This is a genomic window from Caballeronia sp. BR00000012568055 (assembly GCF_029439455.1).
GTDB lineage: Bacteria > Pseudomonadota > Gammaproteobacteria > Burkholderiales > Burkholderiaceae > Caballeronia.
On record NZ_JAQFVG010000357.1, the window covers coordinates 113,357 to 160,101 of the forward strand.

Genomic DNA, 46,745 nt, shown 5'->3' on the forward strand with positions numbered 1-46,745 from the left:
TCGGCAGCGAGTAAAGCTGAATGCGCTCGGGATGCTGCGCGGGCCATTTCTTGGTGATGGGAAAGTCGGAGAGCGCGGTCATTCGAGGTCCTTGGTGAGCGAAGCGCTCAATATAACCATTTCCTGCCGACGCCGTGAAAAACGGGGACTGAGGCTGCGCGTACAGACTCAGGATGCCGAAACGCGCGATGCTGATTTCAACTCGATGCAGCGTGTTTTGTAGGAAACGCTGCACGAGATGAAACAAAGCACGTAGCGCCCGAAGTAGACGAAAATCAGACCAATCCCTTGCGGGAACCATGCAGCGCGTGCGCGAACACCGAAGCCGGATAACTGGCTCGCTCTTTGCATCGTACGCAGTGCCGCGACAGACCGAGACTGAGCGGCCCCAGGCAATTTTGCTCAACGTCGTCTTAGTCGCTACGTGTCTGCTGCCATGAAAACCGCCTCTCTCGCTCAAGTCGCTGCGTCCGTCATTGTTATCGGTGGGATGCTGCCCGCGCTGTCTCACGCCACGCCGCTTGAAGATCAGCTCGATTGCAAGTCCAGCGCGCATCGCTTTATCGCGCCGCTGGTCGCCAACAACTCGATCGATGCCAGGCCGATGCGCGTCGAATCGAACTCTGTCAATGCTTTCAAGCCCGTGTCGGGCGGTCAATTGACCGCGTGGGGGTATCGCGTGTACGCCGTGCTCGGCTACGAACAAGGCGATGCAATGTTCAAGACCGGCAGCGGCCAGCCGGTCGGCGAATCGGCTTACGGCGTCGTCATCATGGCGCCGTCGGACGCCGTGCAGGAACACGTGCGCGCATCCGGCAGCACGGCCGTTGTCAAGGAAGTGATGCCGATGATCATGACCGCCGTCTTCTGCGATGGCAGCGCGATCCACACGGCATCGGCCAGTGGCACGGTGACGAAGGAAGCGTCCGGCAGATGAAATGACGCCGCGTGCGTCGATCGAAGATAATGTTCTCCCGAACACTCACCACGCGCGTGGACACTGAGACTGTCGCGCGCGGCACAACAGGAGAACGTCGATATGTCGGACGCAGCCAGCCAGTCTTCACGCATTGCCATCGTCACCGGAGCGGGTAGCGGAATCGGCCGTGCGGCGGCGCTCGCGCTACTTGGCGACGGCTGGTCGGTCGTGCTCGCGGGCCGTCGTCCCGATCCGCTCGATGCGGTCATCAAGGAATCCAACGCCGCCGATCGCGCGCTTGCCGTGCCGTCTGACGTATCGGACCCGGAATCGGTGAAGAAGCTGTTTGCGGCGGCGGTCGAACGCTTCGGTCGCGTCGATCTGCTGTTCAATAACGCGGGCGTCAGCAATCCGCCGGGACCGTTCGAAGACTGGACGCCGGAGCAATGGCAGGGCGTCGTCAACGTGAATCTGAACGGCATGTTCTATTGCCTGCAACAGGCGTTCCGCACGATGAAGTCGCAGTCGCCGATGGGCGGCCGCATCATCAACAACGGTTCGATTTCCGCCACTGCGCCGCGCCCCAATTCCGCGGCCTATACATCGACGAAACATGCGGTCGAAGGCCTGACGAAATCCGCCTCGCTGGATGGCCGCAAGTACGATATCGCCGTCGGTCAGATCGATGTCGGCAATGCGTTCACCGAGCTTTCATCGCGTATGTCGAAGGGCGTGCCGCAGGCCAACGGCGAGATCGCCATCGAACCGATGATGGATGTGAAGTTCGTCGGCCAATCGGTGCTGTATATGGCGAATCTGCCGCTGGAAGCGAACGTGTTGTTCCATACCGTGATGGCGACCAAGATGCCGTTCGTCGGTCGCGGCTGACGCGCTTATCGCGAAATCTCCGCTAAACCACGCGATACCAGACCCGGATGCCCGAGTACCAGTGGCTGACGCTGGTATCGTCGCCAGCGCCGAACGTCGAGAGGCTCTCGACGTTCAGCACATCGATTCCATTCTCTTCGATCCACCGATTCGCGCGCTCGACCAGCGTCGCGCCGTTCTCGTACACGTTCCCTTTGAGGATGTGGTGCTGCAGCACTTGTCGCTCGAAATCTTCGTACGCGATTCTCATCGTTCGTTGCCTCCCTTTTTGTGCTTGTGATTGCTGCGGTGCAATGCTTCCGTTCAATGACGCGTACACGCGATTCAAGCATCATATGGCGCAGGAGACAGCGCGTCGAACGGCGAAAACGCGAATAAGCCGACGGCGCGCTCAACGGAGGACAGACGATGGATATGCGGCAACGCGAGCACATCGAAGCAGTCGTCGCAGCAACCACGCGCAGCGACATGCTCGCATCGGCGCGACTGCACGACAGCATCATCCAGAGTTCATGGCGGCGCTGCGTGCATCAATACGGACTCGATCCGTCGCGCATGCAGGAAGCGCGCATTCTGCCGCAGACGCGTTTGCGCGAGCATCAGCAACGGATCGATGATTTCGCGCGCATCGCCCGTCACGGATTGGAAACGCTGTACGAACAAGTCGCGGGAATGGGCTACGTCGTGCTGCTCACGGACGCGCAAGGCGTGACCGTCGATTATCTCGGCGATGCCAACACCGACGACGCCCTGCGCCGCGCCGGTCTCTACCTCGGCGCGGAATGGAGCGAAGCGGGCGCGGGCACCTGCGCGGTCGGCACGGCGCTGACCACGGGGCAAGCGCTTACCGTCCATCAGATCGATCATTTCGATGCCACGCATATTCCGCTGACCTGCACCGCCGCGCCGCTGTTCGATTCGCGCGGCGCGCTCTCCGCGATCCTCGACATCTCCGCGCTCAAGTCTCCGCAAGCGCGCGATAGCCAGAATCTGGCGCTGCAACTCGTGCGCATTTACGCGCGGCATATCGAGAACGCGAATTTTCTGCGCACGCATCGGCAGGACTGGATTCTGAAGCTGAACACCGCGCCCGAATTCGTCGATGTCGATCCGGAGTATCTGATCGCGCTGGATGAGAACGGGCGCATCGTCGGACATAACCGGCGCGCGCATGAAATGCTCGCGGCGGAAATTGGCCAGCCGATTGCGCCGGGATTTGTGACCAATCAAGCGGTGGCGTCGCTGATCGGCGTGCCGTTCGATTCGCTGTTCGAAGCGCGTCTCGAAGAACTCGGCCGATTCGTCTATTCGCGTCCGAGCGAGCTGCGCGCGCTGCCGCTTGCACGCAGTGGCGCGCTGCTTTACCTGAGCGTGATGCCGCCCGCGCCGTGCTTCACATCAAGCGCGACCTTAAAGCGCGCAAAAGATATCGCGATTCCCGCGCCGCTGGCTGCACTCTGCGGTGGCGATGCCGCGCTTACGCGCCAACTCGAACGCGCCGCGAAACTCGTCGATTCGCCGATCAATCTGCTGGTCAACGGCGAAACCGGCAGCGGCAAGGAGTATTTCGCCAAGGCGCTGCATCGCGCGAGCGCGCGTCGTGCGGGGTCCTTCGTCGCGGTGAATTGCGCGGCGATTCCGGAAACGCTGATCGAAAGCGAATTGTTCGGACATCTGCCGAACAGTTTTTCCGGCGCGGGCGCGAAAGCGAAACGCGGCCTGATCCAGGAAGCCGATGGCGGCACGCTGTTTCTCGATGAAATCGGCGATATGCCGCGCGAGTTGCAATCGCGATTGCTGCGCGTGCTGGCCGAAGGCGAAGTGCTGGCGATCGGCGCATCGCGTCCGGTATCGGTGGATGTGCGCGTGATTTCCGCCACGCATCATTCGCTCGATACGCTCATGCGCGATGGCCGGTTCCGCGAGGACCTTTACTATCGGCTGAACGGGGCGCGTTTCACGTTGCCGCCGTTGCGCGAACGAAGCGATCTCGACTGGCTGATCCGCAAATTGCTCGATGACGACAGCGTGGCGCTCACGCCCAAAGCGCGCGAGCGTCTGCGTGCGCACGACTGGCCGGGCAATCTGCGTGAGCTATCGAATGCGCTGCGGTATGCGCGCGCGGTGTGCTCGAACCATCTGATCGATGTCGATGATTTGCCGGAAGGGTTGAGCAGCGTTACACCGCAGCCTGTGATCGAGGAATTCGATACGCATCGCTTGCCGCCCGAGGGCATGTTGCTGATGCAGTATCTGCGCGCCGCAAGCTGGAATCTGAGCGCGGTGGCGCGACAGATCGGCGTGAGCCGCATGACGCTGTATCGGCGGATGGCGCGCTATGGCATCCGCTCGCCGAATCAGCGCGACGCAGGCGATCACTAACCCGCCGATACGCCTGTACTCTCCGATACACCTGCCGCTGTGACACCTGTCACGGCGGCGCGGTGTACATCACAATACATCGCATCGAAAAGCCCTTTTTCTACGGGAAATCCCGCAGGTTTTCGCCTGGCACCGGACTTGCCTTTAGTCGCAGCAAACTAAAGGAGACGACCGTATGCGAGAACCGCTCGTCGGCATCATCGCCAATCCGGTTTCTGCGCGCGATATTCGCCGCGTGATTGCCAACGCGAACAGTCTGCAACTCGCGGATCGCGTGAATATCGTGTTGCGCTTGTTGTCGTCGCTGGTGTCGTGCGGCGTGAATCGCGTGTTGATGATGCCGGATCGCGAAGGGCTGAAAGTGATGCTTCAGCGTCATCTGTCGCGCAAGCAGGGACCAGACGCGAAGCTCGCCGCCGTCGAATTTCTCGATATGCCCGTCACCGCCCGCGTTGACGATACCTTTCGCGCCGCTCGCATGATGCGCGACGCACATGTCGATGCGCTGATCGTGCTCGGCGGCGACGGCACGCATCGCGCGGTCGTGCGTGAGTGCGGCGACGTGCCGATCGCGGGTTTATCGACGGGAACGAACAACGCGTATCCCGAGATGCGCGAGCCGACGATTTCAGGACTCGCAACGGGTTTGTACGCCACCGGGCGCGTGCCTGCCGAGCAAGCGCTTGCATCGAACAAACTGCTCGATGTCAAGATACGCGATAAACAAGGGCAAGTGCATCACGACATCGCCCTCGTCGATGCCGTGATCTCGCACGAGCAATTCATCGGCGCACGCGCGTTGTGGAAGATCGATCAGCTCGCCGCCGTTTACGTGTCTTATGCCGATCCGCAGGCGATCGGCATGTCGGCGATTGCGGGTTTGTTGCAGCCGGTCGGACGGCATGAACACGGCGGACTTGCGATAGAACTTGGCAATCCGAACGAATGTGAATTCGCGCTGCATGCGCCTATTGCGCCGGGTTTGATGGAGCGCGCGCCGATTGCGAATTGGGCGCGGCTGGAGCACGGCGAGCGGCATCGCGTGAAGCAGCGCGCGGGCATCGTCGCGTTGGATGGCGAGCGTGAACTTGCCTTCAGCGCCGGTGATGAAGTGACCATCACGTTAAGAGAGAACGCTTTTCGCAGTATCGACGTGGCCGCGTGCATGCGTTACGCGGCCACGTCCGGGTTGATGCGTAACCCTAACCATCGTTGAATCCACCCAAGGAAGGAGACAGCAATGACAGCACAGCATGCGGGCGGCTTGCCGCTTTCGAAAGACGAGTTGCTGACCGTCTACCGCAAGATGCGCACGATCCGCGACTTCGAAGAGCGTCTGCACGTCGATTTCGGACGCGGCGATATTCCCGGCTTCGTGCATCTGTACGCGGGCGAGGAAGCGGCGGGCGTCGGCATCATGAGTCATTTGAACGATGGCGACCGCATTGCGAGTACGCATCGCGGCCACGGGCATTGCATAGCGAAAGGCGTCGATCCCATCGAGATGATGAAGGAGATTTATGGCAAGAAAGGCGGTTCGTGCAACGGCAAAGGCGGCTCGATGCACATCGCCGATCTGTCCAAAGGAATGATGGGCGCGAACGGCATTCTCGGTGCAGGCGCGCCGTTGATTTGCGGCGCGGCGCTGGCGGCGAAGTTTCGCGGCAAGGGCGAAGTCGGCATCACCTTTACGGGCGATGGCGCGTCGAATCAGGGCACGTTTCTGGAAAGCATGAATCTCGCGGCGGTGTGGAATCTGCCGGTGATCTTCGTGATCGAGAACAACGGCTACGCGGAATCGACGGCGCGCGATTACGGCACGGCGGTGGACAGCTATGTCGATCGCGCGGCGGGCTTCGGTATTCCGGGCGTGACCGTGGATGGCACCGATTTCTTCGCGGTGTACGAAGCGGCGGGCGAAGTCATCAAGCGCGCGCGTGAAGGCGGCGGGCCGTCGCTGCTCGAATGCAAGATGATCCGCTTCTACGGCCATTTCGAAGGCGATGCGCAGACGTATCGCGCGCCCGGCGAACTCGACGATATCCGCTCGAACAAGGACTGTTTGAAGAAATTCGCGCACGCCGTGACGCAGGCCGATGTCATCAAACCCGCTGAGCTCGATGCCATCGACAAGGAAGTCGCGGCCTTGATCGACCGCGCGGTGAACGAGGCGAAGGAAGCGCCTTTGCCGACCGCCGCCGATCTGCTCACCGATGTCTACGTCAAATACTAAATCGAAGGAGACACCATCATGGCCCGCAAACTGAGCATGAAAATGGCGATCAACGAAGCCCTCGACCAGGAAATGCAGCGCGATCCGAGCGTGATCGTGCTGGGCGAGGATATTGTCGGTGGCGCAGGCGCTGACGGCGAGAAGGACGCGTGGGGCGGCGTGCTCGGCGTCACCAAAGGTTTGTATGCGAAGCACGGCGACAGACTGCTGGATACTCCGTTGTCCGAATCAGCTTATGTCGGTGCGGCGATCGGCGCGGCGGCGTGCGGCATGCGTCCGGTCGCGGAACTGATGTTTATCGACTTCATGGGCGTGTGCTTCGACCAGATCTTCAATCAGGCGGCGAAGTTCCGCTATATGTTCGGCGGCAAGGCGGAAACGCCCGTCGTGATCCGCGCGATGGTCGGCGCGGGCTTTCGCGCAGCCGCGCAGCATAGCCAGATGTTGACGCCACTGTTCACGCATATTCCCGGCTTGAAAGTCGTGTGTCCTTCAACGCCGTACGACACCAAAGGTCTCCTGATTCAGGCGATCCGCGATAACGATCCGGTGATCTTCTGCGAGCATAAGAACCTCTACGGCTTCGAAGGCGAAGTGCCTGAAAACTCGTACGCGATTCCCTTCGGCGAAGCGAACATCGTGCGCGACGGCAAGGATGTATCGATCGTTACGTATGGATTGATGGTGCATCGCGCACTCGAAGCGGCGACGACGCTGGCTAAGGAAGGCATCGAAGCGGAAGTGGTCGATCTGCGTTCGCTGTCGCCGCTCGATATGGATACGGTGCTGGAAACCGTCGAGAACACAGGACGTCTCGTTGTGGTCGATGAAGCGAATCCGCGCTGCAATATCGCTACGGATATTTCCGCGCAGGTCGCGATGCAGGCGTTCGGCGCGTTGAAGGCCGGCATCGAAATGGTGACGCCGCCGCACACGCCCGTGCCGTTCTCGCCGACGCTCGAAGACTTGTACATTCCGAGCGCCGCGCAGATTGCCGACGCCGCCCGAAAAACCATGAAGGGAGGAAAGCACTGATGGCCGAAATCACACCGATCGTCATGCCCAAATGGGGCTTGTCGATGAAGGAAGGCACGGTGAACGAGTGGCTCGTGGAGGAGGGCACGGAGATCACCGTCGGCATGCCGATTCTCGATGTCGAAACCGACAAGATCGCCAATGCGGTCGAAGCGCCGGATGCGGGTTTGCTGCGGCGGCGCGTGGCATCGGCGGGCGATACGCTGCCGGTTAAGGCGCTGCTCGGCGTGCTCGCGCCGTCCACCGTCAGCGATGCCGATGTCGATGCGTACGTCGCGTCGTATGTGACGCCTGCGGAGGACGCGGACGAAGGCGAGGAAGCCGCCGCGTATCACTTTGCCGATGTCGATGGCATTCGCGTGCGCTACGCATCGCGCGGCGGCGACGATGCGGCGCGGCCCGTGCTGCTATTCATCCACGGCTTCGGTGGCGATCTGGATAACTGGCTGTTCAATCTCGACGCGCTGGCGGAGAAGAATCGCGTGTTTGCGCTGGATTTGCCGGGGCACGGGCAATCGACGCCCAAGGTGCCGGGTACGTCGCTGGCTGATTTATCGAAGTTCGTCGGCAAGTTCATGGATGTCGTGGGCATCGACAAAGCGCATTTGGTCGGGCATTCGATGGGCGGCGGTATCGCGGCGCAAATGGCGGTGGATCAGCCGTCGCGCGTGGAATCTGTCGCGCTGATCTCACCGTCCGGTTTCGGCGATGAAGTCAACAACGCGTACACGGAAGGTTTCGTGAAGGCGGAATCGCGTCGGGAACTGAAGCCGGTGGTCGAGTTGCTGTTCGCGAATCCCGAGCTGGTCAGCCGTCAGATGCTCGACGATCTGCTCAAATACAAGCGGCTCGATGGCGTGACGGATGCGCTGGCATCGCTCAATGGCGGGTTATTTGCGGGAGGCAAGCAAAGCGCGAAGCCAGGCGCGCAATTGAAGGACGTGGGCAAACCCGTGCTGGTGATCTGGGGCGAAAAGGATCAGATCATTCCCGTCGCGCACGCGAAAAACGCCCCGTCCGGCGCGACCGTTCGTGTGTTCGACGACGCCGGTCATATGAGTCAGATGGAGAAGGCCAACGAAGTGAACGCGTTGTTGAAGGAGCATGTAAGCCGTTGATCGCGCACGCGCGCGCCGCGTTTGGACGCGGCGCGCTACCATGCCTGCATTGCCGCGCTTTTAGCCGATGCCATGCCCTTCGACCTCATCGATTCATCGTCGCTTCCTCAAGACCCGATGCAGGCTGAGGAAGCTCTGCTCACCCGCGCCGCATCCGGCGAAGCCGTCGCGCATCTGTGGGAAGCGTCAGTCTCGCTGATCGTCCCACGCAGCTATCAGCGCTACGCGTCGCTTGCCGATGCGCGTATCGAATTTGCGCGGCGCGGCTGTCCTGTGTGGCTGCGTCTGTCGGGCGGCGGACTGGTGCCGCAAGGTCCGGGCATCCTGAATCTGAGCCTCGCGTATCCCGTGCGCGCGACCATGGGCGCGCTGTCCGAGTCGGTCTATCTCCATCTCTGCACGCTAATCGCCGATGCCCTCAGATCGCTCGGCGTGCTCGCGCACTGGCAAGCCGTCGAAGGTTCGTTCTGCGATGGCCGCTTCAATCTTGCCTGGGGCCCCGGCGACGATGCGCGCAAGATTGCGGGCACCGCGCAATACTGGCGTCGCGTATCGCAGCAAGACAGCGCGGAACCGCTTTACGCCGTGCTCGCCCATGCGGTATTGCTTGTCGATGCGGATCCCATCGAAATCAACGAGCGCGCCAACGCGTTCGAAGCGATGATCGAAAGCGGCCGACGGTATGAAGAAATGAAGGTCGTGACCGTTGCGCAGGCGCTCGCCTACGAATGTTTTTCGATACCGCACGACCTGCGTTTCCGCGTGCGCGATGCGCTGACCGAACAAGTGAAACAAGCGATTCCACCGCAGCAATGAAGCACACATCGAGGTGGCCATGTCGGCGAGACTTGCTGCGAACGGTTTGTTCTTCGCGCTGTGGGTGGCGGTGTGCGCCGCCGCGCCCGAATTCCTGTGGCAAGGGCTGTTTTCGCTATTCGGCCATTTCTCCCTGACCGATGCCGCCGCCGCGATGTTCATCGGCGCGATTCTGGCGTTTTTTGTGGAACCCTTGCTCGAGCGTGCGCGCGGGTCATCGGGACATACGCGCAAGTCGCCTGCGTTCGCGGCCTGCGAAGCGCTGAGCTTCGCGTTCGTCGCGGTGTGCGTGCACGAAGCGATCACGGTCTATGTCGCCGCGAGTCACTCGAACGAGCAGGCGAGCGCAAATTTGGTGACGGCGGTATCGAACGCGCTGCAATGGGCGGCGATACCGTTTTTCATCACGCTCGCGTGGCTGGCGGCGCGCGGCCCGAAGTGGCTGATCTGGACGGCCGCGGTGGTCGCGCTCGTCGCGGGTTATCTGACGGCGGTGGCGTTCGAATGGCAAGCGCGCGTGCTGCTGACGACCATCATCCCCGCGCTCGCGATTCTGATCGCCGGATGCCTGATCGTGCGCGAACAATGGGACGTCACCACTTTCGGCCGATGCGCCCGCGCCACCGCCGTGATCGCGCTGACCTGGCTGGCGCTGACCGGCGCGCTTCAGGCCGTGTTGTGGCTGGCGAACGTGCAGGCGTTTCGTATCTACGAGCGTTCGGAATTGTGGAGCGATCTGCGGTTTTATATCGGCTGGGTGATCGGCTTGTTTGTGGCGCCGCCGGTGATTCCCGAGACGCCATTGCCTGTGAAGCGGCAGTGAGTATGGAACGCGGGCTGGCGTTCTGTGGAGGGGAAAATGGACAGTGGTGAAGCAAAGGTACGTTCCTGGACGATAGGCGGTTTGATCTTGCTCGGCGTCCTGGATGTCATTGTGGTCGCTGTCATGTTCTGTGACTTTCGGCACGCGGCCGCCGACAAACCGGTGATGGACACGCTGGTAAAAGGCCTCGGCATCATCGGCGCGTCGGCGTTTTTCGCATACAGGGTAGCGTCCGGAAGCCTTGCGGCTTCACTCAGCTTGACGATGGAAGTAACGCAGCATCGAACGGAAGATGGCGTGAAAGCCGCAACGACGCTGATCGTCGAGCGTGGCGACCTTTACTCCGTAGAGATCAAGGAGATTTATCTGCAGGTGAACGGCGGATATAGAACCGGCGTGCCCTTCAAGGCGGCCGGACGCGAAACGTATCACCTGAGTCCGCATGAACGGACGCAATATGGCGTCTGGTGTTCATTGGAGGCCGGCAAGGAAAATATAGTGACGGCCGTGGTCGTGTACAAACAACAGTACTTCCCTGCGCCAGAGGCCCATGCGTACGCGAGCGCGATTGTGTATGTGAAGCCGCACTGCAAAATCACGGCAGAAGCGGCTCCCCAAACTTAATACGACCCCGGCGGCGGCTGCCACCCCGGAGGAGGCGGCGGAGGCGGCGGCGTGGTGTACGCCGCACCCGCCGATGGCTGCACGGTGCGCACGCCGCCACGCACCGGCACCTTATCGCCCGCTGCGTACATACATTGCAGATACGCGTAGTCGTAACGCTGCTGCACGTTATAGCCCGATGCCTGCGATGTGCCCATACCGATCGCGCTGCCGGTCAGCAAACCTGCGCCCGCGCCGATGGCCGCGCCCGTCCCGCCACCGAACGCCGCGCCCGCTGCCGCGCCCAGCGCCGTGCCGACCACCGCGCTTCCGACCGCGCTATTGGTCGCGGCTGTGTTGGCATCGACACCGCCGACCTGCTGCAAAGCGAACTGGCGACAGGAACCGTCGTCGGAGCGGAATTGATCGAATGTCTTGTTGGAACCCGGCAGCGCCATCACGCTCGGTCCGGTCGGCATCACGGTACAGGCCGAAAGTGATACGCCGAGCGCCGCGAGAATCAGCGCGAGCCGTGATGTGTTCGTGTTCATGCGAAATCGCTTCATGGCTCGCCTAGTTCGATGGCTGCGGCGACGCAGGCACTTCGCGCCATCCGCTGCTGCATTGCTTCACATACGGGTAGTACGCCTTCGCGGACTCGCAGTAGTACCACGTGCCGGGCTGCTGCGCGGGCGCGCCGGGATCGGCGGCGGGCGCTTGTCCCTGTTCGACGTAGGTGACCGGCGCGGGCGGCTGGGGCGGCGCGACATAAACGGGCGGCGGCGGATAGTAGTAATACGGCACAGGCGGCGCGTACGGGTAATAAACCGGTCCGCCGACATACACGCCGACGCGGGCCCACGCATACGCGTTGCCGGCGATACAAGCCGTGCCGACGACCGACAGCGCGATCAAAGCCTTGATGAGGCGGTTCACGACGGTCTCCAGAAAAAATGTTCGCTGATTCGGGATGTCCGGCAAATTCCGGACTCCCTTGCTGCCGTTGAGCGGCCGATGTCGGCCCAATATCAAACGCTAAGCCACTTCGAAGAGAATTTCAATTACACGCACTGGCGCGAATTTTTCTGGCTGTTACGAGATAACAAAGCGTTGAAAGTTTTAAGCATGCACTACGCTGATTCCCGCCTTCTCCAGCGGCTCAGTGAGCTTCGTATCGGTCGATGCTTCGACGATCACGGTCTGCGCCAGCTCGATCCCGCCAATCCGATACGCCGACGCCGCATTCAACTTCGCCGCCGATGCGAGCACCACGGTTTCCGCCGCCCGCGCCGCCAACGCGCGTTTGACGTGCGCTTCTTCGAAATCGCCAGTCGATAAACCCGCTTGCGCGTGCACGCCGGTGACGCCCATGAAATACAGATCGGCGTTGATATGCGACATCGCTTCGACGGCAGCGGCGCCGACCGTGACGATGGAGTGCTTGTACAGCTTGCCGCCGATCAACACGACATCGACCGATGGATGTTCGGCCAGCGCGACTGCCACGCTCGGACTATGCGTGACGACCGTCGCCGCGAGATTCGCGGGCAATTGCTGCACGAGCAGCGCGGACGTGGTGCCGCCGTCGATGATGACGACCTGACCCGGCGCGATCATCTCCGCCGCGCGCCGCGCGATTTGCCGCTTCGCGTCCGACTCCATTTCCTGCCGCCGCGCGAACGATGCCGTAGCCGGCGACGCGGGCAGCGCGCCGCCGTGTACGCGTTGCAGCAGACCTTCGGCGGCAAGCTCGCGCAGATCGCGCCGCACGGTGTCTTCGGACACGCCGAAGCTCGCACTGAGTTCCGTCGCCAGCACGTGGCCGTCGCGTTTGAGCGCGTCGAGGATGGCTTTCTTGCGTTGGCTCGTCAACATAGGTTTGCACGAAATATCTTGATATTGCACGAAACTGCACGCTACCATGATCGCATCGAAAAGTCGATGAGGAGACCAATCACCATGAGCAAGACCCAGGAACGCGTGCGCGTACTCGATACCACCATCCTGTCGGACGACTGGTACGTGCTGCGAAAAGTGACCTTCGATTTTCAGCGGCGCGATGGCACGTGGCAGCGTCAGAGTCGCGAAACGTACGATCGCGGCAATGGCGCGACCATTCTTCTGCATAACCCGAAGACCGGCACGGTGCTGCTGACGCGCCAGTTCCGCATGCCCGCGTTCGTCAACGATCACGACGGCATGCTGATCGAAGCGCCGGGCGGATTGCTCGATAACGCGTCACCGGAGGACCGGATTCGCGCGGAAGTGGAAGAGGAGACGGGTTATCGCGTGCAACACATCGAAAAGGTTTTCGAGGCGTTTATGAGTCCGGGATCGGTGACCGAGAAGCTTTACTTCTATCTCGGCGAATACGACGGTTCAATGCGCGTGAATGATGGCGGCGGCGTGGCGGAAGAGGGCGAGGAAATCGAAGTGCTCGAAGTGCCGTTAAGCGAAGCGATGAAGATGATCGAGCGCGGGGAGATCATGGATGGCAAGACGATTATGTTGTTGCAGCATGTGGCGCTCAGGCAAGCAACGAAACCGCTTTAACCTGGGCCCAAACCTGCATCCCGACTTTGATCTCCAGCCTTTCGATCGAATATCGCGTAATCCGCGCGAGCAGCGGCGAGCCATCGACATCGAGACGCACGACCACTTGCGCGGGCGTGGCATCGTCGGCGATTTCGATCACTTTGGCGGGCAGCACGTTCAGCACGCTGCTGAATTCGTGTTCGTAGATGCCGGTCATCAGACTCACGTCACGCGCTTTCACGGTGATGCGCATTGGCTTGCCCGCATCGAGCGGAGCGTGGACGAATTTGAGCGCAGCGCGGTTGCCGGGCAGCATCAAAGAGAGCAGACCGTATCGGCTGTCGTGATCCGCGACCACGCCTTCCAGCACGACGGAAGCATCGTCGATAAAAGCGAGCGGCAGGTCCAGACGCGCGAGCGTATCGGCGATCGGGCCGCTGGCGAGCGCGCGGCCCGCTTCGAGCAGCACCAGATGATCGGCCAGCCGCGCCACTTCTTCGGGCGCGTGGCTGACGTAGAGCATCGGGATATCGAGTTCGTCGTGAAGGCGTTCGAGGTACGGCAGGATTTCGAGCTTGCGTTTCTGATCGAGCGATGCAAGCGGTTCATCGAGCAAAAGTAATCGCGGACTCGTCAGCAGCGCCCGCGCGATCCCCACGCGCTGCCGCTCGCCGCCCGACAATCCCGCCGGCATGCGCTCAAGCAGTTGCCCGATGCCGAGCAGTTCCGCCGCCTGCGCCAGATCGACGCGACGCTGCGCGGCCGGCACGCGCTCGAGGCCGTATCGCAGATTCTTCTGCACGCTCAAGTGCGGAAACAGGCTCGCTTCCTGAAAGACGTAGCCGAGCGGGCGCTTGTGCGTCGGCAGAAAAATGTCGCGTTCGGTATCGAGCCAGACTTCGCCGTTGACGACGAGCTTGCCTTGCTTCGGCCGCGCCAGTCCCGCAAGACATCGCAATAACGTAGTCTTGCCCGAACCCGAATGGCCGAAGATCGCGGTCACGCCGCGTCCGGGCAAAGTGAGATCGAGATCGAGCGTGAAGTCGTGATGATCGACCAAAAAGCGCGCTTCGATTGCGCTGGCGGAATCGCGTTGAGAAGCGAGTTCAGACATGAGCCGATGCAGTCCGTCTGCGCGAGTAAAGCAGCAGAAGAATGATGAACGAAAACACCACCATGCCGCCCGCGAGCCAGTGCGCCTGCGCGTATTCGAGCGCTTCGACGTGATCGTAAATCTGCACGGAGACCACGCGCGTCCTGCCCGGAATATTGCCGCCGATCATCAGCACCACGCCGAATTCGCCGACGGTATGCGCAAAGCCGAGAATCGTCGCCGTGACGATGCCCGGCCGCGCGAGCGGCAGCGCCACCGTGAAAAATGTATCCCACGGTCCGGCGCGTAACGTGGCTGCAGCTTCCAGCGGACGGCTGCCGATGGCATCGAACGCGTTCTGCAAGGGCTGCACGACGAAGGGCATCGAATAGATGACGGAGCCGCACACGAGACCCGCGAACGTGAACGGCAACAAGCCGATGCCCAGCGTCTGCGTGAACTTGCCGACCACGCCGTTCGGTCCCATCAACACGAGCAGATAGAAGCCGATGACCGTCGGCGGCAGCACCAGCGGCAGCGCCACCACCGCGCCGACGATGCCCTTCATGCGCGAGCGCGTGCGTGCAAGCCACCACGCGATCGGCGTGCCGATGACGAGCAACAGCGCCGTCGTCAGCGACGCCAGTTCCAGCGTCAGCGTGACGGCCTGAATATCGGCGCTATCGAACGGCAAGAGCATTGCGAATTACAGTTGATAGCCGAATGATTTGATGACGGCAGCCGCCTTCGGACCCTTCAGATAGTCTTCGAATTGCTTCGCGACCGGATTGTCCTTGCCCTTGTTCAGGATGACCGCGTCCTGCTTGATCGGTTCGTGAAGATCGGCGGGCACGAGCCATGCGGAGCCGTTCGTGATTTTGCCGTCCTTGTAGATTTGCGACAGCGCGACGAAGCCCAGTTCCGCGTTGCCGGTCGCGACGAACTGCTGCGTCTGCGAGATGTTCTGACCTTCGACGACCTTCGGCTTGATCGCATCGGTCAGGCCGAGTTTGTCGAGCGTCTGATAAGCGGCGAGGCCATACGGCGCGGCTTTCGGATTGGCAATCGCGATGTGCGTGAACGCGTTCTTCTTCAGCACGTCGCCTTTGTCATCGACATAACCGTCTTTCGCCGACCACAGCGCGAGCGCGCCGGTGGCGTACGTGAAGCGGCTGCCCGGCACGGTCATGCCTTCTTTTTCGAGCTTGGCGGGCGTGGTGTCATCGGCGGCGAGGAACACTTCGAAGGGCGCGCCGTTCTTGATCTGCGCGTAGAACTGGCCGGTCGCACCGAACGATGCCACCACCTTATTGCCGGTGTCCTTCTCAAAATCGGCGGCGATGGCTTGCACGGGCGCAGTGAAATTGGCCGCGACGGCGACCTGCACTTCACCGGCAAATGCCGACGATGCAGCCGCGCCGATCGCGACGGCAAGCAAGGCGCGCAAGAGACGAGTCTTCACGTAAAGCTCCTGTATTTTGTTGATTGGGCTTCTTGATGACGCTGCCGCAGGTCCAGAGCGGGCGCGGTGCGCACCGTAATATATACGACTATATTGCGTTCGCGCATGTCCGCCCCGTGACATGATGGGTATTGGACTGATCGGATGATTGTGTGCTTTTGGCTTTGTGAGTGTGGCTCATAGATATGAGTTGACCTTCCAGCCATTTTTAGTCGAAACTTATTGAACGACGCGGCGAATCATCGACTTAAAACTGAGCGATGCTCAATTCAGCCGCAGGAGACGACTCATGACCGATGCAATGAATCTGCAACGCCTGAAGATCGCGGTAGACGGGCGCATCGCGCGCGTGACGCTGGATCGGCCCGATGTGCGCAACGCGTTCGACGACGCCACCATCGTCGAACTGACCGCCGCTTTCCGCGCGCTCAACGACGACGCCACCGTGCGCGTGATCGTGCTCGCGGCAAACGGCCCGGCGTTCTGCGCGGGCGCGGACCTCAATTACATGAAGCGCATGGCGGACTATTCGGAAGCGGAAAATCGCGCCGATGCACTGAGTCTCGCGACCATGCTCAACACCATTTACACGAGCGCGAAGCCCGTAATCGCGCGCGTCCAGGGCGATGCCTACGCGGGCGGCATGGGCCTGGTCGCCGCGTGCGATATCGCGGTGACGGCGGACAGCGCGCAGTTTTGTCTGTCGGAAGCGCGGCTTGGTTTGATGCCCGCGACCATCGCCCCGTACGTGATTCGCGCGATGGGCGCGCGCGCCGCGCATCGCTACTTCGTGACGGCCGAACGTTTCGATGCAAACGAAGCGCTGCGCATCGGCTTCGTGCATCAGATCGCCAGCGCCGATCAACTCGATGCGACCGTCGATGCGATCGCGAGTGCGGTGGCATCGAATAGTCCGAATGCGGTGCGCGAGTGCAAGTTACTTGTCGCGGATCTCGCGGAAAAGACCATCGACGAAGCGCTGATTGCGGATACGGCGGAACGTATTGCGCGGATTCGTGCATCGGATGAAGGGCGCGAGGGCGTGCGCAGTTTCCTCGAAAAGCGCAAGCCTTCGTGGCTCGCGTAGACGCAGATGATTACGCTGCATCATTGCGTCAGCGCGCGTTCGTTCAGGCCGCTTTGGGCGCTGGAAGAAATCGGTGTGCCGTATGAATTGAAGATGCTGCCGTTTCCGCCGCGCGTGCATGCGCGCGCGTTCATGGAGGTGAATCCGCTCGGCACCATTCCCGCTTTCATCGACGATGCGCTTTTCATGACCGAATCCGCCGCGATCTGCCAGTATCTGGCGGCGCGCTATTCGCCGGGCGCGCTCGATGTTGCCCCGCATGAAGCGGAGTTCGGGCGCTATCTCAACTTCCTGCATTTCGGCGAAGCGACGCTCACGTTTCCGCAGACGCTTGTGCTTCGATACACGCAGTTGGAACCGCCGGAGCGTCGTCAGCCGCAAGTCGCTGAAGACTATGCGAAGTGGTTTCTGTCGCGATTGAGCAAGCTCGCGCCCTTGCTCGAACAACAGGACTATCTCTGCGCGGGCCGCTTTACGGCTGCGGACATTTCCGTCGGCTATGCGCTGATGCTGGCGCAGCATATTGGTCTCGATGATCGCTTCGCGCCGCCCATCGCACAGTATTGGACGCGCTTGCAGGCACGCGACGGCTTTATCCGCGCGATGCGTGCACAGGACGCCGCCGCTCGAGCGCAAGGCGTCTCCCCGCTCGCCGCCCCCGATACCCGCTGATCTCACCCTCCTTCAAGTCCCTCCGTCGGTAGGGTCGTGCGAAACGCCGCGCGGCCTTAACCTTCATCTCAAGCGCTGACGTTCAAGGCGCAAAAAACGGAAACGGGGGTTTCACTTGACGAGGCACCGGCTATGTACGTCCTATCCTGGCTCTTTGCGATGTTGATCGCGTTGCTTGCGACCAGCACGATCGTATTCGCGCTGCCGCAGTCGGCATCCGATGAACTCAGCGCGGCAACCGCACCGCAATCGATCTTCAGCGTCGAGACCAATCGCATGAGCACGTTGTTTGCCTCGTGCGCGACGGATCAGGACTAGGACTTGGACCGGTGAGGGACCCAAATCACGGCGCATTGTCGGGCGTGCAATGCAAGTGGTGTGAAAACAAGCAGTTGCAGCAGTACCTAAAATGATATCCACAGGCTTGTGAACAAAAACTGTGGACAACGACCAGTGACAATCGAAGCCGGGGTGCTTCGTGCAGAAAACCCCAACCCGCGTAGACGGGGCGAGCGGGGAGACTAGTTCACATGACAAACGGGATCGATGAATCCCGGACAGCACACCCAACTTCGCCCGGGGCCGGGTTGGGCGTTTCACCCCTCAGAACAACTCTCTGACAAAGGCGGCCAGCAACGCGTCCGAATCGTCGATGAAACCACCGAGTTGCATCGCGGCGCGTGCCTGGAAGTCTTGCCGCAGCGTTTCGTATGTTTTGGGCGTTTGCAGCAACTCACGCAGCGCGGCATACGTCGCGGGATACGCGAGGTCACGTATCTCGCGGCCGAGCAAGCCGGCGGCGGCCAGCGTGACATCGAAGTTCGCCGCTTCGAGCAGGTCTATCGCGTGGGCGTAGGTGCGTTCGGCGTTTCCTGCATCGAAATAATTGCGAAGCACGAAGAGGAGGTCGGTGGCATCGGTATTCTTTTTCAGCCGCCGATCCATCCACGCGAACAATTTGAGCAGCACGAATGCGGGCAGCGTCACGACCGGCACCTCGAGTCCTTCGCCTATATCAATCGGCTGCGCGGTATCGACTGCCTCCTGAAAACCGAGCACCGTCATGACGATATCGCCATCCGGTGGCCAGCGGATCTCGCCAGCCGGCGCTTCGATCGGACCGAAAGGCACGATATCCAGTTCGCTTTCGTATGCGTCCGCGCGTGGTTTGAACAGCAGCTTCTGCTGTTGCTTCGGATGACGACGGAAGCGCTGCGTCTGCACGAGCGTGTCGATGAGCGCATCGTGGAACGGCCAGCTTATTGCGCAGATGGCGATATCGACATCGCGCGTGGCGACGCTGGATTTGAGGCCGTGCAGATGCCACATCAGCATGTCGCGCGCGGTCGCGCCCGCGAGCACGAAACCCGCGCCCACCGATGCGCACGCGTCCTTCACGTCGCGCAGCAACGCGATCGTCAGCGGATCGACGGGGCGATCGGCGGGGATTTTATGCGGGATCGCTGGCGAGGTATCGGTCATAGAGCGTTTGCGCGACGGCGCGATGGCGGTCATCGCCGGACATGATCAGATCGGCATAGACCAGCAGCGGATGGACGACTTCGCGATTTGGTAAATTCCAGCCCGCTTCCGCTTTTTCAGGCCAGAACGCGTCCAGAATTTCGACATGGCCTACATTGGCGGGCCGCAGCAATCCCTTCGCCATCAGATTCGGCGTGATGCCGCCGTGCACGTAAAGCGTCAGCGATGCGGGCTTGATCTCGTGCGTCAGCATATCCGCGCCGGTCTCGCCGCCGACGCGCGCTTCGCTGTACCAATCTTTCTCTTTCCTCAGGCTGATGAACCGGCGCGACCCAAGCTTCGGACGCAGACGCGTCGGATACAGAGTCACCCAATCCTCGATCAACCGCCGCCGATCCGCAATCACCCGCTGCCCGCCTTTGACCACGACGAGGCCGCGCTCCATCAGATCGTCCATCGCCAGATTGACGGTGTTCAGCGCCACCGCCGACTGCGCCGCAATCGTTCGATACGGCTCCTGCGCCAAACCCGGCCGCGTTAGCAACGCGAAGGTCACGCGCAAGCCTTTCGGCGTGGTCGAACGCGACGTCTGATCCGTGCGATTCAGCGTCGGCTGCGCGCGCCCGACGATCATGATCGTGGCTTCCGGCTCTTGGAGATAGACGTTGCCGGCGGTATCGAGAAAAGGGATGTTTGCGGCGATCAAACTCTCCGCGAGTTTCGGCGTGACGTGCTGCGTGACGAGCATCAGCGGGCGCGCATCGTCATGCGCGGGCTGCGAAACCATGCGATTGACGATGGCGTTTGCGCCATGCGCGCCCGCTTTAATCAGCACGGGCATATCGATTCGCTTTCCCGCGATGGTGAAGCGAATCCACGCATCGCCGTTTTTAGTCGATGCGTGCGGCGCGGCCTGGTAATGGCGCGTGGCATCGGCAAATGCCTGGCAGGCAAGTGTCAGCGCTTGCTGTTCGGCGGCGGTCGGGCGGTTGGATTGAGTCATATGGATGTACGTTTTTATCTAATGTACGCTTAAAACGTACAGCAGGCAAATAACGTACATGCGTATGTTCATCCTGAAATGTACTTGAAAAACGTACAGACGGGAAAAAGCATACAGCGATAGGCGAAAAAAAAGCCCGCTCATGAGAGCGGGCTTGAATCCATATCGGTTGAGACATGGAGGAGACAAGAGTTAGTATAAACCCTTAATCCCCCAAGTCAAGCCCGAAAACAAAGAATTTTGCAATCGGGATGATTGCGAGCATCAATGACGCCGATGCCCTCACTGCTTTTCGCCCAGGCTGTGATAGTACGCCGCAAGATTGGCGATATCCGCATCGGACAGATTTTTGGCCATCACCGACATCATCTCGTTCTGGCGCGCGCCCGAGCGAAAGTCGCCGAGCGCCTTGGTCAGATACTCCTCCGTCTGACCCGCGAGGTTCGGCGCGTCCGGCTGTTTCGACAACCCGTCGATGCCGTGACACGCCGCGCACTGCGCCGCCTTCACGCGCCCCGCCTTGATATCGCCCGCCGCGAACGAGCTCAGCGATACCGCCGCCAGCAGCATGCCGACCCACGCGTGCTTCACTTCGCACCCGCTCATTTCGCACCCGTATAAGAGATGCGATAGATCGCGCCGGCGTAATCGTCCGAAACGAGCAGCGAGCCGTCTTGCAGCATCTGCACATCGACCGGGCGGCCCATATATTCGCCGCTCGGCGTGAGCCAGCCTTCCGCGAAAACTTCCGCTTCGCCCGCGGTGCCATCGTCTTTGATGGGGATATACATGATGCGCGCGCCGATCGGCTTGGTGCGGTTCCACGAGCCGTGTTCCGCATCGAAAATGCCGCCTTGGTACTTCTGCGGGAACTGCTTGCCGTTGTAGAACGACATGCCGAGGTCGGCGGCGTGCGCAGCGAACTCAACCTGCGGGAAAGTGAGATTCGCGGGCGGCGTTTCGTCCTTGTATTCGACTGTGCGCACCTTGCCGCCGCCGTACCACGGGAAGCCAAAGTTCTGTCCCGCCGCGGTTGCGTGATTCAGCTCGCCGGGCGGGATATCGTCACCCATGCCATCTACCTGGTTATCCGTGAACCACAGCGTCTTGTCCTTTTGATTGAAGTCGAGGCCGACCGAATTACGAATGCCATGCGCATAGATTTCGCGATTCTTGCCGTCCTGATCCATCCGGATAATGCCCGCCAGCCCCGCCTTGTTCAGCTCGGGCCATTTGTCCTTGGCCGGAACATTCCACGGCTGACCCAGCGCGATATACAACTTCTTGTCCGGCCCGATGCGGCAATAACGCGCGCCGTGATTGAAGCTCTCGAACTGCGTCGGAATCAGCTTGCCTTGCGGCACGACGACGGCAGCGGCCACGTCCGGCCCGCCTTCGCCGAAGAATTGCGCGGCCGGAAACCCGAGCACGCGATTCTGCTCGACCACATAGAGCACGCCATCGGGCGAGAAGCACACGCCGTTGGGCACCTTGAACGTCACCGCCGATGCAAACTGCGCCACATCGCTGGCTACGCGCTGATGCGTGCGATCGGTCACCTGCCACACGCGATTCTTGCGCGTGCCGACGAATACCACGCCCGTCGATGGCTCGATCGCCATTGCGCGCGCTTCGGGCACGATCGCGTACAGGTCGATCTTGAAGCCGGGCGGCAGCTTGATCTGTTCGAGATTCTTGCGCAGCGCATCGGCGGTCGGGCCGCCTTGCGGGATGGTTTCGGCAGGCGCGGTGGTGCCGGTGGTGCGGAAGTTGGACATCGTCTGGACGTTGTCCTTCGGGGCGGCGGGCTGCGCGGGTTGTGCCGCGTGCGCCGCCGATACACACGCGAGCATCGCGCCGGCGGCCAGAGGTAAGAGCTTGAGCGTTGCGTTCATCGGCTTGTCTCCTGTTCATCGACCCAACCGGACGCGGATTCATCCGGCTTCGGTTCTATAGAAAGCTGTTCTTGGCTTCTGGGGGCTAGAGGGTCTGTGCACTCGCAAACAGCCACGCGTTGCCCCTTTGGGGCAACCCTTCGGGAACGCCCGAACTCGGCCTCATGGCGGCTTCGTGCGTCGCTTGTTTGGCTAACCAAACGGCACTCCTTACTTCTTGCCCTGAGGCCGATTTCGAACGTTCGCGTAACTGTTTGCGAGTGCACAGACCCTCGAACAACAAGACTGCAACTTCGCTCGGGGCGCGCGGCCTGCACCGGCCAGGGGCACGCACGCCACGATTTCACACTTTGGGCTCAATTATCTTAGGACACATTTCGCTCAGTTAAGCAATGGACGAGTTGTTTTTTGCATGCCCGTACGATGAGACGGCATCTATTTCCGGCCATCGAAAAGGAACACGTTGCTGCGGTCCGGACTCGGCAACGCGACCAGCAGACGCGGTCCGTCAAGCACCGCATTGCCCTTGACGGTCGCGTCGGGAAGCGGGCAGGGAGCAGGTCCGAAGGTGACCGAAACGTCGTAGGCATTGGTGCCCGGATGCGCCGCCACGGTGCCCTTGAAGATGCAGCCCGATGTCGTGGTGCCGGCGAGGTAGCCATCGCCCGCCACGGTGATGCGCGTTTCGGTCACGCCGCCGAGCGCCATGCCGCGCCCGCTGTACAAGCCGCCCGCGTTGGCCTGGCTCGGCGCGATATCGAGCATCGGTGCGGCGGCTACGCCGTATTCGAGATCAGGACTGCCGTCTTTATTGACGACCGCGCCGGTGACGGACGGCGCATGCGCGAAGTTCGCGATAAAGGTGACGGGCTTGGCGGGCGCCGCGCCGACGCGGTAATCCAGCGCGTTGTTGCTGGCGAAGCGCCCGTCGCTGGTCTGCGCGCCGTTCGTGGCGACCGCGACGCCCGCGAGGTTCGTGCCGCTCGCGCTGCCATAGAAGAGATACGCGGTGCCGTCGAACAACATAAGCAGCGTGGCGTCCATCGTGCTGCCCTTGAGCGAGCCTTTATAGACGCCGCCCGATGGCATGGTCGTGGTGATGGTGCCGGGTGGCGGCGTCGAACCCGGCTGGTTGGTCGAACAGGCAACGAGCGAACAGCACAGTGCGGCGGCGTAAAACGCGGTTCTTGTCATTCAAGGCTCCGGTCGCGGTCGATGCCACTGTATATGCGCAATCGCGTGCGCAGGTCAAGCACGGCGGCGCCCTCATTCAGCGCTCATTCAACATGAATACGATGCATGCATATCGAATCACCTACACGTAATCGAATGAGGAGCGAATCATGAACAAGTCCATCATCGCGGTATGCGCACTGGCCACCGTCTGCACGGTCGGCATGAGCGGTTGCGCCAGCATGGGCAATTCCGCCGATATCTACAGCGGCATGCAGACGCAGCGCGAACAAACCGTGCGCATGGCGACCGTGGAAAGCGTGCGCCCCGTGACGATCGATAACGACGGCTCTTCCGTGCCCTTCGGCGCGCTTGGTGGCGGCGCGCTCGGCGCGGTCGCGGGCAGTGCGATCGGCGGCGGACGCGGATCGATTCTGACTGGCATCATCGGCGGTATTGCGGGCGCGGTGGCGGGTAACGAAGTGCAGGGCAGGATGGATCGGCATAACGGATTGGAAATTACCGTGCGTCTGGCTAATGGCGATCTTCGCGCCATCACGCAAGCGGACGACGGGCAAATGTTCTATGCAGGGCAGCAAGTGCGCTTGCTGTCGAGCGGCGGTATCACGCGTGTGACGGTTTGATTTCCCTGCCATAAGCGGCATAAGCGGCATAAGCGGCATAAGCGGCATAAGCGGCATAAGCGGCATAAGCGGCATAAGCGGCCTCGTGCAATCGCACGAGGCCGTTTTTATTTGCATAACAAAAGAACGCGCCGAATGGCGCGTTCTGTCGTTCCTTCAAAAGATCCAAAACATTCAATACGCACCCGCCATCGGCAACAACAGATACGGCAGCAGTTCTTCATACGTCGGCTCGACTTCCTCTTCTTGCGTGGAAGCATCGGCATCAACAGGTTCGGCTTCGATCTTCATTTTCCCCTCCGTCATTCAACGTGTAAGGGAAGTGTGATCGGCGAGAATTAGACTTTAGTGAGGCGAGATCAGCGTTCTTCGCGCTTGGTTTCGTCGTTCTGAGCGTATTGTTCAAGCGTAGGCGCGGGCGTGCGACGCAACGAGCGAATGCGCAGTTCGTCGCCTACGCGCTCGATCTCGACTTCTCGTTCCGTGTCCGGAAAGCCGAATTCGACGGGAACGCGAACGGCTATGGTGTTGCCGTTGCGGAATGTGCGGGTGATCATCTTCATGTCGGTATCCTGAGTTGCGATGCCGCTTAACTTACCGAGTCGCGTGTCGATTTGATAGAACCATTCGACATGCTTATTGAAGGGCCACTTGATGCGGACGATGCGGACTCGAATGCTGATTCTCTTCGGCGCGTTCGATCGACATAGCTTCGGTGACATGTTGTTTGCGCATATTGCGAAGCGTCTGATTCCGAAGCGTTTGATTCGCGATACGCAAACCGTGTTCGCCGGACTGGCGGCGCGCGATCTGCGCGCGTACGGCGGGCACAAAGTCGTTGCGTTGTCGTCTGCACCTAAGGGAGAACGCGTGGCGCTGCTGCACGTCGGCGGCGAAATTTTGACGTGCGGCGCGGAGGAAGCGGCGGTGATGCTTGGCACGCGCCGCGCGTTGCTGGGTACGGATTCGCAAACGCCTTATGTGCTTGGCCGCGAGACGTTCGCGTGTGCATCGTCGATTTGCTTCAACGCGGTTGGCGGCGCGTCGCTCGATCTGAGCGATACGGACTTGCTGAACAAACTCCGCAGTGCCGACCATATCAGCGTCCGCGATTTGCAAACGCATGCAGCGCTCAAAGAAGCAGGCATCGACGCACGCCTGACGCCCGATCCCGCATCGCTGATTACTGAATTGTTCGATGCACGCGCACCCGCCAAGCGCCCTTATATCGCCGTGCAATTCAGCGCGGATTATGGCGACGATGCCACGCTCGAACGCATCGCTTCGCAACTGGATCGAATCGATCAGCATATCGTTCTGTTCCGCGCGGGCGCCGCGCCGTGGCACGACGATATCGACGTGTACAAACGTCTTTTGAAGCACCTGAAGCGCGCCGAAGTCACGCTATTCGATTCGCTGAACATCTGGGACATCAACACGCTGATCGCGAATAGCGAAGCGTATGCAGGCAGCAGTCTGCACGGCCGCATCGTGGCGATGGCGCACGGCATGCCGCGCGCGAACATTCTGCATCCCGAATCGAAAAAACAAAGCGCGTACGTGAAAACGTGGGACGCGTCGCATCCCGCAGGCGTGGTCGAAATCGATGACCTGCAAGCAGCCTTGTACGCATCGATGCAAACGGATCGCAACGAACTCAGACAACAGGCAAGCGAACTGGCGCGGCTGTATCAAGTTAATTTCGCGGAAACGCTCGATGCCTTGTTGCCGAAGTGATAGCGTATTGCTCATGCAAAAAATCCATGTCAGCATTCGCGCCCAAACCCTGACGCTTACCGAAGCCGATGGCAGCACGCGCCGTTATCCCGTTTCCACCGCGCGCAACGGCGTGGGCAATCGCGCGGGCAGTGGCGGCACGCCGCTCGGCTTGCATCGCGTGAGATTGAAGATCGGGGAAAACGCGCCGTATCAAGCCGTGTTCGTCGCGCGCCGCGCAACGGGCGAAGTCTTCGGTCCGGAACTTGCCGCGCGCGAGCCGGAGCGCGACTGGATGCTCTCGCGCATCATGCTGCTGCAAGGCATGGAACGCGGCGTGAATCGCGGCGGCGACGTGGATACGTTACGCAGACGCGTCTACATTCACGGCACGATGGACGAGCATCTGATCGGCACGCCGGTTTCGTTCGGCTGCGTGCGCATGAACAACGCGGACATCATCGATTTATTCGATCGCGTGCAGAACGGCATCGCGGTGCAAATAGACAACTAACTCGCGCTGAATTCGAGAAACGCCCGCACCGCAGGCGCTTTTTCGAATCGCCGATACAACATCGCGACTTCCGACGCCACCGGCCGTCCCGCGATCTCGCGATATTCCACGCCCGGCACCGCAACGCATTGCGCGAGCGAACGCGGCACGATCGACACATCGCCGCCGAGCGATACATGCGCGAGCACGGCCGCCAGCGTCCCCGGCTGCCCGACGATATTCGGCGTAAAACGCCCGCGCCGCGCCACTTCCAGCGTGCCCGATTCCTGCTCCGGCACCACGAACGACTGCCCGCGCAACTGCGCCGGCGTAATCGTCTCCGATGCGCACAACGCCGAATCCGCCGGCAACGCGACGATAAACGCATCGCGATGCACCGTGCGCGCCGCGATGCCTTCTGGCTGCGGCACCGGCGGCCGCACATACGCGATATCGATACGCCCTTCGGCCAGCAACGCGCCCGCCTCCCGCATCACGATTTCGCCGATCCCAATCTCCACACGCGGAAACTTCGCGCGAAACTCGCGCACCGTCGCCTGCAACACGCCCGAATAGACCGCCGACCCGACATAACCGATCTCGATGCGCCCAAGCTCGCCACGCTCCGCAAGCGCCGCCCGTTCCGCGCCGCGCGTCAGATGATCGAGCGCGGCGCTCGCTTCGCTCAGGTACGCGACGCCCGCCGCCGTCAGCGCCACCGACCGCTTGGTCCGATGAAACATGCGCGCGCCGAGCAGCCGCTCCGCTTCCTGAATTTGCCGCGTCAATGCGGGCGGCGCGATACCAAGTTCTTCCGCCGCGCGCGAAAAGTGCAGATGCTTCGCGACGCTCAACACGCATCGCACATGACGAAGTTCGACTGACATATCGGTATTGATGAAATTGGCAATTATTCAGCGATTCTATGTCAATGACAGAGAACACACGCGCCGCTAGCATCGACCGATCTGTCCGCTCATGTTCAATGCCATGTCGAATGCCATTTCAGAGCGCTTCGTGCTGCTGACCTGTTCGGCCACCTGCGCGCTCATCACGCTCGATACCAACGTCGTCGCGGTCGCGCTGCCGTCCATCGCGCGCGATTTCCACGCCGGTTTCGCCGATGTCGAATGGGTCGTGAGCGCGTATATGGTCGCGTTCGCCGCGTGTCTGCTGCCCGCGGGCGCGCTCGCGGATCGCTTCGGGCGCAGGCGCATGCTGATCGCGGGACTGGCGGCGTTTCTGCTCGCATCGCTTGGATGCGGGCTGGCGCCGTCAGCGATGGCCTTGAATATCGCGCGGGCGGCGAAGGGCGTGGGCGCGGCGATGTTGCTGACTTCCGCGCTCGCGATCATCGCCAATACGTTCCACGAGGGCGAAGCAAGGGCGCGCGCGTGGGCCGTGTGGGGCACGTGCATGGGTGTATCGACGACGATCGCGCCGTTGGTCGGCGGAGTCATCACGCAATGGTTCGGCTGGCGCTGGATCTTCCTGATGAATCTGCCGATCTGCACGGTGCTTGCGTGGTGCGCGTGGCGCGGCATCCGCGAATCGCGCAATCCGCATGCGGGACCGGTCGATTTTCTCGGCAGCGCGACATTCGCCGCCGCGCTCGCGCTCGGCATCTGGGCCTTGATCGGCACGCAGGCGCTCGGCTGGGCGGACTGGCGCACGGAACTCAGACTCGCGTCGAGCGCCGCGCTGCTCGCGCTCTTCGTGCGCATACAAAACCAGCGCGCTCATCCGATGATCGATCTCGCGTTATTTCGCCAGCCGCGCTTCGTCGCCGCCGTACTGGCGATGTTCGGTTACGCCGCGTGCGCGCAAGTGATGATGACCTTCCTGCCGCTGTACTTGCAGAACGCGTTCGGCTTGCCTGCGGTGCGCGCGGGCATCGGCATGTTGCCGTTCGCGATCGCGATGATCGTCGGTCCGCATATCGGCGCGGCGGCATCGAAGCGCGTGCCGGGCATGTTGCTGCTGAGCGTGGGACTGGCGACCATCGGTATCGGCAATCTGTTGACGGCGTGGTTCGCGGGCATGGCGAATTACGCGTTGATCGCGCTCGGCATGATCGTCACCGGACTCGGCGCGGGCGTGCTCAATGGCGATACGCAAAAAGCCATCATGGCGTGCGTGCCCGCGCATCGCACTGGCATGGCGTCGGGGATCAGCACGACGACGCGCTTTACGGCCATCGTCACGTCGGTCGGCGTGCTCGGCGCGGTGCTCGCCACGCGCACGCAATCGGCGCTGGAAACGTTCGCCGCAAGCGCGCCTGATCTGCGCGGCAAGCTCGATTCCACCTTCCTCTCGCGCGTGCTCGCGGGCGATCTCGCCCACGCCGGCGCGGGCAGCGATGCCGTCGTACATATGGCGCGCGCCGGTTTCGCGGGTGGCTTTTCGGCGGCGCTGGCGGTGGCCGGCGCAGCCGCGATCCTGATCGGCGCGGCGGTGTGGATGCTGTCCGGGCGGCCGTTTGTCAAAGTGTTTGCATCGCCCGACAGGATGGTCTGAGGCGGCCGCAGCAGGACTACCATGGCGTTTTTCCGGCCTGATTCCTTTCGATCCAGCGCCGGCGAACGTTCCGGAGTCCTCGCATGAATACGCCACCTTCAACCCGTCACCTCAGGATCGGCGCGTATCGCACGATGATCGAATTCGCACGCGTCACGCTGCATTTGTTGCCGATCTTCGTTGCCAATATCGCGTGCTTTTTCATCCTCGCCACCGCGATGTTCTTCTACGGCGCGCCCATTTCCACCGTCAATCACTTGCCCGTCACGTACGGCGAAACGGTGTACTTTTGCGGCGTCACGGGCCTGACCATCGGCTACGGCGATATCGTCGCGACCACGCCAGCCGGACGACTTATCGTGCTGATGCTCGGCTTTCTCGGCATTCTCATGACCGGATTGGTCACGTCCGTGTCCGTGCTCGCGGTGCAGCGCGCGGCGGCGCATGCCGGATGGACCGAACGCGGAAACTGACATCGGCGTGTGCGCGGCTTATGCTTGTCGCGTCCGCATACGAATGAAAACGGAGTCGAGACCATGCACACGCTGGAAGGAATGACGGTCGCCATCACGGGCGGCTTCGGCAATCTCGGGCTGGCGGCGGCGCGCGTGCTGGCCGATCGCGGCGCGCATATCGCGCTGATCGGGCATAGCGGGAAGGCGGACGTGATGCCGGAAGCGCTCGCCGTGACCGGCATCGATTTGAGCGATGAACACGCCGCGAAAAAAGCCATCGATTCGATCGCCGCGCAGTTCGGCGGACTGAACGCGCTGGTGAATATCGCGGGCGCGTTCCGGTGGGAGACCATCGGCGAAGGTCAGGCGCAAACCTGGCAAACCCTGTTCGATATCAACGTGAAAACGGCGCTGAACGCATCGAAAGCGGCGCTCGGGCATTTGAGCGATGGCGGGCGTATCGTCAATGTCGGCGCGCTCGCCGCGTTCAAGGCGGGCGCGGGAATGGGCGCGTACGCGGCATCGAAAGCCGCATTGTTGCGCATGACCGAAGCGCTCGCGGAAGAGTTGAAGGAGCGTGGCGTGACGGTGAACGCGGTGCTGCCTTCGATCATCGACACGCCCGCGAATCGCGCCGATATGCCCGACGCCGATTTCACGCGCTGGGTGAAGCCGGAGGAAATCGGCGCGGTGATCGCCTTCCTGCTCTCGCGCGATGCGCAGTGCATCACCGGCGCGTCGATCCCGATTGCGGGACGCGTATAACGTGACTGGCGCGACTAGCGCGACTAGCGCGACTGCGCCTTGAAGCCGACGCCGCCCATGCCCGCGCGATCCACCGTCGCGATCCGGTTACGGCCGTTTTCCTTCGCCTGGTACAACTGCGCGTCGGTCAGATTGATAAACGTCGTCACGTCGATACTGCCATTCGGTACTACCGTGCCCACGCCAAAGCTCGCCGTCACGCGCTGCTGATGCGGCGAGCGCACGTGCGCGATGGCTTCATCGGCGATAAGCGCGCGGCAGCGTTCGGCCACGCGCATGGCGGATTCGGCGTCGGTATCCGGGAACACGAGCACGAACTCTTCGCCACCGAAGCGGCCGAGAAACGCGTCTTCGCCCGCTGCATCCGCGAGCACGCGCGCGATGCTTTTCAGGCATTCATCGCCCTGCAAGTGGCCGTAGTAATCGTTGTAGGACTTGAAAAAGTCGATATCGATCATGACCAGCGAGAGCGGCTTGCCCGATTCCTTCGCCGCGTTCCACTCGCGCGTCATGACCGCATCGAACATGCGGCGATTGCCGACGCCGGTAAGACTGTCGGACAGCGAAAGCCGTTCGAGTTCCGCTTGCAGTTGCGCGAGCTTTTCTTCGGTGCGCTTACGTTCGCTGATATCGAACATAAAGCCGATCAGCGAATCCACGTCGCCATTCTCTTTGCGCACCACGTGCACAACATCGCGAATCCATACGTAACCGCCGCTCGCCGTCAGCGCGCGATAGTCGGCTTCGTGATCCGTGCCCGCTTGCGATTGCGACACGCAGAAGTTGACCACCGCTTCGCGATCGTCGGGATGCATGCGGTCGGCCCAGTCCTGAACCGTCTTCCATGACGACGGCACAAACCCGAGCAGACTTTCGATCTGCGGTCCGATATACGCAAACTCCATCGTCGCCCAGTCGATTTTCCACGGAATCGCCTTGGTCGATTCGAGCAGCGTGCGATAGACGGCGTGATCGTCCTCGCCCAGCGCGTGATCGGCGGGCGCGAGCGAGTCTTCGTGACGGAGAAAAGCGGCTTGCAGGGTGCTGCGGGCGGGCTGGGTCATCGGGGCGCGGGCTGGAGGGAACCTGCATGTGTTATCGGCAGATTCGCGCGGTTCTTGATGTCGTGACCGCCGTGCGGGCATGCGGCGAATTTGCGGCCCATTTCAAGCACATTTTGGTGTCCGAATCACACGCAATCTGCACTTTGAAATCAAAATAACAACGTGAATGAAAATCGTTCTATCGTTGCAACGAACAAAACAATAATGCTATTAACTGAATCAGTGGAGAATAAAATTTTAAAAAATGCGGAAAAATGTGTCTGATTGGCGGTCGGGTACATATAATAAATAACACCGGCGTTCCCGCCACAAAGCGTCGGTCTCGGCCGTCTCGCGCGAATGAAGGCGCGCGAGACGGCTTTTTTTGCAGTCAATTTTTTCTATGCGTGCTTTTGGTCCAAAAAACACGCTTTAACGATGAAGTGCCGGACGTCGGTTCGCGCTTCGTCGAAGCCCGCTTCGCAATACGCCAGATATAGCCGCCAGGTGCGCACGAAGGTTTCATCGAAACCCTGAGCGCGGATTTCTTCGATTCGCGCTTCGAACGCGCGCCGCCAGTGCGAGAGCGTGCGCGCGTAGTCCATGCCGAACGCCAGCGTCGATTCGGCTTCGAAACCCGCACGCCGCGCCGCGCGCACGAATCGTTCAGGACTCGGCAACATGCCGCCGGGGAACACGTACTCGCGTATGAAATCGCTCGACGCGCGATACGCCGCAAAACGCGCATTGTCGATGGTGATGGACTGCACCAGCGCCCGCGCGCCCGGCGCGAGACATCGGCGCAGCGCGCGAAAGTACAGCGGCCAGAACGCTTCGCCCACGGCCTCGAACATTTCGATGGAAACGATCGCGTCGTACTGGCCGTGCAGATCGCGATAGTCGCGCAGTTCGATATCGGCGAATGTGCTCAAGCCTTCGCGTTCCACGCGCGCGGCGGCAAACGCGCGCTGCGCCTGCGATACCGTCACGCCGTGCACATAAATCCCGAGCCGCGCCGCATGACACGCGAAGCCGCCCCAGCCGCAGCCGATTTCCAGCACACGCATGCCCGCGCGCAAACCGAGCGTATCGACGATGTGCTGATACTTGCGCGCCTGCGCCGCTTCGAGCGAAAGCGTCGTGTCACCATCGAATAAAGCGCTCGAATAGGTCCATGTCGGATCGAGCCACAGCGCATAAAACGCGTTGCCGATGTCGTAATGCGCGTGAATATTGCGCCGGCTGCCCGCGCGCGAATTCGGCCGCAGCCGATGCCGCAGGTTATGCCAGCATTGCGCGATCACACCGCCCGTCACGGTGCGCTGCACACGCGCTTCGTTGCGCATCGCCAGACGCAGCACGGCGGCGGCATCGGGCGTATCGAGCCATTGATTGCGATACGCCTCGCCGAAACCGATATCGCCCGAACGCAGAATCGCGCGGCAGGCGCGCCAGTCGAGAATATGCAGACGCGCGGCGGGCTGCATCAGCGGATCGCCGAAGACGCATTGCGCGCCGTCCGGCATTACGAGCGTGAGATGCCCGACCTGAATGCGTCGGAGCAGTCGAAAAAACAGCCGCGCCGACAGCGGCATGTCGCCGGGCGCGTACAGCGAGCGCAGCAAATTCATGGTCGAGCCTCATCGTTCAATTCGTTGGTTTTTGCCCGCGCTTCGGACGGAGGAGTTTTGCCGTAAAACGGCACGCACTTGAGCCATAGCCGCAGCGCCTGCCAGTGAATGCGCACGATCACGCCTGCTGCGAGCATCGGCTGCTGCATCAAGGTGCGGCAGGCGTGCGCGAAGGTCAGCGGACGCGCTTTCAGGCCGATCGCGGTGCGGGTCAGCAGGCCGTCTTCATCGCGATAATCGATCGATACCGACAGCCGCGCGCCATGACGCCGCACGCGAAACGCGTAGTCGCCGGTGACATCGCAAAAGGGCGACACGTGCAGCGTCTTGCGGCAGGTGAGCGTGGTGTCGTCGTCGATCGGCGCGTGATCCGGCGCGCTCAGCAAGTACCCGCGATGCGCGCCGAAGGTATTGCGCACGTCCGCGTACAGCGCGCGCAACGCGCCCGCGCGATCGTGGCAGAGCCAGAAACTGACCGGATTGAACGCGTAGCCGAACACGCGCGGAATGGTCAGCAAACGGATTTCGCCATCGGCGGGAATATTCGATTCGGCCAGCCGCGCGCGCATCCACGGTTCGAGCGCGCTGCCGTCGCGCGGACCGTAATCGCGTGTCGAAAGCCCAAGCAGCCGCGTCCGGTTTATGCCAAACCACGCGCGCGGCAAGTCATCGAAACGCGCGATATCGCAGGACACGAAGCACACCGGATACTCGAAGCGATGCGCCGCCGGGCGCAGGCGTTCATGCATCACGCGGCCCGTCATCAGGAGCGCGCTCGTCATAGCGTCGCCCACTTCGGCGCGATGCCGAAATCGCGCGCCACGCGCAGCGCCGACTTCAGGCCGTCTTCGTGGAAGCCGTAGCCGGTCCATGCGCCCGCGAACCACGTGCGGCGTGCGCCTTGAATCGCGGGCAGGCGTTGCTGCGCATCGATGGCGGCGAGGTCGAGCAGCGGATGTTCGTATCGATAACGCCCGAGTTGCTTGTCGGGCGCGGGTTCATCGACGGGATTGAGCGTCACGATGATCGGGGTATCGAAGGGAAGCGGCTGGAGTTGGTTGATCAGATAGCTGACGCAAACCGGTCCGGCATGCTTCGCGCCGAGGTAATTCCACGCCGACCACACGCGGCGGCGGCGCGGCAGCAACGCGCGATCCGTATGCAGCACCGCGATGTTCTCCTGATAGCGCACGGCGGAGAGCAACGCGCGTTCTTCATCGGTGGCGTCGTCTAAAAGGCGCAAGCTTGTGGGCGCGTGCGTGGCGAGCACGAGAGCGTCGAAGCGTTCGGGACCAGCTCGATCGGTGATGACGGTGACGCCGTTTTCATCGCGACGAATGCCGCGCACAGGCGATTGCGTGCGCACGTCTTCAAGCGTCGCGGCGATGCGCTGCACATACTCGCGCGCGCCGCCCGCGACGGTTCTCCACGGCGGCCGGTTATTCACCTGCAAAAGCGCGTGATTGAGACAGAAGCGCAAAAACGTCGCAGCGGGAAAACGCAGCACATCGTTGGCCGCGCTGGACCAGATCGCGGCGGCCATCGGCAGAAGATAGTGACGTTGAAACGGCACGCCGTATCCGCGTTCGATCAGCAGTTCACCCACCGTGCAGCGATTGCCCAGCGCTTCTTCCAGATGCCTTTCCGCCGATGCATTGAATCGCAAAATATCCCGCAACATGCCGATGAACGTCGGCGAAAACAGATTGCGGCGCTGCGCGAAAACCGTGTTCAGATTGGTGCCCGCCCATTCGAGCCGGCCATCGTCGAGCGACACCGAAAACGACATATCCGTACGATGCGCGCGCACGCCAAGCTCATCGAACAAAGCGATGAGATTGGGATACGTACGGTCGTTGAAGACGAGAAAGCCGGTATCGACGGGATGCGTGACGCCATCGACCTGAACGTCGACGGTATTCGTGTGACCGCCAAGCCGATCGGCAGCTTCGAACAACGTGACATCGTGCTCGCGCGCCAGCAGATACGCGCTCGCGAGACCGGCGATTCCCGCGCCGATCACCGCGATTCGTTGCCTTCCTCGTTGCGCCATCGGTTCCATGCGATGTGGTCTCCTCGCGCCTGTGGGCCGCGGCGCGTGGCTTTCAAGATGCGTGGCGGGTATCAGCCGATACGAGCGGTATCGGCGAACGGATGCAACAAAAGCTATTCACGCTGGCCGGGACTCGCAAAACCCGGCTGACCGATCTGCTCCGGCGACTGCGGCACGCGACGGAAACGCGTGGTGTCGTAGCCCATCGCATCGAGACGGGCGAGCAGCGCGTGATAGGTGTCGTCGCTCATCATCGGGTCGCGCGCGAAGATCCAGCCGAGCTTCTTGTTCGGATAGCCGAGAATCGTGTAGCGATAGTCCGGATCGACCCATAGCGTCATCTGCATCACGTGAACGGGCCAGAAAAGCTGCACGCTCCATTCGCCGCCACCGCTGCCGGGCTTCACCGTATCGAGAAATTGATGATGCGTTTCCGGCTGGTCGAAGCCTTTCTTGCGGCCGAAGAACTCATCGTCGATCTTGCCGTCGGCGCGCAAAGTCCACTCCGCGCGGCTCGCGACGAAATCGCGTTCGGCGAAGTACGGGATATTCGCGATCACGTACCAGCGGCCCATGTAGCGAGGCAAATCGACGGGCACGCTTTGCAGCGGCACATCGGCGCGCGGATTCGGATTCGGCGGACCATTGCTGCAACTCGCCGCCACCACGACGACGCCAGCCGCAACCACCGCAATGACGAGCGCGCGTCTCATGCTTTCTCCTTGTGTTTGTCGAAAAGATAGTGAGCGACGCCCCACTCGCCGCCGCGCCGATACCCGAACAATTCGCCGACGGCCATGTAGAACATGCGCCAGCGATTGAACCAGATTGACGCGGCGTCGCCGTAGACGTGCGTGAGCATCGGCATGATGCGCGGGCGCGCGGCATCGAGCGATTGCAGCCAGTGCTCTGCGGTGCGCGCGTAGTGCGTGCCGTCGATCCACCATTGGCGCGAGACTTTCAGATCGTCCTGAAAGCGCAGCAGCAAGGAGGCGGACGGCATGGTGCCGCCGGTGAAGAAGTAGCGCGACATCCAGTCGCCGCTGTCCTTCGCCGCGAAGTGATACGCCAGCGTTTCGTGTGCAAAAAGATGGACGAAGAGCTTGCCGTCGTCATCGAGCCAGCGCGCGATCTTGGCGAGCAGCAAGCCGTAGTTCTTCATATGCTCGAACATTTCGATCGAGAGAATGCGGTCGAACGGGCGTGTCGCTGCATCGAATTCGAAATCGACGATATTGCCCGTCACCACGCGCAAATTCGAAGGCGCACGCGATTCGATAAACGCGCGCTGCCCGTGCGAATTCGATAGCGCCACGACTTCCGATCGCGGATAGCGCCGCGCGATCCACAGCGCCAGCGATCCCCAGCCGCAGCCGAGATCGAGCACGCGCTGACCGTCTTCGAGTTGTGCGCGTTCGGCATAGAGTGCGAGCATCGCGTCTTCGGCCTGCGCGAGCGTTTCGTCGCCGCGTGGATACAACGCGCACGAATACTTCAGTTGCGGGCCGAGATGCGCTTCGAAGAACGCGCCGGGCAACTCGTAGTGCTGCGCGTTCGCCGCCTGCGTTTCGATGGCGATCGGACTCGCGCGCAACTCCGCGACGAGCGCGTCGAAAGCCTGCGTGTGGCGGGCGATGTCATCAACGTGTTCGTCGCGCAGGCGCTGGCGGATCAGCGTGCGCATGCCGACGCGCACGAGCGCATCGGGCAACAGGCCGCGTTCACACAGGCGGATGATGGCGCTTTCGTCGCGCGAGGGCATCGCGTGGAGCTGCGTGGCGGTGGTCATATGCGTCTCGGTGGCCAGGGAATCAGCGGACTCGTGGTGCGCATGTAGTCGCGATAACCATCGCGTGTATCGGCCATGCGCGCTTCCAGCAGCGGAATACCGGATACCTTCAGCAGCAGCCACGCCATCAGAACGGGCGGCGCGAGCGTGAGCCAGCCGAACGGCAGCGCAATCGACAACACCGTGTAAGCGACCCAATGCACGCACTCAAAGAAGTAATTCGGATGCCGCGAATAACGCCAAAAGCCATCGCGACAGACCTTGCCGCGATGCGCGGGATTCGCCGCAAAGCGTTTGAGTTGCCGATCCGCAAGCGCTTCACCGCCGACCGCAATCAGCCAGACGATGACGCCCGCGACAATGGCGAGCGGACTGGCAGGTTTATCGGCATAAGCGGGGACGAGGAACGCGAGGGCGAGCAGGATCGAAATGAAAGCTTGTAGCTGGAAGAACCAGAACATATTGCGGGCAGCGTCCTTGCCCCAGCGCTCGCGGAAGGCGTGATAGCGCGGATCTTCTGGTTTGCCGTGATTGCGCCGCCACAAATGCAGCGCCAGCCGCGCGCCCCACACGATGCCGCCCAGCGCCACAAACACGCGATTGACCGTCGCGCCGGTTCCGCACAACGCGACCACGCACGCCGCCGCCCCGAGCGATGCAGCCCAGACCGGATCGACCATACCGGCGTTTTTGGAGCGCAACTGCCAGAGCCACGCTGCGGCGAACACCAGCACGAAGCCGATTACGACGATGGCGAGAGTGACGAGTAAGGGCATGCGTAGACGTCCGTGGATTGGTCTGTCTATCGCAATACGGATGCCGCGCCGCGTCAGATGCAAACGGACGCACTATTTTTAGGGCGAACGGAAAATGGACGTCCTGGACAGACGTGGCTTTGCAGCTTCGGGAATAGGCCGGAGAGAAACAGCGCGGGCGCATGCAAAAACTGCACACGCCCGCACGTTATGTCATGCCGCGTGCATCTCGCCGGTGGCGATGACCGGTCCGGTCGGCTGGCCGGTCGGCGATCCACCCGTCGGTTCGATCGATACCGCGAGCGTCGCTTGTGCATTGAGGCGCGCCATGATGTCCGGCGGCAGCTGCATCGTCGCGGATTCGATCGCGGGGAACACGCCGAGCGCGATCGGCTTCTCGTTCGGCACGATCAGCCAAAGTTCGGTGGCGCGATCGGCGGCGAGCGTGGCGGGCACGGCAGGCACCACGACCATCCGCGAATTGCGCACATCGACGGTGGCGGTCCAGTGCGCGACGCCGTCCTTTCTTGCAATGGTCGCGACCATGTAGGTGCTTGGTGCGGCGGCGGTTTGCACTGGCTGCTGGCGCATGTACACCAGGTTCACGCCTAGCAGGACCAATGCGGCGACACTCGCGCCGACCGCGAGCCAGCGCCACAGATTGAGGCTATCCCACACGCTCTTGCGCGCGGGCGCAGCATCGGTCGAAAGGAAACCGATATCCCGCACGATGCGCGTCCACACCCGCGCGGGCGGATCGACGGCGCGCACATCCAGCGCCAGCGGCGCCAGCCGCCGATGCCACGCGTCCAGCATGCGCTGCAAGGCCGGATCGCGTTCGATATCGCGTTCCAGCGCGGCGCGTTCGGACGCATCGAGCACGCCGAGCGCGTATTCGGCGCAACGCAGATCGTCGTCTTGAGCGGGCGTGTTCATTGTTCGAGGCAGGTCTTCAACTGCATGAGACTGCGGCGGATCCAGCTCTTCATGGTGCCGAGCGGGACGGCGAGACGCTGCGCCAGTTCGTTATACGTGGCGCCGGTGAAGAAGGCTTCACGCACGGCGCGGCCTTGCTGCGGTTCCAGACGTTCGAGACATTTTTCGAGTCGAAGGCGCTCTTCGTTCGATTCCGCGGCGGCGGCGGGCGTCGGCGCTTCATCGGCGACTTCGGGCGTTTCGTCGTCGCCCAGCAATTCTTCGCGATGCTGACGCATGCGGTCGATCGTGCGATTTCGGCCTAACGTGATGAGCCACGTGATGGCGCTGCCGCGTTCGGGATCGAAGGTATCGGCGCGACGCCAGGCGGTGGCGTAGACCTCTTGCAGAATGTCTTCGGCTTCACCGCGATCGTGCATCATCCGCACGATCACGCCGAATACACGCGATGACGTCGCGCGATACAGCTCGGCAAAGGCTTGCTGATCGCCGCGCGCCACGCGCGTGAGCATCTCGTTCAGACGCTCGCGGCGCTGCCGGTCGGCGTCGGAGGAATCACCTGAACTACTACCTGAGCTGCTACCTGAGATCGGTTCCGTCATGGGCAGGAGAGGGCGTGAATACGTGCCGCAATATAACATCGCGCCACGCTGCCGCCGTGCAATGCCGGAAACGGAGAAACAAGCGGACTGCGCCATCGTCGATATCCCTGACGGGAAGCATGATTACGTCAGGCAATACGGAAGACGACGCGTGCGGGATGCACGTTATCGAAAGATCAGCGACGGCTGTACAACATGGTCCCGCGACAGGCATCCGCGAGGCAGCGGCAGGCGTAGAGGCGCTTCATGGCGGCGGTGCGGCGTCCATCGACTGTCAAACGGTAGTCGATGAACAATTCCTGACCTTTTTCGATTGACCGTATCGCGCGGATGAACACGCGTTCGCCGTCCTGTTCCGCTTCGCAATTGGGCGCGCAACTGTGATTGAGCCAGCGCGCGGAATTACCGCCGCGCGCGCCGTCGATCACGCTGCCGTCATCGAGACCGAAGAGAAAGGTGTGACCGTCTTCCGCGCCCGAACGCGCGTGGATTCGCTGCGCTTCGCGCCACGATACGCGCTGTCCCTTGTATTCGAGCAACATGATGCCGGCGGGCAGATCCGCCAGGGCAAATACGCCCCGGCCATGAACGGGCGATGTGCGGACAGTGATTCGGCGCATGGTGGCGATTCGCTAAGAGAGAACGAGAGAGTTTGAAGCTGAGCGCGGCCATCGTTATGATGATGCCGTCATAAATCGCTGTCACGCCCAATGCCCGCAGTTTCCACCCGCACACGCACCGAACGCAACATGAAGCGCAAGCCGTTACGCGGCACGCTGGCGCGGTATCGTAACCGTATCGTCGAAGTGTTGGGAGAGGCGCGCGGACAACGCGTGATGATCCGCTCGATTCATGACGATGGCATCGAGCGGAAGACGGCGGTGAAGTGGGGGAATTTGCGGGTGTTGGAGGGTGGGTTGTTTTAATTGGCTTTAGCTTTGACTCTGTCGCCGCTTCAACAAATACGTATCCATCATCCACCCTTCACGGTCCCGCGCCTCCGCCCGCACGCGCTCGATCTCATCAGCCACGTCGCTCAGTTTGCCGGACACGAGAATCTCGTCCGGCGTGCCCACATACGCGCCCCAGTAAATATCCACGTCCTCGTCGATGACATGCCGGAACGCGTTCTGCGCATCCAGCATCACCACCACGCTATCCACGTTCGATGGAAACCCCTGCGCGATGCCGCGTCCATTGGTGATCGTCACCGACTTGCCGATCGCGTTCAGCGCGATGCGATGTTTCGCCGCCAGCGCCTGCACGCTGCTGATGCCCGGAATCACCTCGTACTCGAACGCATGCCGCCCGCTCTGCGCGATGCTCGCGACAATGCGCATCGTGCTGTCGTACAGCGATGGATCGCCCCAGACGAGGAACGCGCCGCATTCGCCATCGGCGAGTGCATCGGCGATCAGGTGTTCGAAGATATCCTGCTTGTCGCGATTGAGCTGCTCGACCGCGCCGAGATAACTGTCGCCATCGGGACGGCGCTCGGGACTCGTCGCTTCGACAATCCGGTAGTCGCTGTTCTCGACATATCGCTCGATGATCTCGCGGCGCAATTCGATCAGCTTCGCCTTCGCTTCGCCCTTGTCCATCACGAAGAAAACATCGACCTGATTCAGCGCCTTCACGGCCTGCATGGTCACGTAATCGGGATTGCCGGCTCCGATGCCAATAATTAGGATGCGTTTCATAAGCGCGCTGAGCGAAATAAGCCAAAACAGGGAAGAAGTCTAACCGCATCGTCTCCTCATTTTCTGCTCATTCTCGCGTCGCAAAATGGCTTCATCGAACGAACGACGAAGCGGATCAAGGAGAAAGCGATGAACACGATCAAGAAAATCATGGTGGCCGTGGCGCTGAGCGCCGGTGTGGTGACGGTGGCGCAGGCGCATCCGTTTTTCAGCGTGGGCGTGGTCGGCGGTCCGGTGTTTCCGATCGACTCGGCTGGACAAAGCGCGCCGCCGCTGCCGGTGTATCCGCAGGCGTCCGATTCCGGTCCCGCGCCGCTGCCGACCGATGCGCCGCCCGTGAAGTACGCGGAGCCCGCCATCGCTAATTTCGAAACGATTCTGGGCCACGGCAACGACGCCGCCGCGCAACTGGATTACTAAGCAGCAGGGCTTCTCGCGCTAATCGGCCTTCGTAACCGCCCGTTGACGCAAATGCTCGACGAGCCGTTGCGCGGCGGGTTGCAAGTTATCGAAGTCCCGAAAGCACACGACAAAGCGCCGCTGCGCCCATTCATCCGTCAGCGGCACGATGCCGATTCCCAGCGCCTGCCGATACGTCGCGGCCACTTCCATCGGTACGACGCTGACGCCCAGATCCGCCGCAACCACGCGAAACGCCGCATCGAAACTCGATACGATCACGCGATACGACATCGTCTTGCCCGCCTGCGCGGCGGCGCGTTGCAACATCGTGTGCACAGCCGTTGCGGGCGGCAGTCCGACGTGTTCGTAATCGAGCGATTCCTCGAAGCTCACGCGCCGCCGCCGCGCCAGCGGATGCGTCGAATGCACCGCCAGCGCCAGCCGGTCCCGCCGATACGGCCGATGCTGCAAGCCGCGCAAATCCACGCTGTCCCAGCAGACGCCGACCGACGCCACGCCTTCGCGCAGTTGCCGCACGAGATCCTGCGACAGCCGTTCTTCGACATCGACCTTGATGTTCTGATTCGACGGCTCGCGCATGAACGAGGCGATATCGTCGAGCAGCGCTTCCGCAATCGCCGATGCCGACGCGCAAATGCTCACGCGTCCCTTCAGCCCGCCGCCGAACGCCGCCACGTCGCTGGCGATGCGCTCCATCGTAAAGAGCACGCTGCGCGCGTGTTCGAGCAGCGCGAGTCCGGCGGCGGTCGGCTCGACGCCGCGCCGCGAACGCGCCAGCAGCGGCACGCCCAGCGATGTCTCCAATTGCGCGATGCGCTTGCTGATCGCCGAGGGTTCGATATGCGCTTCCTGCGCCGCCCGCGCGATGTTCTGATGCTCGCAAACCGTCACGTATAAACGCAGCGTCTTCAGGTCGATATCGCGCACTGTTGCGTCTCCATGGTGTCGAGCGGGTCGAGCCGTTCCGAACCGGAATGTCTGGCCTTCCAAAATACCGCTTTTCCGGTGCAAACGGAATGTCTAGAGTCGAACCAAACAAGACTCGGAGACAACCCCATGAACGCCGTAATCCGCGAAGTCGGCTTGCGCGACGGCCTGCAAAGCATCCAGTCGATTCTGCCGACCGCGCAGAAAATCGAATGGATTCGCGATGCGTACGCGGCAGGTCAACGCGAGATCGAAGTCGGTTCCTTCGTGCCCGCGCGCCTGTTGCCGCAACTCGCCGATACCGCCGAACTCGTCGCCTATGCCAAAACGCTGCCGGGCCTGCAAGTTTCGGTGCTGGTGCCGAATCTGAAGGGCGCGGAGCGGGCCATCGAAACGAAAGCGGATTTGATGCTGGTGCCGCTGTCCGCGAGCCGCGCGCATAGCCTGGCGAATCTGCGCAAAACGCCCGAAGCAGTCGTCGATGAAGTCGCGAAAATGCGCGCCGCCCGCGATGCCTCCGGCGCGAAGACGCTGATCGAAGGCGGCATCGGCACGGCGTTCGGCTGCACGATTCAGGGCCGCGTCGATCACGCCGATGTGCTGCGCTACATGCAGGCGCTGCTCGATGCGGGCGCGGATCGCGTGAGCATCGCGGATACCGTCGGTTACGCGGGGCCTTCCGCCGTGCGCGCGTTGTTCGACGCGGCCCGCAAGATCGCCGGCGAGCGCTTCTGGTGCGGCCATTTCCACGATACGCGCGGCCTCGGGCTCGCCAACGTGCACGCGGCTTTGCAAACCGGCGTCACGCGTTTCGATGCGACGCTCGCGGGTATCGGCGGATGTCCGCATGCGCCGGGCGCGAGCGGCAATGCATCGAGCGAAGACCTCGCGTTCATGCTCGCCGATATGGGCTATGACACCAGCATCGACTTAACGGCGCTGCTCGAACTGCGCGCCAAGCTCGCGCGCTGGCTCGATGGCGAATCGCTGCATGGCGCGCTGGCGCATGCGGGCCTTCCGGTTACTTTCGCGGCACAAAACGTCTGAAGATGAGGATATCGAAATGAATCAGCCTAAGTTGCCGCTCGAAGGCATTCGCGTGATCGAATTCACGCATATGGTGATGGGACCGACCTGCGGCATGATCCTCGCCGATCTCGGCGCGGAAGTGATCAAGATCGAACCGCCCGGCGGCGACCGCACGCGCAATCTGCCGGGACTGGGTATCGGCTTCTTTCGCTCGTTTAATCGCAACAAGAAAAGCGTCGTGCTCGATATCAACACGCCCGAAGGACGCGAGGCGGCGCTCGATCTGATCGGTGAATCGGACGTGCTGCTGGAGAATTTCCGGCCCGGTCTGATGGCGAAACTCGGCCTCGATTACGCGTCGCTCGAAAAGGACAATCCGCGCCTCGTGTATGTGTCGCACAAGGGCTTTTTGCCGGGGCCGTATGAAAAGCGCCTCGCACTCGATGAAGTCGTGCAGATGATGGGCGGCCTCGCGTATATGACCGGACCAGTGGGACGGCCGCTGCGCGCGGGGACATCGGTGAACGACATCATGGGCGGCATGTTCGGCGCAATCGGCGTGCTGGCCGCGCTGCGCGAACGCGATCTCACCGGCCACGGTCAGGAAGTGCAGAGCGCGCTGTTCGAGAACTGCGTGTTCCTCTCCGCCCAGCACATGCAGCAATATTCGATGACACAAGAAGCCCCGCCGCCGATGCCCGCGCGCGTCTCCGCCTGGAGCGTCTACGACGTCTTCACGCTTGCCAACGACGAGCAGCTATTCATCGGCGCCGTCAGCGATCGCCAGTTCGTCACGCTTTGCGATGTGCTTCAACATCCCGATCTTGCCGCCGATCCCGAATTCGCCGATAACGCGTTGCGCGTCGCGGTGCGTCCGAAACTGCTCGCGCGGCTCGGCGCGATTCTCGCGGATCATCGCGTGGAAGAACTTGCGCCGAAGCTCGAAGCGGCGGGCATTCCGTACGCGCCGATCATGCGCCCCGAGCAATTGCTCGACGATCCGCATCTGAAAGCCAGCGGCGGCCTCGTACCGATGCAAACCGACGACGGCACCACCACCGATGTCGTGCTGCTTCCGCTCACGATGGGCGGGCGGCGTCCCGGCGTGCGTCAGCCGCTCGCACGCGTGGGCGAGCATACGGAGGAAGTGCTGAGCAGGATCGGCAAACGCGTTACCGCATAAACCGGCATAACACGATGGCAGGCGCATCCAAAATACAAGCGCCGCCGTTCCTGAAAGACACAGGAGACACAGCATGCAGCCAACCGTCATTGCGGACGCGGAATCGCTCGCGCAGCCGCACATCCGCGTCGCCGACACACCGGGCGCGCACATCTCCGCACGCATGGATCGATTGCCGGTCACGCGGCATCTGTGGATGCTCGTGCTGCTGATATCGCTCGGTGGTTTCTTCGAGATTTACGACCTGATTTTCACGGGTTATATCGCACCGGGCATGGCGAAAAGCGGCCTGTTGCAAACCACCACGCACGCGTTCTTCGGCTTCACGGGGATCGCGGGTTTTATCGCGGCGACGTTTGCGGGCTTGTTTATCGGCACCTTCTTTTTTGGCTGGCTGCCGGATAAATACGGTCGCCGCAGCGTGTTCACCATTTCGTTGCTGTGGTACTCGATCGGCTCCGCGATCATGGCGTTCCAGACCACGCCCGAAGGCGTGATCTTCTGGCGCTTCGTAACCGGCATCGGCGTGGGCGTGGAGATCATCACCATCGATAGCTACGTGACGGAACTCGTGCCGCAGCATATGCGCGGCCGCGCGATGGCCTTCAATCAGATGGTGATGTTCGCCGCCGCGCCCATCGCCGCGATTCTGTCTTACTGGCTGGTGCCAGTGACCGTGTTCGGACTCGATGGATGGCGCATCGTGGTGCTGGCGGGATCGGCGGGTGCGGTGATCGTGTGGTTCATCCGGCGCGCGGTGCCCGAGAGTCCTCGCTGGCTCGCGATGCACGGCAAGCAGGACGAGAGCGAGCGCGTGCTGCGCGAGATCGAAGAGAAGGTGGCGTTCGAATCCGGCAAACCGTTGCCGCCGCCTTTGCCCGTGGTCGAGCAGCCGGTGCAGCGGCGCGCATCGTTCGGAGAGTTGCTTCAGCCGCCGTATCGGTCGCGCTTGCTGATGCTGGTGGTCTTCAACTTCTGTCAGGCGATCGGTTACTACGGCTTCGCGAACTGGGTGCCGACCTTGCTGATCGGTCAGGGCGTGACGGTGACGAAGAGTCTGCTGTATTCGTTCGTGATCGCGTTTGCGCTGCCCATCGGTCCGTTGCTGTCGATGTTCTATGCCGATTGCGTGCAGCGCAAATGGCTGATCGTCGGCGGCGCGCTGGTGGTGATTGCGAGCGGCATCGCGTTTGCGCAGATGCGTTCGCCGGTGGCGCTGATCGCGCTGGGCGTGCTGGTATCGCTCGCGGGACAGACCATTTCGGTGTGCTATCACGCGTATCAGACCGAGCTTTTTCCCACTGCCGTGCGATGCCGGGCGAGCGGTATCGTGTATTCCGCCAGCCGCGCCGGCGCGATGATGTCGGGCTTTATCATCGCGTCGCTGTTGAAGGACTTCGGCGTGCCGGGCGTGTTCGCCGGGATTACGGCGTGCATGCTGGCGGTGGCGCTGACCATCGGATTATTCGGGCCGAAGACCAATGGCTTGCGGCTGGAGGAACTCAATCACTGAGCGCGTTTATGCGTCATGCAAGCTGTCACGCGCCTGGCCTATCATGACTTACGCGCGTGACATATTCGTCTGCGGGAACATCCGTTATGCTCCGCTGCTCTAAGCGGAGCAAACATGGCAACCCGCCCCGATGAATCGACTCCGCGCGCAGCTCTCTCGCGCGCCAGCTTGTGAATCATGATTACGCAACTCAGTGAAGAATGCAGATCGAAACTTTTCCGATTGACGCTGTGCGCGCCCGTCGCGGGCATCGCGTTCGTCATGGCCGATGGCCGCGAGGCGGCATGGCGTATCGGTAAAACGGTGATTTCGGTGCTGCGCAGCGTGCCGATCTACGAAGTCGAAATCCGGCAGATGCACGCATTCGCCGAACTCGTGCAGATGGGTGTAAGCGAAGACGCGGATCTGCGCGTCTTCGAGATCGCGCACGACGATGATCACGTCACGGAATGGACGGCCGCGCCGTACTTCCTCACCAACGATGCCTCGCTGCTCGGCAAATGGGCCGAGCTTCGCGCCGATCTTGCGGCTGTTGCGGCAAGCTCTGCAATCGACCGCGCGAAATAAGCGCTGTTCGGGTACGCGGGATGCTGTGCGTACGAGACTACTCGTGCGGGGTGTCGCGATGATCCGTTCGTACAACCATAAAGGCTTCGTGCTGGAAGTCGCGGTGGAAGCGTCGTTTCGGCTTGTCTCGAAGGCTGCGCCTCAGACGGCGCAGTATCTTGCCGTGGTCACGATCAGCCGTTCAGGACGGCCCGTGACTTCGTTCTCACCGCTGTATGTGGCGCAACGGCGCATCGGCAGTTTCGATACCGCCGAAGACGCGTTGTTGAGCGCGCAATCCGCCGGACAGACCTTCGTCGATGAGTGGATGCAGACGGCGCATTGATACGCGTTGATATTCAGGCGGCGCTGCGGATGTCCGTCGTATCGAGCACTTCATCGAGCGCTGCGAGCTTGCGCTGAAGCGTGGCCACGCGCTGGCTTTGCGATGGCACGAGATCGTAGTCCGCATCGAGCTGCGCGACGCGCATATCCCAATACTTCGCGGGCAATCGGCTTGGATCGATATTGCTTCGTTCGATCACGTTGCCCAGTATCAATTCCAGGTGTTGCAGTTCACGTTCGGCCAGTTGGGCGGGTCGGCGCTGTCGGAACTCGGGATTCACACCTGTCTTTACGTTTTGCTTCATGTCTTGTGTCCTCTTAACGGTGCCCCCATTCGAGCAAGGCTTGTTCCGATCTATCCCGCCAAAGACGTATCAGATGTTTCGAATTGAAACGCGCGTTCGCGGAAAGCCCATGTACAAAGGCGTCAAACGTTTGCTGGACACGGCGAAAAAACGCTG

56 protein-coding genes (1 of these 56 cut by a window edge) are annotated in these 46,745 nt (G+C 61.8%); 27 read left to right on the forward strand and 29 right to left on the reverse strand.

Annotation, left to right across the window (positions count from 1 at the left end; all coding sequences use genetic code 11):
• Positions 1-82 carry the 5' end (the start) of a glutathione S-transferase N-terminal domain-containing protein gene (locus P7F28_RS31445; protein ID WP_277189179.1) on the reverse strand. Its footprint begins 623 nt before the window's first position, so the window shows 82 of its 705 coding nt (coding positions 1-82); its start codon is at positions 80-82; its stop codon lies beyond the left edge, outside the window.
• A 354-nt stretch (positions 83-436) separates the two neighbouring features.
• Here P7F28_RS31445 and P7F28_RS31450 point away from each other — a divergent pair, with 354 nt between their 5' ends.
• Positions 437-937: a hypothetical protein gene (locus P7F28_RS31450; protein ID WP_277189180.1), complete on the forward strand. Its 501-nt coding sequence runs from the start codon at positions 437-439 to the stop codon at positions 935-937.
• 102 nt (positions 938-1,039) lie between these two features.
• Positions 1,040-1,807: an SDR family oxidoreductase gene (locus P7F28_RS31455; RefSeq protein ID WP_277189181.1), complete on the forward strand. Its 768-nt coding sequence runs from the start codon at positions 1,040-1,042 to the stop codon at positions 1,805-1,807.
• Between the two features lie 22 nt (positions 1,808-1,829).
• Here P7F28_RS31455 and P7F28_RS31460 read toward each other — a convergent pair whose 3' ends face one another.
• Positions 1,830-2,057 carry a hypothetical protein gene (locus P7F28_RS31460; RefSeq protein WP_277189182.1) on the reverse strand — a complete coding sequence of 76 codons (228 nt, stop codon included), beginning with the start codon at positions 2,055-2,057 and terminating at the stop codon, positions 1,830-1,832.
• A gap of 158 nt (positions 2,058-2,215) precedes the next feature.
• Between P7F28_RS31460 and P7F28_RS31465 the strand changes: the two genes are divergently transcribed.
• From P7F28_RS31465 to P7F28_RS31500, 8 genes are all read left to right on the forward strand, one after another.
• On the forward strand, positions 2,216-4,189 hold the full coding sequence (locus P7F28_RS31465; RefSeq protein WP_277189183.1) for a sigma-54-dependent Fis family transcriptional regulator: 1,974 nt from the start codon (positions 2,216-2,218) through the stop codon (positions 4,187-4,189).
• A 175-nt stretch (positions 4,190-4,364) separates the two neighbouring features.
• Complete coding sequence (locus tag P7F28_RS31470) at positions 4,365-5,405, forward strand: ATP-NAD kinase family protein (RefSeq protein ID WP_277189184.1); 1,041 nt, start codon at positions 4,365-4,367, stop codon at positions 5,403-5,405.
• A gap of 24 nt (positions 5,406-5,429) precedes the next feature.
• The gene (locus tag P7F28_RS31475) at positions 5,430-6,422 is read left to right on the forward strand and encodes a thiamine pyrophosphate-dependent dehydrogenase E1 component subunit alpha (protein ID WP_277189185.1); all 993 of its coding nucleotides are present in this window, start codon (positions 5,430-5,432) and stop codon (positions 6,420-6,422) included.
• A gap of 18 nt (positions 6,423-6,440) precedes the next feature.
• Positions 6,441-7,457: an alpha-ketoacid dehydrogenase subunit beta gene (locus P7F28_RS31480; RefSeq protein ID WP_277189186.1), complete on the forward strand. Its 1,017-nt coding sequence runs from the start codon at positions 6,441-6,443 to the stop codon at positions 7,455-7,457.
• Positions 7,457-8,575 carry an acetoin dehydrogenase dihydrolipoyllysine-residue acetyltransferase subunit gene (locus P7F28_RS31485; protein ID WP_277189187.1) on the forward strand — a complete coding sequence of 373 codons (1,119 nt, stop codon included), beginning with the start codon at positions 7,457-7,459 and terminating at the stop codon, positions 8,573-8,575. Before P7F28_RS31480 ends, P7F28_RS31485 begins: the two co-directional genes overlap by 1 nt.
• A gap of 72 nt (positions 8,576-8,647) precedes the next feature.
• Positions 8,648-9,391 carry a lipoate--protein ligase family protein gene (locus P7F28_RS31490; RefSeq protein ID WP_277189188.1) on the forward strand — a complete coding sequence of 248 codons (744 nt, stop codon included), beginning with the start codon at positions 8,648-8,650 and terminating at the stop codon, positions 9,389-9,391.
• 19 nt (positions 9,392-9,410) lie between these two features.
• Complete coding sequence (locus P7F28_RS31495; protein ID WP_277189189.1) at positions 9,411-10,214, forward strand: hypothetical protein; 804 nt, start codon at positions 9,411-9,413, stop codon at positions 10,212-10,214.
• A 36-nt stretch (positions 10,215-10,250) separates the two neighbouring features.
• Complete coding sequence (locus P7F28_RS31500; RefSeq protein ID WP_277189190.1) at positions 10,251-10,838, forward strand: hypothetical protein; 588 nt, start codon at positions 10,251-10,253, stop codon at positions 10,836-10,838.
• Here the strand turns inward: P7F28_RS31500 and P7F28_RS31505 are convergent.
• The 3 genes from P7F28_RS31505 to P7F28_RS31515 all read right to left on the reverse strand — a co-directional run bounded on the left by P7F28_RS31505 (position 10,835) and on the right by P7F28_RS31515 (position 12,740).
• On the reverse strand, positions 10,835-11,368 hold the full coding sequence (locus P7F28_RS31505; RefSeq protein ID WP_277189191.1) for a YMGG-like glycine zipper-containing protein: 534 nt from the start codon (positions 11,366-11,368) through the stop codon (positions 10,835-10,837). The two genes, P7F28_RS31500 and P7F28_RS31505, sit on opposite strands and share 4 nt — an antisense overlap.
• Before the next feature lie 22 nt (positions 11,369-11,390).
• The gene (locus tag P7F28_RS31510; RefSeq protein ID WP_277189192.1) at positions 11,391-11,753 is read right to left on the reverse strand and encodes a hypothetical protein; all 363 of its coding nucleotides are present in this window, start codon (positions 11,751-11,753) and stop codon (positions 11,391-11,393) included.
• A gap of 183 nt (positions 11,754-11,936) precedes the next feature.
• A complete protein-coding gene (locus P7F28_RS31515) occupies positions 11,937-12,740 on the reverse strand; it encodes a DeoR/GlpR family DNA-binding transcription regulator (RefSeq protein WP_277189193.1) in 804 nt (267 codons plus the stop codon).
• Positions 12,741-12,776: 36 nt separating this feature from the next.
• Here P7F28_RS31515 and P7F28_RS31520 point away from each other — a divergent pair, with 36 nt between their 5' ends.
• A complete protein-coding gene (locus tag P7F28_RS31520) occupies positions 12,777-13,370 on the forward strand; it encodes an NUDIX domain-containing protein (protein WP_277189194.1) in 594 nt (197 codons plus the stop codon).
• Here the strand turns inward: P7F28_RS31520 and modC are convergent.
• Genes modC through modA form a run of 3 tightly spaced genes read right to left on the reverse strand, consistent with a single transcriptional unit; the run spans position 13,345 to position 15,907 of the window.
• Positions 13,345-14,466 carry a molybdenum ABC transporter ATP-binding protein gene (gene modC / locus P7F28_RS31525; RefSeq protein ID WP_277189195.1) on the reverse strand — a complete coding sequence of 374 codons (1,122 nt, stop codon included), beginning with the start codon at positions 14,464-14,466 and terminating at the stop codon, positions 13,345-13,347. The genes P7F28_RS31520 and modC overlap by 26 nt on opposite strands.
• On the reverse strand, positions 14,459-15,139 hold the full coding sequence (modB, locus tag P7F28_RS31530) for a molybdate ABC transporter permease subunit (RefSeq protein ID WP_277189254.1): 681 nt from the start codon (positions 15,137-15,139) through the stop codon (positions 14,459-14,461). Before modB ends, modC begins: the two co-directional genes overlap by 8 nt.
• Positions 15,140-15,151: 12 nt before the next feature.
• A complete protein-coding gene (modA, locus tag P7F28_RS31535) occupies positions 15,152-15,907 on the reverse strand; it encodes a molybdate ABC transporter substrate-binding protein (RefSeq protein ID WP_277189196.1) in 756 nt (251 codons plus the stop codon).
• 289 nt (positions 15,908-16,196) lie between these two features.
• Here modA and P7F28_RS31540 point away from each other — a divergent pair, with 289 nt between their 5' ends.
• From P7F28_RS31540 to P7F28_RS31550, 3 genes are all read left to right on the forward strand, one after another.
• On the forward strand, positions 16,197-16,994 hold the full coding sequence (locus P7F28_RS31540; RefSeq protein ID WP_277189197.1) for an enoyl-CoA hydratase/isomerase family protein: 798 nt from the start codon (positions 16,197-16,199) through the stop codon (positions 16,992-16,994).
• A 6-nt stretch (positions 16,995-17,000) separates the two neighbouring features.
• On the forward strand, positions 17,001-17,666 hold the full coding sequence (locus P7F28_RS31545; protein ID WP_277189199.1) for a glutathione S-transferase family protein: 666 nt from the start codon (positions 17,001-17,003) through the stop codon (positions 17,664-17,666).
• A 132-nt stretch (positions 17,667-17,798) separates the two neighbouring features.
• Positions 17,799-17,984 (forward strand): hypothetical protein, encoded by a 186-nt coding sequence (locus P7F28_RS31550; RefSeq protein ID WP_277189200.1) that lies wholly within the window; start codon positions 17,799-17,801, stop codon positions 17,982-17,984.
• Between the two features lie 285 nt (positions 17,985-18,269).
• On the opposite strand, the gene P7F28_RS31555 is transcribed toward P7F28_RS31550, so the two are convergent.
• From P7F28_RS31555 to P7F28_RS31575, 5 genes are all read right to left on the reverse strand, one after another.
• Positions 18,270-19,148: a nucleotidyl transferase AbiEii/AbiGii toxin family protein gene (locus P7F28_RS31555; RefSeq protein ID WP_277189201.1), complete on the reverse strand. Its 879-nt coding sequence runs from the start codon at positions 19,146-19,148 to the stop codon at positions 18,270-18,272.
• Complete coding sequence (locus tag P7F28_RS31560) at positions 19,117-20,151, reverse strand: type IV toxin-antitoxin system AbiEi family antitoxin (RefSeq protein ID WP_277189202.1); 1,035 nt, start codon at positions 20,149-20,151, stop codon at positions 19,117-19,119. Before P7F28_RS31560 ends, P7F28_RS31555 begins: the two co-directional genes overlap by 32 nt.
• A 282-nt stretch (positions 20,152-20,433) precedes the next feature.
• Positions 20,434-20,757, reverse strand: a complete 324-nt coding sequence (locus tag P7F28_RS31565) for a cytochrome c (RefSeq protein ID WP_277189203.1) — start codon at positions 20,755-20,757, stop codon at positions 20,434-20,436.
• Positions 20,754-22,046: a sorbosone dehydrogenase family protein gene (locus P7F28_RS31570; RefSeq protein ID WP_277189204.1), complete on the reverse strand. Its 1,293-nt coding sequence runs from the start codon at positions 22,044-22,046 to the stop codon at positions 20,754-20,756. Before P7F28_RS31570 ends, P7F28_RS31565 begins: the two co-directional genes overlap by 4 nt.
• Before the next feature lie 435 nt (positions 22,047-22,481).
• Positions 22,482-23,240, reverse strand: coding sequence for a hypothetical protein (locus P7F28_RS31575; protein ID WP_277189205.1), 759 nt, complete (start codon positions 23,238-23,240; stop codon positions 22,482-22,484).
• 146 nt (positions 23,241-23,386) lie between these two features.
• Here P7F28_RS31575 and P7F28_RS31580 point away from each other — a divergent pair, with 146 nt between their 5' ends.
• On the forward strand, positions 23,387-23,863 hold the full coding sequence (locus tag P7F28_RS31580) for a glycine zipper 2TM domain-containing protein (RefSeq protein WP_277189255.1): 477 nt from the start codon (positions 23,387-23,389) through the stop codon (positions 23,861-23,863).
• Here P7F28_RS31580 and P7F28_RS31585 read toward each other — a convergent pair.
• Together P7F28_RS31585 and P7F28_RS31590 are read right to left on the reverse strand one after the other, a co-directional pair.
• Entirely contained in the window at positions 23,844-24,041 is a 198-nt protein-coding gene (locus tag P7F28_RS31585) for a hypothetical protein (RefSeq protein WP_277189207.1), read from the reverse strand. The two genes, P7F28_RS31580 and P7F28_RS31585, sit on opposite strands and share 20 nt — an antisense overlap.
• Positions 24,042-24,222: 181 nt before the next feature.
• Complete coding sequence (locus tag P7F28_RS31590; RefSeq protein WP_306806100.1) at positions 24,223-24,426, reverse strand: AbrB family transcriptional regulator; 204 nt, start codon at positions 24,424-24,426, stop codon at positions 24,223-24,225.
• A 112-nt stretch (positions 24,427-24,538) separates the two neighbouring features.
• Here P7F28_RS31590 and P7F28_RS31595 point away from each other — a divergent pair, with 112 nt between their 5' ends.
• The gene (locus P7F28_RS31595) at positions 24,539-25,600 is read left to right on the forward strand and encodes a polysaccharide pyruvyl transferase family protein (protein ID WP_277189208.1); all 1,062 of its coding nucleotides are present in this window, start codon (positions 24,539-24,541) and stop codon (positions 25,598-25,600) included.
• A 13-nt stretch (positions 25,601-25,613) separates the two neighbouring features.
• A complete protein-coding gene (locus P7F28_RS31600; RefSeq protein ID WP_277189209.1) occupies positions 25,614-26,093 on the forward strand; it encodes a L,D-transpeptidase in 480 nt (159 codons plus the stop codon).
• On the opposite strand, the gene P7F28_RS31605 is transcribed toward P7F28_RS31600, so the two are convergent.
• Complete coding sequence (locus P7F28_RS31605) at positions 26,090-26,959, reverse strand: LysR family transcriptional regulator (RefSeq protein ID WP_277189210.1); 870 nt, start codon at positions 26,957-26,959, stop codon at positions 26,090-26,092. The genes P7F28_RS31600 and P7F28_RS31605 overlap by 4 nt on opposite strands.
• Before the next feature lie 91 nt (positions 26,960-27,050).
• Here P7F28_RS31605 and P7F28_RS31610 point away from each other — a divergent pair, with 91 nt between their 5' ends.
• From P7F28_RS31610 to P7F28_RS31620, 3 genes are all read left to right on the forward strand, one after another.
• Complete coding sequence (locus P7F28_RS31610) at positions 27,051-28,589, forward strand: MFS transporter (RefSeq protein ID WP_277189211.1); 1,539 nt, start codon at positions 27,051-27,053, stop codon at positions 28,587-28,589.
• A gap of 83 nt (positions 28,590-28,672) precedes the next feature.
• Positions 28,673-29,062, forward strand: coding sequence for a potassium channel family protein (locus P7F28_RS31615; protein ID WP_277189212.1), 390 nt, complete (start codon positions 28,673-28,675; stop codon positions 29,060-29,062).
• A 63-nt stretch (positions 29,063-29,125) separates the two neighbouring features.
• Complete coding sequence (locus tag P7F28_RS31620; protein WP_277189213.1) at positions 29,126-29,809, forward strand: SDR family oxidoreductase; 684 nt, start codon at positions 29,126-29,128, stop codon at positions 29,807-29,809.
• A gap of 23 nt (positions 29,810-29,832) precedes the next feature.
• Here P7F28_RS31620 and P7F28_RS31625 read toward each other — a convergent pair whose 3' ends face one another.
• The 10 genes from P7F28_RS31625 to P7F28_RS31670 form a co-directional block, all read right to left on the reverse strand.
• On the reverse strand, positions 29,833-30,873 hold the full coding sequence (locus P7F28_RS31625) for a sensor domain-containing diguanylate cyclase (protein WP_277189214.1): 1,041 nt from the start codon (positions 30,871-30,873) through the stop codon (positions 29,833-29,835).
• A 380-nt stretch (positions 30,874-31,253) separates the two neighbouring features.
• Complete coding sequence (locus tag P7F28_RS31630) at positions 31,254-32,483, reverse strand: cyclopropane-fatty-acyl-phospholipid synthase family protein (protein ID WP_277189215.1); 1,230 nt, start codon at positions 32,481-32,483, stop codon at positions 31,254-31,256.
• Entirely contained in the window at positions 32,480-33,265 is a 786-nt protein-coding gene (locus P7F28_RS31635) for a DUF1365 domain-containing protein (RefSeq protein ID WP_277189216.1), read from the reverse strand. The genes P7F28_RS31630 and P7F28_RS31635 overlap by 4 nt, the downstream gene beginning before the upstream one ends.
• Complete coding sequence (locus P7F28_RS31640) at positions 33,262-34,536, reverse strand: NAD(P)/FAD-dependent oxidoreductase (protein ID WP_277189257.1); 1,275 nt, start codon at positions 34,534-34,536, stop codon at positions 33,262-33,264. Before P7F28_RS31640 ends, P7F28_RS31635 begins: the two co-directional genes overlap by 4 nt.
• A gap of 113 nt (positions 34,537-34,649) precedes the next feature.
• The gene (locus P7F28_RS31645) at positions 34,650-35,249 is read right to left on the reverse strand and encodes a lipocalin family protein (protein WP_277189217.1); all 600 of its coding nucleotides are present in this window, start codon (positions 35,247-35,249) and stop codon (positions 34,650-34,652) included.
• Positions 35,246-36,325, reverse strand: coding sequence for a cyclopropane-fatty-acyl-phospholipid synthase family protein (locus P7F28_RS31650; RefSeq protein ID WP_277189218.1), 1,080 nt, complete (start codon positions 36,323-36,325; stop codon positions 35,246-35,248). The genes P7F28_RS31645 and P7F28_RS31650 overlap by 4 nt, the downstream gene beginning before the upstream one ends.
• On the reverse strand, positions 36,322-37,101 hold the full coding sequence (locus P7F28_RS31655; protein WP_277189219.1) for a DUF1295 domain-containing protein: 780 nt from the start codon (positions 37,099-37,101) through the stop codon (positions 36,322-36,324). The genes P7F28_RS31650 and P7F28_RS31655 overlap by 4 nt, the downstream gene beginning before the upstream one ends.
• 192 nt (positions 37,102-37,293) lie before the next feature.
• Positions 37,294-38,016 (reverse strand): anti-sigma factor domain-containing protein, encoded by a 723-nt coding sequence (locus P7F28_RS31660; protein ID WP_277189220.1) that lies wholly within the window; start codon positions 38,014-38,016, stop codon positions 37,294-37,296.
• The gene (locus tag P7F28_RS31665) at positions 38,013-38,618 is read right to left on the reverse strand and encodes a sigma-70 family RNA polymerase sigma factor (RefSeq protein ID WP_277189221.1); all 606 of its coding nucleotides are present in this window, start codon (positions 38,616-38,618) and stop codon (positions 38,013-38,015) included. Before P7F28_RS31665 ends, P7F28_RS31660 begins: the two co-directional genes overlap by 4 nt.
• Before the next feature lie 176 nt (positions 38,619-38,794).
• Positions 38,795-39,238 carry an SET domain-containing protein gene (locus P7F28_RS31670; RefSeq protein WP_277189222.1) on the reverse strand — a complete coding sequence of 148 codons (444 nt, stop codon included), beginning with the start codon at positions 39,236-39,238 and terminating at the stop codon, positions 38,795-38,797.
• Between the two features lie 129 nt (positions 39,239-39,367).
• Here P7F28_RS31670 and P7F28_RS31675 point away from each other — a divergent pair, with 129 nt between their 5' ends.
• Complete coding sequence (locus tag P7F28_RS31675; protein WP_277189223.1) at positions 39,368-39,544, forward strand: hypothetical protein; 177 nt, start codon at positions 39,368-39,370, stop codon at positions 39,542-39,544.
• Positions 39,545-39,550: 6 nt separating this feature from the next.
• Here P7F28_RS31675 and cobF read toward each other — a convergent pair whose 3' ends face one another.
• Entirely contained in the window at positions 39,551-40,318 is a 768-nt protein-coding gene (gene cobF / locus P7F28_RS31680) for a precorrin-6A synthase (deacetylating) (RefSeq protein ID WP_277189224.1), read from the reverse strand.
• A 129-nt stretch (positions 40,319-40,447) separates the two neighbouring features.
• Here cobF and P7F28_RS31685 point away from each other — a divergent pair, with 129 nt between their 5' ends.
• A complete protein-coding gene (locus tag P7F28_RS31685) occupies positions 40,448-40,738 on the forward strand; it encodes a hypothetical protein (protein ID WP_277189225.1) in 291 nt (96 codons plus the stop codon).
• Between the two features lie 18 nt (positions 40,739-40,756).
• Here the strand turns inward: P7F28_RS31685 and P7F28_RS31690 are convergent, their stop codons facing one another.
• Complete coding sequence (locus P7F28_RS31690; protein WP_277189226.1) at positions 40,757-41,668, reverse strand: LysR family transcriptional regulator; 912 nt, start codon at positions 41,666-41,668, stop codon at positions 40,757-40,759.
• A 129-nt stretch (positions 41,669-41,797) separates the two neighbouring features.
• Here P7F28_RS31690 and P7F28_RS31695 point away from each other — a divergent pair, with 129 nt between their 5' ends.
• The 5 genes from P7F28_RS31695 (at position 41,798) to P7F28_RS31715 (ending at position 46,285) form a co-directional block, all read left to right on the forward strand.
• Positions 41,798-42,715, forward strand: a complete 918-nt coding sequence (locus P7F28_RS31695) for a hydroxymethylglutaryl-CoA lyase (RefSeq protein WP_277189227.1) — start codon at positions 41,798-41,800, stop codon at positions 42,713-42,715.
• A gap of 16 nt (positions 42,716-42,731) precedes the next feature.
• Positions 42,732-43,880 (forward strand): CaiB/BaiF CoA-transferase family protein, encoded by a 1,149-nt coding sequence (locus tag P7F28_RS31700; RefSeq protein ID WP_277189228.1) that lies wholly within the window; start codon positions 42,732-42,734, stop codon positions 43,878-43,880.
• Between the two features lie 73 nt (positions 43,881-43,953).
• Positions 43,954-45,393, forward strand: a complete 1,440-nt coding sequence (locus tag P7F28_RS31705) for an MFS transporter (protein WP_277189229.1) — start codon at positions 43,954-43,956, stop codon at positions 45,391-45,393.
• Between the two features lie 177 nt (positions 45,394-45,570).
• Positions 45,571-45,960, forward strand: a complete 390-nt coding sequence (locus P7F28_RS31710; RefSeq protein ID WP_277189231.1) for a hypothetical protein — start codon at positions 45,571-45,573, stop codon at positions 45,958-45,960.
• Between the two features lie 25 nt (positions 45,961-45,985).
• Positions 45,986-46,285 (forward strand): hypothetical protein, encoded by a 300-nt coding sequence (locus P7F28_RS31715; RefSeq protein WP_277189232.1) that lies wholly within the window; start codon positions 45,986-45,988, stop codon positions 46,283-46,285.
• 13 nt (positions 46,286-46,298) lie between these two features.
• Here the strand turns inward: P7F28_RS31715 and P7F28_RS31720 are convergent, their stop codons facing one another.
• Positions 46,299-46,589 (reverse strand): hypothetical protein, encoded by a 291-nt coding sequence (locus P7F28_RS31720; protein ID WP_277189233.1) that lies wholly within the window; start codon positions 46,587-46,589, stop codon positions 46,299-46,301.
• Positions 46,590-46,745: the final 156 nt, after the last annotated feature.

Excerpts from the sequence above, each read along its gene's own strand:
- P7F28_RS31540 (WP_277189197.1), top strand. The coding sequence starts at position 16,197 with ATGACCGATGCAATGAATCTGCAACGCCTGAAGATCGCGGTAGACGGG.
- P7F28_RS31590 (WP_306806100.1), bottom strand. The coding sequence starts at position 24,426 with ATGAAGATGATCACCCGCACATTCCGCAACGGCAACACCATAGCCGTT.
- P7F28_RS31705 (WP_277189229.1), top strand. The coding sequence starts at position 43,954 with ATGCAGCCAACCGTCATTGCGGACGCGGAATCGCTCGCGCAGCCGCAC.
- P7F28_RS31460 (WP_277189182.1), bottom strand. The coding sequence starts at position 2,057 with ATGAGAATCGCGTACGAAGATTTCGAGCGACAAGTGCTGCAGCACCAC.
- P7F28_RS31570 (WP_277189204.1), bottom strand. The coding sequence starts at position 22,046 with ATGAACGCAACGCTCAAGCTCTTACCTCTGGCCGCCGGCGCGATGCTC.
- cobF (WP_277189224.1), bottom strand. The coding sequence starts at position 40,318 with ATGAAACGCATCCTAATTATTGGCATCGGAGCCGGCAATCCCGATTAC.
- P7F28_RS31465 (WP_277189183.1), top strand. The coding sequence starts at position 2,216 with ATGGATATGCGGCAACGCGAGCACATCGAAGCAGTCGTCGCAGCAACC.
- P7F28_RS31520 (WP_277189194.1), top strand. The coding sequence starts at position 12,777 with ATGAGCAAGACCCAGGAACGCGTGCGCGTACTCGATACCACCATCCTG.
- P7F28_RS31575 (WP_277189205.1), bottom strand. The coding sequence starts at position 23,240 with ATGACAAGAACCGCGTTTTACGCCGCCGCACTGTGCTGTTCGCTCGTT.
- P7F28_RS31550 (WP_277189200.1), top strand. The coding sequence starts at position 17,799 with ATGTACGTCCTATCCTGGCTCTTTGCGATGTTGATCGCGTTGCTTGCG.
- P7F28_RS31605 (WP_277189210.1), bottom strand. The coding sequence starts at position 26,959 with ATGTCAGTCGAACTTCGTCATGTGCGATGCGTGTTGAGCGTCGCGAAG.
- P7F28_RS31720 (WP_277189233.1), bottom strand. The coding sequence starts at position 46,589 with ATGAAGCAAAACGTAAAGACAGGTGTGAATCCCGAGTTCCGACAGCGC.
- P7F28_RS31515 (WP_277189193.1), bottom strand. The coding sequence starts at position 12,740 with ATGGTAGCGTGCAGTTTCGTGCAATATCAAGATATTTCGTGCAAACCT.
- P7F28_RS31670 (WP_277189222.1), bottom strand. The coding sequence starts at position 39,238 with ATGCGCCGAATCACTGTCCGCACATCGCCCGTTCATGGCCGGGGCGTA.
- P7F28_RS31660 (WP_277189220.1), bottom strand. The coding sequence starts at position 38,016 with ATGAACACGCCCGCTCAAGACGACGATCTGCGTTGCGCCGAATACGCG.
- P7F28_RS31645 (WP_277189217.1), bottom strand. The coding sequence starts at position 35,249 with ATGAGACGCGCGCTCGTCATTGCGGTGGTTGCGGCTGGCGTCGTCGTG.
- P7F28_RS31595 (WP_277189208.1), top strand. The coding sequence starts at position 24,539 with ATGCTGATTCTCTTCGGCGCGTTCGATCGACATAGCTTCGGTGACATG.
- P7F28_RS31630 (WP_277189215.1), bottom strand. The coding sequence starts at position 32,483 with ATGAATTTGCTGCGCTCGCTGTACGCGCCCGGCGACATGCCGCTGTCG.
- P7F28_RS31695 (WP_277189227.1), top strand. The coding sequence starts at position 41,798 with ATGAACGCCGTAATCCGCGAAGTCGGCTTGCGCGACGGCCTGCAAAGC.
- P7F28_RS31450 (WP_277189180.1), top strand. The coding sequence starts at position 437 with ATGAAAACCGCCTCTCTCGCTCAAGTCGCTGCGTCCGTCATTGTTATC.
- P7F28_RS31650 (WP_277189218.1), bottom strand. The coding sequence starts at position 36,325 with ATGACCACCGCCACGCAGCTCCACGCGATGCCCTCGCGCGACGAAAGC.
- P7F28_RS31655 (WP_277189219.1), bottom strand. The coding sequence starts at position 37,101 with ATGCCCTTACTCGTCACTCTCGCCATCGTCGTAATCGGCTTCGTGCTG.
- P7F28_RS31710 (WP_277189231.1), top strand. The coding sequence starts at position 45,571 with ATGATTACGCAACTCAGTGAAGAATGCAGATCGAAACTTTTCCGATTG.
- P7F28_RS31610 (WP_277189211.1), top strand. The coding sequence starts at position 27,051 with ATGTTCAATGCCATGTCGAATGCCATTTCAGAGCGCTTCGTGCTGCTG.
- P7F28_RS31665 (WP_277189221.1), bottom strand. The coding sequence starts at position 38,618 with ATGACGGAACCGATCTCAGGTAGCAGCTCAGGTAGTAGTTCAGGTGAT.
- P7F28_RS31615 (WP_277189212.1), top strand. The coding sequence starts at position 28,673 with ATGAATACGCCACCTTCAACCCGTCACCTCAGGATCGGCGCGTATCGC.
- modC (WP_277189195.1), bottom strand. The coding sequence starts at position 14,466 with ATGTCTGAACTCGCTTCTCAACGCGATTCCGCCAGCGCAATCGAAGCG.
- P7F28_RS31500 (WP_277189190.1), top strand. The coding sequence starts at position 10,251 with ATGGACAGTGGTGAAGCAAAGGTACGTTCCTGGACGATAGGCGGTTTG.
- P7F28_RS31685 (WP_277189225.1), top strand. The coding sequence starts at position 40,448 with ATGAACACGATCAAGAAAATCATGGTGGCCGTGGCGCTGAGCGCCGGT.
- P7F28_RS31490 (WP_277189188.1), top strand. The coding sequence starts at position 8,648 with ATGCCCTTCGACCTCATCGATTCATCGTCGCTTCCTCAAGACCCGATG.
- P7F28_RS31620 (WP_277189213.1), top strand. The coding sequence starts at position 29,126 with ATGCACACGCTGGAAGGAATGACGGTCGCCATCACGGGCGGCTTCGGC.
- P7F28_RS31640 (WP_277189257.1), bottom strand. The coding sequence starts at position 34,536 with ATGGCGCAACGAGGAAGGCAACGAATCGCGGTGATCGGCGCGGGAATC.
- P7F28_RS31485 (WP_277189187.1), top strand. The coding sequence starts at position 7,457 with ATGGCCGAAATCACACCGATCGTCATGCCCAAATGGGGCTTGTCGATG.
- P7F28_RS31480 (WP_277189186.1), top strand. The coding sequence starts at position 6,441 with ATGGCCCGCAAACTGAGCATGAAAATGGCGATCAACGAAGCCCTCGAC.
- P7F28_RS31675 (WP_277189223.1), top strand. The coding sequence starts at position 39,368 with ATGAAGCGCAAGCCGTTACGCGGCACGCTGGCGCGGTATCGTAACCGT.
- P7F28_RS31505 (WP_277189191.1), bottom strand. The coding sequence starts at position 11,368 with ATGAACACGAACACATCACGGCTCGCGCTGATTCTCGCGGCGCTCGGC.
- P7F28_RS31700 (WP_277189228.1), top strand. The coding sequence starts at position 42,732 with ATGAATCAGCCTAAGTTGCCGCTCGAAGGCATTCGCGTGATCGAATTC.
- P7F28_RS31455 (WP_277189181.1), top strand. The coding sequence starts at position 1,040 with ATGTCGGACGCAGCCAGCCAGTCTTCACGCATTGCCATCGTCACCGGA.
- P7F28_RS31600 (WP_277189209.1), top strand. The coding sequence starts at position 25,614 with ATGCAAAAAATCCATGTCAGCATTCGCGCCCAAACCCTGACGCTTACC.
- P7F28_RS31495 (WP_277189189.1), top strand. The coding sequence starts at position 9,411 with ATGTCGGCGAGACTTGCTGCGAACGGTTTGTTCTTCGCGCTGTGGGTG.
- P7F28_RS31560 (WP_277189202.1), bottom strand. The coding sequence starts at position 20,151 with ATGACTCAATCCAACCGCCCGACCGCCGCCGAACAGCAAGCGCTGACA.
- P7F28_RS31635 (WP_277189216.1), bottom strand. The coding sequence starts at position 33,265 with ATGACGAGCGCGCTCCTGATGACGGGCCGCGTGATGCATGAACGCCTG.
- P7F28_RS31470 (WP_277189184.1), top strand. The coding sequence starts at position 4,365 with ATGCGAGAACCGCTCGTCGGCATCATCGCCAATCCGGTTTCTGCGCGC.
- P7F28_RS31545 (WP_277189199.1), top strand. The coding sequence starts at position 17,001 with ATGATTACGCTGCATCATTGCGTCAGCGCGCGTTCGTTCAGGCCGCTT.
- P7F28_RS31625 (WP_277189214.1), bottom strand. The coding sequence starts at position 30,873 with ATGACCCAGCCCGCCCGCAGCACCCTGCAAGCCGCTTTTCTCCGTCAC.
- P7F28_RS31475 (WP_277189185.1), top strand. The coding sequence starts at position 5,430 with ATGACAGCACAGCATGCGGGCGGCTTGCCGCTTTCGAAAGACGAGTTG.
- P7F28_RS31565 (WP_277189203.1), bottom strand. The coding sequence starts at position 20,757 with ATGAGCGGGTGCGAAGTGAAGCACGCGTGGGTCGGCATGCTGCTGGCG.
- P7F28_RS31555 (WP_277189201.1), bottom strand. The coding sequence starts at position 19,148 with ATGACCGATACCTCGCCAGCGATCCCGCATAAAATCCCCGCCGATCGC.